Source organism: Pseudomonas psychrophila HA-4, from assembly GCF_000282975.1.
GTDB classification, from domain to species: domain Bacteria; phylum Pseudomonadota; class Gammaproteobacteria; order Pseudomonadales; family Pseudomonadaceae; genus Aquipseudomonas; species Aquipseudomonas psychrophila_A.
Map to the genome: position 1 here is coordinate 1 of NZ_ALJC01000027.1, position 53,743 is coordinate 53,743.

General features: G+C 56.6%; 42 protein-coding genes. 25 read left to right on the plus strand and 17 right to left on the minus strand.

What is annotated here, in order from left to right:
• Positions 1-267: 267 nt before the first annotated feature.
• The 8 genes from rnr (at position 268) to B347_RS0103480 (ending at position 10,090) form a co-directional block, all read left to right on the plus strand.
• Positions 268-2,943 (plus strand): ribonuclease R, encoded by a 2,676-nt coding sequence (rnr, locus tag B347_RS0103445; RefSeq protein ID WP_019408313.1) that lies wholly within the window; start codon positions 268-270, stop codon positions 2,941-2,943.
• On the plus strand, positions 2,940-3,704 hold the full coding sequence (gene rlmB, locus B347_RS0103450; protein WP_019408314.1) for a 23S rRNA (guanosine(2251)-2'-O)-methyltransferase RlmB: 765 nt from the start codon (positions 2,940-2,942) through the stop codon (positions 3,702-3,704). Before rnr ends, rlmB begins: the two co-directional genes overlap by 4 nt.
• A 237-nt stretch (positions 3,705-3,941) precedes the next feature.
• Complete coding sequence (gene rpsF, locus B347_RS0103455) at positions 3,942-4,367, plus strand: 30S ribosomal protein S6 (RefSeq protein WP_003439045.1); 426 nt, start codon at positions 3,942-3,944, stop codon at positions 4,365-4,367.
• A gap of 28 nt (positions 4,368-4,395) precedes the next feature.
• The gene (rpsR, locus tag B347_RS0103460) at positions 4,396-4,626 is read left to right on the plus strand and encodes a 30S ribosomal protein S18 (protein ID WP_003171373.1); all 231 of its coding nucleotides are present in this window, start codon (positions 4,396-4,398) and stop codon (positions 4,624-4,626) included.
• Positions 4,627-4,662: 36 nt separating this feature from the next.
• Complete coding sequence (locus B347_RS0103465) at positions 4,663-5,559, plus strand: hypothetical protein (RefSeq protein WP_019408315.1); 897 nt, start codon at positions 4,663-4,665, stop codon at positions 5,557-5,559.
• Between the two features lie 19 nt (positions 5,560-5,578).
• Positions 5,579-6,025, plus strand: a complete 447-nt coding sequence (gene rplI / locus B347_RS0103470; protein ID WP_003439047.1) for a 50S ribosomal protein L9 — start codon at positions 5,579-5,581, stop codon at positions 6,023-6,025.
• 134 nt (positions 6,026-6,159) lie between these two features.
• Positions 6,160-7,554 carry a replicative DNA helicase gene (dnaB, locus tag B347_RS0103475; RefSeq protein ID WP_016783319.1) on the plus strand — a complete coding sequence of 465 codons (1,395 nt, stop codon included), beginning with the start codon at positions 6,160-6,162 and terminating at the stop codon, positions 7,552-7,554.
• Positions 7,555-7,783: 229 nt separating this feature from the next.
• Positions 7,784-10,090, plus strand: coding sequence for a YgiQ family radical SAM protein (locus tag B347_RS0103480; RefSeq protein ID WP_026013969.1), 2,307 nt, complete (start codon positions 7,784-7,786; stop codon positions 10,088-10,090).
• A gap of 269 nt (positions 10,091-10,359) precedes the next feature.
• Here B347_RS0103480 and B347_RS0103485 read toward each other — a convergent pair whose 3' ends face one another.
• Entirely contained in the window at positions 10,360-10,554 is a 195-nt protein-coding gene (locus B347_RS0103485; RefSeq protein ID WP_019408318.1) for a hypothetical protein, read from the minus strand.
• A gap of 319 nt (positions 10,555-10,873) precedes the next feature.
• Between B347_RS0103485 and azu the strand changes: the two genes are divergently transcribed.
• Positions 10,874-11,320, plus strand: coding sequence for an azurin (gene azu, locus B347_RS0103490; protein ID WP_019408319.1), 447 nt, complete (start codon positions 10,874-10,876; stop codon positions 11,318-11,320).
• Positions 11,321-11,385: 65 nt separating this feature from the next.
• Here the strand turns inward: azu and B347_RS0103495 are convergent, their stop codons facing one another.
• The 4 genes from B347_RS0103495 to B347_RS0103510 all read right to left on the minus strand — a co-directional run bounded on the left by B347_RS0103495 (position 11,386) and on the right by B347_RS0103510 (position 15,727).
• A complete protein-coding gene (locus B347_RS0103495; RefSeq protein ID WP_019408320.1) occupies positions 11,386-12,408 on the minus strand; it encodes a DUF1338 domain-containing protein in 1,023 nt (340 codons plus the stop codon).
• Between the two features lie 248 nt (positions 12,409-12,656).
• The gene (gene nadE / locus B347_RS0103500; protein ID WP_019408321.1) at positions 12,657-13,484 is read right to left on the minus strand and encodes an ammonia-dependent NAD(+) synthetase; all 828 of its coding nucleotides are present in this window, start codon (positions 13,482-13,484) and stop codon (positions 12,657-12,659) included.
• 3 nt (positions 13,485-13,487) lie between these two features.
• Entirely contained in the window at positions 13,488-14,702 is a 1,215-nt protein-coding gene (gene pncB / locus B347_RS0103505) for a nicotinate phosphoribosyltransferase (RefSeq protein WP_019408322.1), read from the minus strand.
• A gap of 128 nt (positions 14,703-14,830) precedes the next feature.
• Complete coding sequence (locus B347_RS0103510; protein ID WP_019408323.1) at positions 14,831-15,727, minus strand: LysR family transcriptional regulator; 897 nt, start codon at positions 15,725-15,727, stop codon at positions 14,831-14,833.
• Between the two features lie 150 nt (positions 15,728-15,877).
• On the opposite strand from B347_RS0103510, the gene B347_RS0103515 reads away from it, so the two are divergent.
• The 8 genes from B347_RS0103515 to B347_RS0103550 all read left to right on the plus strand — a co-directional run bounded on the left by B347_RS0103515 (position 15,878) and on the right by B347_RS0103550 (position 25,914).
• Positions 15,878-17,368 (plus strand): aldehyde dehydrogenase family protein, encoded by a 1,491-nt coding sequence (locus B347_RS0103515; RefSeq protein WP_019408324.1) that lies wholly within the window; start codon positions 15,878-15,880, stop codon positions 17,366-17,368.
• 150 nt (positions 17,369-17,518) lie between these two features.
• Positions 17,519-18,802, plus strand: a complete 1,284-nt coding sequence (locus tag B347_RS0103520; protein ID WP_019408325.1) for an NAD(P)/FAD-dependent oxidoreductase — start codon at positions 17,519-17,521, stop codon at positions 18,800-18,802.
• A gap of 359 nt (positions 18,803-19,161) precedes the next feature.
• Positions 19,162-20,298 carry a branched-chain amino acid ABC transporter substrate-binding protein gene (locus B347_RS0103525; RefSeq protein ID WP_019408326.1) on the plus strand — a complete coding sequence of 379 codons (1,137 nt, stop codon included), beginning with the start codon at positions 19,162-19,164 and terminating at the stop codon, positions 20,296-20,298.
• 305 nt (positions 20,299-20,603) lie between these two features.
• Positions 20,604-21,518 carry an ABC transporter permease subunit gene (locus B347_RS0103530; RefSeq protein WP_019408327.1) on the plus strand — a complete coding sequence of 305 codons (915 nt, stop codon included), beginning with the start codon at positions 20,604-20,606 and terminating at the stop codon, positions 21,516-21,518.
• Between the two features lie 2 nt (positions 21,519-21,520).
• Positions 21,521-22,804: a high-affinity branched-chain amino acid ABC transporter permease LivM gene (gene livM / locus B347_RS0103535; RefSeq protein ID WP_019408328.1), complete on the plus strand. Its 1,284-nt coding sequence runs from the start codon at positions 21,521-21,523 to the stop codon at positions 22,802-22,804.
• A gap of 11 nt (positions 22,805-22,815) precedes the next feature.
• Entirely contained in the window at positions 22,816-23,691 is an 876-nt protein-coding gene (locus B347_RS0103540; protein ID WP_026013970.1) for an ABC transporter ATP-binding protein, read from the plus strand.
• Entirely contained in the window at positions 23,688-24,404 is a 717-nt protein-coding gene (locus B347_RS0103545) for an ABC transporter ATP-binding protein (RefSeq protein ID WP_019408330.1), read from the plus strand. Before B347_RS0103540 ends, B347_RS0103545 begins: the two co-directional genes overlap by 4 nt.
• Positions 24,405-25,146: 742 nt before the next feature.
• On the plus strand, positions 25,147-25,914 hold the full coding sequence (locus tag B347_RS0103550) for an SDR family oxidoreductase (RefSeq protein WP_019408331.1): 768 nt from the start codon (positions 25,147-25,149) through the stop codon (positions 25,912-25,914).
• Between the two features lie 27 nt (positions 25,915-25,941).
• On the opposite strand, the gene B347_RS0103555 is transcribed toward B347_RS0103550, so the two are convergent.
• The 6 genes from B347_RS0103555 to B347_RS0103580 all read right to left on the minus strand — a co-directional run bounded on the left by B347_RS0103555 (position 25,942) and on the right by B347_RS0103580 (position 30,295).
• Positions 25,942-27,075, minus strand: a complete 1,134-nt coding sequence (locus B347_RS0103555) for an AGE family epimerase/isomerase (protein WP_019408332.1) — start codon at positions 27,073-27,075, stop codon at positions 25,942-25,944.
• Between the two features lie 128 nt (positions 27,076-27,203).
• On the minus strand, positions 27,204-27,812 hold the full coding sequence (gene ureG, locus B347_RS0103560) for an urease accessory protein UreG (RefSeq protein WP_019408333.1): 609 nt from the start codon (positions 27,810-27,812) through the stop codon (positions 27,204-27,206).
• 9 nt (positions 27,813-27,821) lie between these two features.
• The gene (locus B347_RS0103565; protein ID WP_019408334.1) at positions 27,822-28,496 is read right to left on the minus strand and encodes an urease accessory protein UreF; all 675 of its coding nucleotides are present in this window, start codon (positions 28,494-28,496) and stop codon (positions 27,822-27,824) included.
• Positions 28,493-28,993, minus strand: a complete 501-nt coding sequence (ureE, locus tag B347_RS0103570) for an urease accessory protein UreE (RefSeq protein WP_019408335.1) — start codon at positions 28,991-28,993, stop codon at positions 28,493-28,495. The genes B347_RS0103565 and ureE overlap by 4 nt, the downstream gene beginning before the upstream one ends.
• Before the next feature lie 161 nt (positions 28,994-29,154).
• Positions 29,155-29,787 carry a TetR family transcriptional regulator gene (locus B347_RS0103575; protein ID WP_019408336.1) on the minus strand — a complete coding sequence of 211 codons (633 nt, stop codon included), beginning with the start codon at positions 29,785-29,787 and terminating at the stop codon, positions 29,155-29,157.
• Positions 29,788-29,974: 187 nt separating this feature from the next.
• Positions 29,975-30,295 (minus strand): hypothetical protein, encoded by a 321-nt coding sequence (locus B347_RS0103580; RefSeq protein WP_019408337.1) that lies wholly within the window; start codon positions 30,293-30,295, stop codon positions 29,975-29,977.
• A gap of 330 nt (positions 30,296-30,625) precedes the next feature.
• Between B347_RS0103580 and B347_RS0103585 the strand changes: the two genes are divergently transcribed.
• Positions 30,626-32,692, plus strand: coding sequence for an AsmA family protein (locus tag B347_RS0103585; RefSeq protein WP_019408338.1), 2,067 nt, complete (start codon positions 30,626-30,628; stop codon positions 32,690-32,692).
• An 87-nt stretch (positions 32,693-32,779) separates the two neighbouring features.
• Here B347_RS0103585 and B347_RS0103590 read toward each other — a convergent pair whose 3' ends face one another.
• Positions 32,780-33,310 carry a ferritin-like domain-containing protein gene (locus tag B347_RS0103590; RefSeq protein WP_019408339.1) on the minus strand — a complete coding sequence of 177 codons (531 nt, stop codon included), beginning with the start codon at positions 33,308-33,310 and terminating at the stop codon, positions 32,780-32,782.
• A gap of 86 nt (positions 33,311-33,396) precedes the next feature.
• A complete protein-coding gene (locus B347_RS0103595) occupies positions 33,397-34,290 on the minus strand; it encodes a DMT family transporter (protein ID WP_019408340.1) in 894 nt (297 codons plus the stop codon).
• Positions 34,291-34,387: 97 nt separating this feature from the next.
• On the opposite strand from B347_RS0103595, the gene B347_RS0103600 reads away from it, so the two are divergent.
• The 3 genes from B347_RS0103600 (at position 34,388) to B347_RS0103610 (ending at position 36,760) form a co-directional block, all read left to right on the plus strand.
• Positions 34,388-35,173 carry an AraC family transcriptional regulator gene (locus B347_RS0103600; protein WP_019408341.1) on the plus strand — a complete coding sequence of 262 codons (786 nt, stop codon included), beginning with the start codon at positions 34,388-34,390 and terminating at the stop codon, positions 35,171-35,173.
• 84 nt (positions 35,174-35,257) lie between these two features.
• A complete protein-coding gene (locus B347_RS0103605; protein WP_019408342.1) occupies positions 35,258-35,548 on the plus strand; it encodes a PsiF family protein in 291 nt (96 codons plus the stop codon).
• A gap of 201 nt (positions 35,549-35,749) precedes the next feature.
• A complete protein-coding gene (locus B347_RS0103610) occupies positions 35,750-36,760 on the plus strand; it encodes an AI-2E family transporter (RefSeq protein ID WP_019408343.1) in 1,011 nt (336 codons plus the stop codon).
• A 115-nt stretch (positions 36,761-36,875) separates the two neighbouring features.
• On the opposite strand, the gene B347_RS0103615 is transcribed toward B347_RS0103610, so the two are convergent.
• Positions 36,876-38,141, minus strand: coding sequence for an Hsp70 family protein (locus B347_RS0103615; RefSeq protein ID WP_019408344.1), 1,266 nt, complete (start codon positions 38,139-38,141; stop codon positions 36,876-36,878).
• 301 nt (positions 38,142-38,442) lie between these two features.
• On the opposite strand from B347_RS0103615, the gene cbpA reads away from it, so the two are divergent.
• Together cbpA and B347_RS0103625 are read left to right on the plus strand one after the other, a co-directional pair.
• The gene (gene cbpA, locus B347_RS0103620) at positions 38,443-39,354 is read left to right on the plus strand and encodes a curved DNA-binding protein (protein WP_019408345.1); all 912 of its coding nucleotides are present in this window, start codon (positions 38,443-38,445) and stop codon (positions 39,352-39,354) included.
• Positions 39,355-39,356: 2 nt separating this feature from the next.
• Positions 39,357-39,662, plus strand: a complete 306-nt coding sequence (locus tag B347_RS0103625; RefSeq protein ID WP_019408346.1) for a chaperone modulator CbpM — start codon at positions 39,357-39,359, stop codon at positions 39,660-39,662.
• A 108-nt stretch (positions 39,663-39,770) separates the two neighbouring features.
• On the opposite strand, the gene B347_RS0103630 is transcribed toward B347_RS0103625, so the two are convergent.
• Positions 39,771-40,904 carry a sensor histidine kinase gene (locus B347_RS0103630; protein WP_019408347.1) on the minus strand — a complete coding sequence of 378 codons (1,134 nt, stop codon included), beginning with the start codon at positions 40,902-40,904 and terminating at the stop codon, positions 39,771-39,773.
• A 125-nt stretch (positions 40,905-41,029) separates the two neighbouring features.
• On the opposite strand from B347_RS0103630, the gene B347_RS0103635 reads away from it, so the two are divergent.
• A complete protein-coding gene (locus tag B347_RS0103635) occupies positions 41,030-46,261 on the plus strand; it encodes a dermonecrotic toxin domain-containing protein (protein ID WP_081498258.1) in 5,232 nt (1,743 codons plus the stop codon).
• A 175-nt stretch (positions 46,262-46,436) separates the two neighbouring features.
• Positions 46,437-51,662 carry an NEL-type E3 ubiquitin ligase domain-containing protein gene (locus B347_RS0103640; protein WP_019408349.1) on the plus strand — a complete coding sequence of 1,742 codons (5,226 nt, stop codon included), beginning with the start codon at positions 46,437-46,439 and terminating at the stop codon, positions 51,660-51,662.
• 24 nt (positions 51,663-51,686) lie between these two features.
• Here B347_RS0103640 and ureC read toward each other — a convergent pair whose 3' ends face one another.
• Positions 51,687-53,387: an urease subunit alpha gene (gene ureC, locus B347_RS0103645; RefSeq protein ID WP_019408350.1), complete on the minus strand. Its 1,701-nt coding sequence runs from the start codon at positions 53,385-53,387 to the stop codon at positions 51,687-51,689.
• A 154-nt stretch (positions 53,388-53,541) separates the two neighbouring features.
• Positions 53,542-53,743: urease subunit beta (ureB, locus tag B347_RS0103650; RefSeq protein WP_019408351.1), on the minus strand; the 202-nt coding region annotated here is incomplete at its 5' end.

The following is a 53,743-nucleotide window of genomic DNA, read 5'->3' on the forward strand; positions in this document are numbered from 1 at the left end:
CAGCACCTGAAGCTGGCGTGTCTACCAATTTCACCATCTGGGCAGCATCTTCAACGTTGCCGTTGTCGATGGCGCGCACTATACGGATGACCCTTTGACCTGTAAAGCGTTGTGATTAAAAATATTGCAAATATTTCGCGAACGGTTTGTCTACGGCATTAAAGCGCGTCAGAACGGGCTAATACGGCACTGTATGAACCCGAAATTTCCCGTTTCAATACGCGTATGCCAAACTAACCCGCATATAGACAAGGTGAAAACTATCTAATGGCCGATTGGCAGACCCTCGATCCCGAGGCCGCACGTGAAGCGGAAAAATACGAAAACCCTATCCCTAGCCGCGAGCTGATCCTTCAGCACCTGGCCGAACGTGGCTCGCCTGCTGCTCGCGAGCAGTTAGTCGAAGAGTTTGGTCTGACGACAGAAGATCAAATTGAGGCTCTGCGTCGTCGCTTGCGTGCGATGGAGCGCGATGCTCAATTAATTTATACCCGCCGTGGCACGTATGCGCCGGTGGACAAACTCGACCTGATTCTCGGCCGCATCAGTGGTCACCGCGATGGCTTCGGCTTCCTGATCCCGGATGACGGCAGTGACGACCTGTTCATGAGCCCGTCGCAAATGCGTCTGGTATTCGATGGCGACCGTGCGCTGGCCCGTGTGTCGGGTCTGGACCGTCGTGGTCGTCGTGAAGGTGTGATTGTTGAAGTGGTCTCACGTGCTCACGAAACCATCGTGGGTCGCTACTTCGAAGAAGGCGGCATTGGCTTTGTAGTGGCCGATAACCCGAAAATCCAGCAGGAAGTGCTGGTAACGCCGGGCCGCAATGCGGGCGCGAAGGTTGGGCAGTTCGTCGAAGTGAAGATCACTCACTGGCCGACGCCGCGCTTCCAGCCGCAGGGTGATGTGCTTGAAGTGGTGGGCAACTATATGGCGCCCGGCATGGAAATCGACATCGCGCTGCGCACCTATGACATTCCTCACGTCTGGCCTGAGGCTGTGCTTAAAGAAGCAAGCCGTCTGAAACCGGAAGTTGAAGAGAAAGACAAAGAGAAACGCATCGACCTGCGTCATCTGCCGTTTGTGACCATCGACGGCGAAGATGCGCGCGACTTCGATGACGCGGTGTTCTGCGAAGCCAAGGCTGGCAAGTTGCGTCTGTTCTCGGGCGGCTGGAAGTTGTACGTGGCGATTGCCGACGTTTCCAGCTATGTGAAAATTGGTTCGGCGCTGGACGCAGAAGCTCAGGTGCGCGGTAACTCGGTGTACTTCCCTGAGCGCGTGATCCCGATGCTGCCAGAGCAGTTGTCCAACGGCTTGTGCTCCCTGAACCCGAAAGTCGACCGTTTGGCCATGGTGTGTGAGATGACTATCTCCAAAACCGGCGAAATGACCGACTACAAGTTCTATGAGGCGGTGATTCACTCTCAGGCGCGTCTGACCTACAACAAGGTCAGCACCATCCTTGAGCAGCCGAAAACCAGCGAAGCCAAGCAGCTGCGTAGCGAATACGCTGATGTGGTCCCGCACCTCAAACAGCTGTACTCGCTGTACAAAGTGTTGCTGGCTGCTCGTCATACCCGTGGCGCGATTGATTTTGAAACCCAGGAAACCCGAATCATCTTCGGTTCCGAGCGAAAAATCGCTGAAATTCGCCCAACCACTCGTAATGACGCACACAAGCTGATCGAAGAATGCATGCTGGCAGCCAACGTGGCCACCGCGGAATTCCTCAAGAAGCACGAAATTCCTGCGTTGTACCGTGTGCACGATGGTCCGCCACCTGAGCGTCTGGAAAAACTCCGCGCGTTCCTCGGTGAGTTGGGTCTGACCCTGCATAAAGGCAAGGATGGTCCGTCGCCGAAGGACTATCAGGCGTTGCTTGAAACCATCAAGGACCGCCCGGATTTCCACCTGATTCAGACCGTGATGCTGCGCTCGTTGAGCCAGGCGGTGTATAGCGCTGATAACCAAGGCCACTTTGGCCTGAACTACGAAGCCTATACCCACTTCACGTCGCCGATTCGTCGCTACCCAGACTTGCTCACTCATCGGGCGATTCGCAGTGTCATCCATTCCAAGCAGGATACCCCGCACGTTCTGCGTGCTGGTGCGATGACCATTCCCAAAGCGCGTATTTACCCGTACGACGAAGCGATCTTGGAGCAACTCGGCGAGCAGTGTTCGATGAGCGAGCGCCGTGCCGATGAAGCCACGCGAGACGTGACTAACTGGCTTAAATGCGAGTTCATGAAGGACCGCGTTGGCGAGACCTTCCCGGGTGTCGTTACAGCCGTGACCGGCTTTGGCCTGTTTGTTGAGCTGACAGACATCTATGTCGAAGGTCTGGTCCACGTGACCGCCTTGCCGGGCGATTACTACCACTTCGATCCTGTGCATCACCGCTTGGCGGGCGAGCGCACCGGTCGTAGCTTCCGCTTGGGCGATACCGTCGAAGTGCGTGTTATGCGTGTCGATCTCGACGAACGTAAAATCGACTTCGAAATGGCTGAGAAAACACTCAGTGCGCCGATTGGTCGCAAGAATCGTACGGGTGACGCACCTGCCGGTAAAAGCGCGGGCAAAAATGTCGGCAAGTCCGGTACTAAAGCTACCGAGCCGCCAGTCGAGACGGCTAAACCAGCACGTCGCAGTGCGCCGGCCAAGACGGCAAAAAAAACTACTGACGATGCTTACCGTTCAAGCGATGCCGCGGCTAAAAATGCCGAGTTGCGCAAAAGTCGTGAATTGAAAAAGGCGCTTCTGGCCGATGCGAAAAGCGGCGGTCGGACATCGGAGCCGGGAAAGTCGGGGAGGGCAGCACCCGCTAAAGACGCGGGCAAGCCTTCCAAACCAAGTAAACACCGTAAAGGCCCGCCAAAATCGGGCACCGCTCCAGCCGCCAAAAGCGGCGGGGCGCGCAAACCTAAGGCCAAACCATGAGTCAGTTGGAAAAAATCTACGGCATTCACGCTGTAGAAGCGTTGCTTCGTCATCACCCGAAACGCGTCAAGCAAGTGTGGTTGGCTGAAAGCCGCAACGACCCTCGGGTTCAGACCTTGGTCGCGCTGGCAGCTGAAAATCGGGTCGATGTCGGCCAAGCTGAGCGTCGCGAAATGGACGTTTGGGTAGAAGGCGTGCATCAGGGTGTCGTGGCTGAAGTCAGTCCGAGCCAGGTGTGGGGCGAGGCCATGCTTAACGAATTACTGGATCGCACTGAAGGCGCTCCGCTGATTCTGGTGTTGGACGGCGTGACCGATCCACACAACTTGGGTGCTTGCCTGCGCACTGCCGATGCGGCCGGTGCCCTGGCTGTTATCGTGCCTAAAGATAAGTCTGCAACGCTGACGCCGACTGTACGAAAAGTAGCCTGCGGCGCAGCGGAAGTGATTCCGTTGGTGGCAGTGACTAACCTTGCCGCCACCCTGAAAAAGCTTCAGCAGCGCGGCCTGTGGATCGTTGGCACCGCAGGTGAAGCCGAGCAGGAGCTGTACGAGCAAGACCTGACGGGCCCGACCATTCTGATCATGGGTGCCGAAGGCAAAGGCATGCGTCGCCTGACGCGTGAGCATTGCGACTATTTGGTGCGTCTGCCAATGGCAGGCAGCGTCAGCAGCCTGAACGTCTCGGTAGCGACTGGCGTATGCCTGTTCGAAGCCCTGCGTCAGAGGGGCTTGAAAGCAGCCGCTACGCGCAAGCGATAAGCCTCAAGCGGCAAGCCTAAGGCGGCTTTGCATTGGGTTTGCCGCTTGCAGCTCGTCACTTGCCGCTACGACTTGCAGCTTACAGCTTGCAGCTTGACCTCTGCTTCTCTACTATTGCGCCCCTTGCCGTCATGGCGGGCGCATATGTGCCTCTCTAGGCAAGACACACAAGTGTCATTCACTCCTTGTCTGACCGCTTTTTAGTTAGCGGCAGGCTACAACCCGTAAGGAGCATTCATGCGTCATTACGAAATCATCTTTTTGGTCCACCCGGATCAAAGCGAACAAGTCGGCGGCATGGTAGAGCGTTACACCAAGCTGATCGAAGAAGACGGCGGCAAAATCCACCGTCTGGAAGATTGGGGCCGTCGTCAACTGGCCTACGCAATCAACAATGTTCACAAGGCTCACTACGTGATGCTGAACGTTGAATGCACTGGCAAAGCCCTGGCTGAGCTGGAAGACAACTTCCGTTACAACGATGCTGTGATCCGTAACCTGGTCATCCGTCGCGACGAAGCCGTAACTGGCCAGTCCGAGATGCTCAAGGCTGAAGAGAACCGCAGTGAGCGCCGTGAGCGTCGTGACCGTCCTGAGCATTCTGACAGCGCCGATGGCGATGACAGCGATAACAGCGACGCCAGCGATAACGCTGACGAGTAATCCACGGACCTTTTGAGGAGCCAATTACATGGCACGTTTCTTCCGTCGTCGTAAATTCTGCCGCTTCACTGCAGAAGAAGTGAAAGAGATCGATTACAAAGATCTCAACACTCTGAAAGCTTACGTATCCGAGACCGGCAAAATTGTTCCAAGCCGTATCACCGGTACTAAAGCTCGTTATCAGCGTCAGCTGGCCACCGCTATCAAGCGCGCCCGCTTCCTGGCCCTGCTGGCCTACACCGACAGCCACGGCCGCTGAGACCGGGCAGTCGACAAGTAGTAAAGGATTGAATGCATGCGCGCCCTAGCTGAGTTCATCATGCGAGGCCGTGTGCAGGCCGCGTTAATCGTGGCCGGATGTGCGGCATTGCCGTTTTTGTTCTGGTTGAGTGCTGCTGCGGGGTGCCTTGTGCTCCTGCGGCGCGGTCCGAGAGATGCCTTAAGCATCCTCTCATGGGCTTTACTGCCGGCCTTGGCCTGGTGGTATATGGGCGAACCACGCACCTTGATGGTGCTGCTGGGAACCCTGGGATTGGCGATGCTGTTACGCGCCGGTCGGCCTTGGAATCGCGTGCTGCTGGTCAGCGTAGCGTTGGGTGTGGTGTATGGCGTGATCCTGGGTACGGTTTTCCGCGAACCCATTGATGCGATGGCGCTGGGGTTGGAAAAACTCCTGCCGCAGATCCTCAATGGTCTCTACGACAAGTTATCTGACGTAGAGCGAGCGCGCCTTGGAGCACTGATTGCACCCGTCCTCACCGGTTTGATTGCAGCTTTGATGCAGGTCGTCAGCGTGCTTAGCCTGATACTTGGGCGTTATTGGCAAGCGCTGTTGTACAACTCGGGCGGTTTTGCCAGCGAATTTCGCAGCATCCGCCTACCGCTAGGTCCAGCGTTACTGTTGCTGGCGTGCATGCTTGTAGGGCCGAACTTCGGTCCACAAATGGCCATGCTCACGCCGTTGTGCAGCGTAGCGTTGTTCTTCGCCGGGCTGGCCCTGATACACGGGCTGGTGGCGCAAAAGCGACTGGGCAAGTTTTGGCTGGTGGGGTTGTACGTCACGCTGTTGCTGTTTATGCAGCTGATCTATCCGTTGCTCGTGGTCTTGGCCATTGTCGACAGCCTGATTGATTTTCGCGGACGTCTGGCGCCGAAAGACGCTGATAAAGGCTCTGCGGACGGTGAAGGTTAAAAGTTAAGAGGATTTTCACATGCAACTGATCCTTCTGGAAAAAGTCGCGAACCTGGGCAACCTGGGCGACAAAGTAAATGTTAAGGCCGGTTACGGTCGTAACTACCTGCTGCCGTACGGCAAAGCTACCGCTGCAACCGCTGCCAACCTGGCTGCGTTTGAAGAGCGTCGTGCTGAGCTGGAACAAGCAGCAGCTGACAAGAAAGCTTCGGCTGAAACACGCGCTGCCCAACTGGCTGAGCTGGAAGTGACTATCACTGCCACCGCTGGTGACGAAGGCAAGCTGTTCGGTTCGATCGGCACCCACGACATCGCTGATGCACTGACCGCCTCTGGCGTTGAAGTTGCAAAAAGCGAAGTTCGTCTGCCGAACGGCACTATCCGCAACGTTGGCGAATTCGACGTGGCTGTGCACCTGCACGCCGAAGTTGAAGCAACCGTACGCGTTGTTGTGGTAGCTGCTTAAGCAGTCTTAACTGACTGGCACCTTGTGTGCTGGACGGTTAACATCGGGCACGATCCTGTTTACAGGTCGTGCCCTTTGTTTTTCTGCAGTACCCGATTTTCAAATTCCTGCTTTTCCAGAACAACCAAGTGGCCATGAACGATATCTCCGCTCCTGAGCAATACGACCTGCAAACCGCTGCCCTGAAGGTGCCGCCGCATTCCATCGAGGCCGAACAGGCCGTGCTCGGTGGCTTGATGCTGGACAACAACGCCTGGGAACGCGTGTTGGATCAGGTATCGGACGGCGATTTCTATCGACATGACCACCGCCTGATTTTCCGCGCCATCGCCAAACTGGCAGACCAGAACTCCCCAATCGACGTCGTGACCCTTGCCGAGCAATTGGACAAGGAAGGTCAGACCTCACAAGTCGGTGGTCTGGGCTACCTCGGCGAACTGGCCAAAAACACCCCGTCGGTCGCCAACATCAAAGCGTATGCGCAGATCGTGCGCCAACGGGCGACCTTGCGACAGCTTATCGGCATCAGCACCGAGATCGCCGACAGCGCGTTCAACCCTGAAGGGCGCAGCGCTGAAGAGATTCTCGACGAAGCTGAGCGGCAGATCTTTGCGATTGCCGAGGCCCGGCCAAAAACCGGCGGCCCGGTTAGTGTCAACGACCTGTTGACCAAAGCCATCGACCGCATCGACACCTTGTTCAACACCGACAACGCCATCACTGGCCTGTCCACCGGCTACACCGACCTCGATGGCATGACCAGCGGCTTGCAGCCTGCGGACTTGATCATCGTTGCCGGTCGTCCATCGATGGGTAAAACCACCTTTGCGATGAACCTGGTTGAAAACGCCGTGTTGCGCAGTGAAAAAGCGGTACTGGTTTACTCGCTCGAGATGCCAGGTGAATCGCTGATCATGCGTATGTTGTCCTCGCTTGGTCGCATCGACCAGACCAAGGTCCGTGCCGGTCGCCTCGAAGATGACGATTGGCCACGCCTGACCTCGGCGGTCAACCTGCTCAACGACCGCAAGCTGTTCATTGATGACACCGCGGGCATCAGCCCTTCGGAAATGCGCGCGCGTACCCGCCGTCTGGTGCGTGAACACGGCGACATTGGTCTGATCATGATCGACTACCTGCAACTTATGCAGATCCCGGGCTCGGGCGGTGATAACCGTACCAACGAGATTTCCGAGATCTCACGTTCCTTGAAAGCCCTGGCCAAGGAATTCAATTGCCCGGTGGTGGCGCTCTCGCAGCTCAACCGCTCCCTTGAACAACGCCCCAACAAGCGCCCGATCAACTCCGACTTGCGTGAATCCGGAGCCATCGAGCAGGACGCCGACGTCATCATGTTCGTGTACCGGGACGAGGTGTACCACCCCGAGACCGAACACAAAGGCATTGCCGAAATCATCATCGGCAAGCAGCGTAACGGTCCTATCGGTACAACACGCCTAGCGTTTATTGGCAAATACACGCGCTTCGAAAACCTGGCGCCGGGCAGTTACAACTTCGACGACGATTAATCGCCCGGTCTCCTTGCCTTTGTGGAGCGGGCTTGCTCGCGATTCAGGCGCCGCGGTACATCTGCCGAATCGCAGCGATAGCATCGCGAGCAAGCCCGTTCCCACAGGTGAGCCCCCAAATCCGACCATCGCCGTCGGAATTGGTTATTTTTTGTGCTATATTCCGCGGCCGCGAATTTCTTGCGAAATGACGCACCCCTCTTTTCTGCACTCAACACCGGTCACCGACATGCAAGCAGCCAAGCCTCTATTTGACTATCCGAAGTACTGGGCCGAGTGTTTCGGCCCTGCACCGTTCCTGCCGATGAGCAGGGAGGAGATGGATCAGCTTGGCTGGGATTCATGCGACATCATCATCGTGACCGGTGATGCATACGTCGATCATCCTTCGTTCGGCATGGCCATTATTGGTCGTTTGCTGGAGTCCCAGGGCTTTCGCGTGGGCATCATCGCCCAGCCTGACTGGCAGTCCAAAGACGACTTCATGAAGCTGGGCGAACCGAACCTGTTCTTCGGCGTTGCTGCCGGCAACATGGATTCGATGATCAACCGCTACACCGCCGACAAGAAAATCCGTTCAGATGACGCCTACACCCCCGGTGGCATGGCTGGCAAACGTCCGGACCGCGCAAGCCTGGTCTACAGCCAACGCTGTAAAGAAGCTTACAAACATGTGCCGATCGTACTCGGCGGCATTGAAGCCTCCTTGCGCCGCATCGCGCATTACGATTACTGGCAAGATCGCGTCCGCAACTCGATCCTGATCGACGCCTGCGCCGACATTTTGTTGTACGGCAACGCCGAGCGCGCGATTGTTGAAGTCGCTCAGCGTCTGTCTTACGGTCACAAGATCGAAGATATTACCGATGTTCGCGGCACCGCGTTCATCCGTCGCGATACACCCAAAGACTGGTACGAAGTCGACTCCACGCGCATCGACCGTCCGGGCAAGATCGATAAGATCATCAACCCGTACGTGAACACCCAAGACACTCAGGCGTGTGCCATCGAGCAAGAAAAAGGCCCGGTTGAAGACCCGAACGAAGCCAAAGTTGTGCAAATTTTGGCCAGTCCGCGCATGACCCGTGACAAGACGGTTATTCGTCTGCCATCGGTTGAAAAAGTGCGTAACGACTCGGTTCTGTATGCCCACGCCAACCGCGTGCTTCACCTTGAAACCAACCCAGGTAACGCCCGTGCGTTGGTGCAGAAGCATGGCGAAGTGGACGTGTGGTTTAACCCTCCTCCGATTCCAATGACCACCGAAGAGATGGACTACGTGTTTGGCATGCCTTACGCACGTATTCCACATCCTGCGTACGGCAAGGAAAAAATTCCGGCCTACGACATGATCCGTTTCTCGGTGAATATCATGCGTGGCTGCTTTGGTGGCTGCACCTTCTGCTCGATCACTGAGCACGAAGGCCGGATCATTCAGAACCGTTCTGAAGAGTCGATCATTCGCGAAATCGAAGAGATCCGCGACAAAGTGCCAGGTTTTACCGGCGTCATTTCCGACCTCGGCGGCCCGACCGCGAACATGTACCGCATCGCCTGCAAAACCCCGGAAATCGAATCCGCATGCCGCAAGCCATCGTGCGTGTTCCCTGGTATTTGCCCGAACCTGAACACTGACCACTCGTCGCTGATTCAGCTGTACCGCAGCGCCCGTGCCTTGCCGGGTGTGAAAAAAATCCTGATCGCCTCCGGCCTGCGTTATGACCTCGCGGTCGAGTCGCCGGAATACGTAAAAGAGTTGGTGACCCACCACGTGGGTGGTTACTTGAAGATCGCCCCGGAACACACCGAGGAAGGTCCGCTCAACCAGATGATGAAGCCGGGCATTGGCAGCTATGACAAGTTCAAGCGCATGTTCGAGAAGTACACCAAGGAAGCAGGCAAAGAGCAGTACCTGATCCCGTACTTCATTGCCGCGCACCCAGGCACCAAAGACGAAGACATGATGAACCTTGCGCTGTGGCTCAAGGGCAATGGCTTCCGTGCGGACCAGGTACAGGCGTTCTACCCGTCGCCGATGGCCACTGCCACCGCGATGTACCATTCTGGCAAAAACCCGCTGCGCAAGGTCTCGTACAAGAGCGACTCGGTGGTGATCGTTAAGAGCGAAGAGCAGCGCCGCCTGCACAAAGCGTTCTTGCGCTACCACGACCCCAAAGGTTGGCCGATGCTGCGTGAAGCACTGACCCGTATGGGCCGCACAGACTTGATCGGTTCGGGCAAAGACCAACTGATTCCGCTGCATCAACCTGCGACCGACAGCTACCAGAGTGCGCGTCGTAAAAACTCGACACCAGCTGGCAGCCATAAGGTTGCGGGTGAGAAAACCACCAAAATCCTGACCCAGCACACCGGCCTGCCGCCGCGTGCCAGCGATGGCGGCAACCCGTGGGACAAGCGCGAGCAGGCCAAGGCCGCTGCGTTTGCCCGTAATAAACAGGCTGCCAAAGAGCGTCAAGAAGCCGCCAAAGGCGGTAAAGGCAAAAAGCCAACCCGCAAACCGGTAGTACCGCGCTAAGTCCACTTTGTAGCCGCAGCCTTCGTCAGCGGCTACAAAGCGATTTGCTCAACCAACGCCAGCCTTCGGGCTGGCGTTGTGCATTCTGGCCCACTGAGAAGCCGCCCACGCGCACGCAGGTTATTTCGTGTCTGCTTGTAGGGGATGGTTATTTAAAGCGTCTGAGGGCGTTACAAGGGGGTTAGGACTGCTGCGAGGATCAACAGCGTGGCTGCTGATCCTGATCACAGATCCTGTGGGCCGGGTTGTGGATAACCGGGCCGAGGGCGTTACGCTTTTGGTGCTGGTTCTTCTGTGGCGCCGGTGTCGTCTTCGGCGACTTCATGTTCTTCGTCGACTTCCAGATCCTGTTCTACGGTGCCGCCTTCAGCTGCTGCTTTCTTGCGCGCGAGCTTTTCCTCTTTCTTCTGCTCTTTAGCCAAGTCTCTTTGACGCTTAGCGAAGTTATAGTTTGGTTTGGCCATGGGCGATCCTCTGGGGGGTCGAAGGTGAGGTTAAGCGGCGCGTATTCTGCCCTGTATTAGTGCTTAGCCGTTAGCTGGGTTTTTGCAAGGTGGCTGTTTGTGTTGAGAAGTCGACTCTACACCGGTCAAAAAGAGCCATGTGGATTAAATCTCCGAAAGCAAAAGAATGGCCTAAGGTTATTGGCCCTGTGCTCGTTTGCCTGATAGAAGGTCATAACAAAAGCGTCATAACGTGACGTGGATCATTGGCGCTGCGACTGTTTTCATGCATCCTGTATACAAATAATGGATTTTTTGTACCCTACCTTGGAGAAAACCCATGTTTGCCAAAGTTGTTGCGGTATCCCTTTTGACTCTGGCCAGTGGCCAACTGCTTGCTGCTGAGTGCAAGGTCACTGTCGATTCGACTGACCAAATGTCGTTCGACACCAAAGCTATCGAAATCGACAAGTCCTGCAAAACATTCACCGTAGAACTGAAGCACTCTGGCAGCCTGCCCAAAAACGTGATGGGCCATAACTGGGTACTGAGCAAAGAAGCTGACATGCAGCCGATTGCCACTGATGGCCTTAGCGCTGGCATCGACAAAAGCTACCTCAAAGATGGCGACACGCGCATCATTGCGCACACCAAGGTCATTGGCGCTGGTGAGACTGACTCTGTGACCTTTGATGTCTCCAAGCTTAAAGCGGATGAGAAATATGGCTTCTTCTGCTCGTTCCCGGGCCATATCTCGATGATGAAAGGCACTGTCACCCTTAAATAAAAACCTGACGTGCTGACTGAGCAGCCCTGACGAGCTTACGCCGTCAGGGCTGTTTACGTTCAGGGTCAGGCTTTTGAGTCGGTCATCTTGAAAATCCCCTGGGCGTTGCTGCTGTCGAAATTCAGATCAATTCGCCCGCTGTCCGGGTCGACCTTGCGCTGAATAAACTCCACGAAAGAACCCGGCACCTGATGTGCGTGGCTTTGGCCCTGGGCATCCACCATCTCGCGGGTGACCGTGCAGGCGCGATAAGCGGTTTGCATGACCCGCTCCGAGGCTGAAACCTCAATGCTGTCTTTCATCGGCCGTTGCAGATCGCGCTGTTGGGCGACGCACGCTTCCAGATCCTGCACGCGGTCTGTCAGGTGATTGAAGCTGTTGCCTTCGGTGGCAATCCACGCCATTTCAGCGCTTTCATGGAGTAGGCACTGATAGTCCGCCTCGTGCACCACGCCATGCTGGCGGCCAAACGCACGATGCAACACCGGCAACAGGCGGCGGGCTTCGTCCAGGCTGCAATGGCGGGTGCGGCTCAGGCGATTGAGCAGACTCAGGTGTTCGGCTTGTAGCGGGTCGAGGCTGGAGTTGACCACGCGACTGACGGCGTGCTGAAACACCTCGCTAAAACGCCCCGGATGCAATTCCGAGACAAAGAACTGCGCGATGTCTTCTGGCAGATCCATCTGGCGATAGCCCCAACCCGTCATATTCAGCTTGGTCAGCGGATAGGTTCGTACATCGGTAAAGCCCAGCGGCTCCAGCAAACGTGAAAATGCCAGACGTCCACGCGGTAGTTCGCCGTTGTCAGGCCAATCCACAGTGCGAATCGCGCCGTGGTCAAACACCACCTTGCGCCCTTGCCGGGCTTGTTCTTCGACATAGCGTCGGCCGTCAGGTACGGCATTCACGAGCGTATGAAATAGACAGAGGTTCAGCGCTTGCGCGAGCCACACTCGGTGCAGCGCCTGTTCGCTCCAGTTAAAACGCTGTAACGATTGTGGCACCTCGACATGCTCGCGCAACCAATGAGCCGTTGGCTGATCGAGTGCAGACTCGACCAGAGAGAACAAACCATCAAAAGAAGACATGGGGGCAGGGCTCTGACGATGAAATAGACCTCTATCAAAGCCTTTGAAGGGAGGGGCGACAAGCGAAAAAAAATGCGGGGTTCATTCCGTTTTTTCTGGCTGCAGACTTGTTTGAATCAAAAGCCCCTCACCCTAGCCCTCTCCCGGAGGGAGAGGGGACTGACCGCCGCGTATTCAAAAGCGCCGCCAAACAAGCTCCTTCTCCCTCCGGGAGAGGGTTGGGGTGAGGGCAAGGGGCGTTCGCGGTTTCAAGGTGCGAACGGCATCTCACGCTTGTGGTGGGTCTTTTCATACGTGCTGCGAATGATGTTGAACGCCTCTTCACTCACCGGCTCGCCATGCAAGAACGCATCAATCTCGGCATAGGTCACGCCGTGCGACGCTTCATCAGGTTTGCCCGGCGCCAAGTCTTCCAAGTCCGCAGTCGGGACTTTCTCGACCAGCGATTCCGGTGCACCCAAATGCCGCGCAATGGCTCGAACCTGATTCTTCACCAGTCCGCTGAGCGGTGCCAGATCGCAAGAGCCATCGCCGAATTTGGTGAAAAAGCCCATCACCGCTTCTGCCGCGTGGTCGGTACCGATCACCAGCCCGCCTGTTGCGCCCGCGATGGTGTACTGCGCCACCATGCGCATGCGTGCCTTGGTGTTGCCCAATACGAAATCTACCGTTGCAGGTGGCTTGCCTTCAAACGCCGTGACCTCGCCAGCCAGTGCTTTGACTGCCGGGCCGATGTTTACGGTTTGGCGCTCATCTGGCTTGATGAAGTCGACCGCCGCCGTGGCATCGACTTCGTCGTGCTGCACACCGTATGGCAGGCGCACAGCGATAAAGCGGTACGCCTGATCGCCGGTTTGCTCGCGCAACTGCTCAACGGCACGCTGAGCCATCAGCCCTGCGGTCAACGAGTCGACGCCGCCGCTGATACCCAGTACCAGAGTCTTGAGCCTGGCGTTGTGCAGGCAGCACTGAATAAAGGTAATGCGCCGTGCAACCTCGGCTTCAAGGGCGTCGGTGTCTTTGAACGGCGGTTGGACCTTGAGCTCTTCAGCAATCTGACGCTGTACGGCCTGCATGATTCACTCCTTGGAGGATTGTTCAGGAATATGGAAAACGTGGCGCAAGTAGGCGGCGAAATTCGGGTCGGAGCAATGGGTCTTGCCCGGTTCATCCGAAATCTTGGCCACTGGCGAGCCATTACAGGCGGTCATTTTAAGCACGATGCTCATCGGCTCGACACCCGGAATGTCACAGGTCAGGTTAGTCCCGATGCCAAAGCTGACATTGATCCTGCCGCGCAACGCCCGGAAAATCTCCAGTGCACGGGGCAAGGTCAGGCTGTCGGAAAACACCAAGGTCTTGCTCATTGGATCAATGCCCAGGCGGTGGTAATGCGCGATGCATTTTTCGGCCCACACCACCGGGTCGCCCGAATCGTGGCGCAAGCCGTCAAACAGCTTGGCAAAGTACAGATCAAAATCAGCCAGAAAGGCATCTGTGGTGATGCAATCGGTCAGGGCAATACCCAGCAGGCCACGGTACTCACGCACCCAGCAATCGAGTGCAGCGCTTTGGCTGTCGATCAGCCGCGGGCCCAATTGCTGATGCGCCATGATCCATTCGTGGGCCATGGTCCCCAGCGGCTTCATGTCCAACTCGCGGGACAGGTTGACGTTGCTGGTACCGACAAAGCGGCCAGGAAAGTCATGTTTGAGCACCGTGACCACTTCTTCCTGCACGCGGTACGAGAACCGGCGACGCGTGCCGAAATCAGCCACTTGCAACTCGGACAGTTCGTCATCGTTGGCGTTGGCCTGTAGCCAGTCGAACTTGCGATACAACTGCTCGCGGGCCTGGGACAGCACGGTGCCCGCATAGCGCGAGCGATTGCGCACTTCACTGACGATCGACAGCATCGGCACTTCAAACAGAATCACATGCAGCCACGGCCCACGCAGACGGATAAACAACTCGCCGTTTTCGATCCCCGTGTGCACGTAGCGCATGTTGAAGCGAAACAGCCCCAGAAAGCGGATGAAGTCGGGCTTCATAAAGGTGATCCGCTCCAGAAACCCGAGCTGATCCGGCGTCATGCTCAATTCGGCCAGTCGTTCGATTTGGTGACGAATCTCGCTCAGGTACGGGCGTAAGTCCTCGCTGTTACGGCAGCGGAACTCCCATTCGACTTCAACGTTGGGGTAGTTGTGCAGCACCGCCTGCATCATGGTCAATTTGTAGAAGTCGGTGTCGAGCAGGTTCTGCACGATGCGATCGGCAAACACACTCTCGCTCATAACGGCAATCTCCATGCTGCGCGTGCCTTGATTGCCACGGCGTTCAGCTTTTTCAATGAATGACGCTAGTGGCTCATATCCGCAGGCTCTTTTGCCAGCGGTTTTTTCTCTAATCGGTAGTAGCGAGTTTATGCGTCTTCCATGTGTTCCATCATCCACGTCACAAACGCTTTTACCTTGGGCACACCGGCCGAATGCTCAGGGTAGGCCAGGTAATACGCGTCGCGACTTGGCAGCCTATGCTGCCAGGCAATGACCAACTTGCCGTCAGTCAATTCTTCTTCGACTAGAAACCGTGGGAGCAGCGCAACGCCGCAGCCGACCTGGGCTGCGCGAATACACATATAAAAGGTGTCAAAGCGCGGCCCGTGATAGCTGTGGTCGGTGTGATAGCCCTGACTCTCAAACCATTCATGCCACGCCTGCGGGCGCGAGGCGTTTTGCAGCAAGACCAGATCGGTCAGTTGCGTCGGGTCGGTGAATGGGTGGCTTGGCAAGCTTGAGGGCGCGCACACGGCCACCAACTCTTCGCCAAACAGCTTCACGCATTCGGTACCGGGTCGTGAGCCCTGGCCAAAATAAAACGCCAGATCGCTTCGCCCTTGCAGCAATTCGTCGGCTGGCTGCTCGTTGCACACATCCAGATGAATATGCGGATGGCGTAGTCGCCACCCCTTGAGGCGTGGCATCAGCCAGCGTGCGCCGAAGGTTGAAGGCGTTGACACGCGCAGCACCTCGGTTTCGCCGCCGTAAGAGCGCAGGGTGTGAGTCGACATTTCGACTTGGGTCAGGATTTTTCGGACTTCTACCAGGTACAAATCCCCGGCAGGCGTGAGCTGCAGGCGGCGACGTACGCGGCGAAACAGCAAATGCTGGAGCAGCTCTTCCAGCTGGGCGACTTGCTTGCTGACAGCGCTCTGGGTCAGGTTCAGTTCTTCGGCCGCGCGGGTGAAGCTCAGGTGCCGGGTCACAGCCTCAAAACACTGCAAGGCGGTGATCGATGGCAGATAGCGCTTGTTGAGCATACAGACCCCCAGGTTTTTGTTATTTGCCGACTTTACGCGCGCAGCATGAATTTTCGGAATGATATCTCGCTTAAAGGTCGTTTGTTACCACCGGGTGAGCCAGCTACAACTAAAGGCCTGAAAACCATTTTTAAGTTGAAGGAGTGCCCCATGGTTGCTGCATTACTGGATCGTCTTGGTGTGAACCCCGCGCTGTACCAACAGGGTAAACAGCCGGTACACACACCGATTGATGGCAGCCAGATAGGTGCCGTGCAGTGGGAAGGGGCCGCCGAGGCCGAGCAGCACGTGACCCGTGCCGAACATGCGTTCGAAGCCTGGCGCAAGGTGCCAGCACCGCGCCGTGGCGAACTGGTGCGTCAATTCGGTGACTTGCTGCGTGAGTACAAAGCCGATTTGGGCGAACTGGTGTCGTGGGAAGCGGGCAAGATCACTCAGGAAGGCCTGGGCGAAGTGCAGGAAATGATCGACATCTGCGATTTCGCCGTGGGTCTTTCGCGTCAACTTTATGGTTTGACCATTGCCTCGGAGCGTCCTGGGCACCACATGCGCGAAACCTGGCACCCGCTGGGCGTGGTCGGCGTGATCAGTGCGTTCAACTTCCCGGTTGCCGTGTGGGCGTGGAACACTACGCTGGCGCTGGTCTGCGGCAACGCAGTGATCTGGAAACCCTCCGAAAAGACCCCGCTCACCGCGCTGGCCTGTCAGGCGTTGTTTGAACGGGTGCTGCACACATTTACCGATGCGCCCAAGTACTTGGCTCAAGTGATTATTGGCGGCCGCGAGGCGGGCGAAGCCTTGGTGGATGACCCGCGTGTGGCGCTGATCAGTGCCACTGGCAGCACCCGTATGGGCCGCGAAGTGGCGCCAAAAATTGCCGCACGCTTTGCCCGCAGCATTCTTGAACTGGGCGGCAACAACGCGATGATCCTCGGCCCAAGCGCCGACTTGGACATGGCCGTGCGCGCCATCCTGTTCAGCGCTGTGGGTACGGCCGGCCAGCGTTGCACCAGCCTGCGTCGCTTGATCGCGCATGAGTCGGTCAAAGAAGAAATCGTCACCCGGCTCAAGGCCGCGTACTCCAAGGTACGCATTGGCCACCCGCTGGAAGGCAATCTGGTGGGTCCACTGATCGACAAACATAGCTTTGAAAACATGCAAGACGCTCTGGAACAAGCCTTGAGCGAAGGCGGGCGGGTGTTTGGTGGCGAGCGTCAATTGGCCAGCCAATACCCGAATGCGTACTACGTGGCCCCGGCGATTGTCGAAATGCCGGAACAGAGCGACGTGGTGTGCCACGAAACCTTTGCCCCGATCCTGTATGTGGTTGGCTACACCGACTTTGCCGAAGCGCTGCGCCTCAACAACGCCGTGCCGCAAGGGTTGTCGTCGTGCATCTTCACCACCGACGTGCGCGAGGCCGAACAATTCATGTCGGCGGTCGGCAGTGACTGCGGCATCGCCAACGTCAACATCGGGCCGAGCGGGGCTGAAATTGGCGGGGCGTTTGGCGGCGAAAAAGAGACCGGCGGTGGACGCGAGTCGGGTTCCGATGCGTGGCGCGGCTACATGCGGCGCCAGACCAACACCGTGAACTACTCGCTGGAACTGCCGCTGGCGCAGGGTATTAGTTTTGAGTAGCAGCGATAAGTTTCAAGCTGCAAGCCGCAAGTAAAGACAGAAAAGCAGCGGCAAGTTTCAAGCTACAAGCTGCAAGTAAGGTGAGCCGCAGGCCGCTTCTAACTTGTCGCTTGCAGCTTGGCGCCTGAAGCTGCTCCAAAGGAGCCCCCCATGCCTCTACAAGAACAGTGTTTATGGGAAACCCTGACCCCTCAACGCCCTCAAGCGCCTGCCTTCAAGGGCGAATTGAACGTTGATGTGTGCGTCATCGGCGCTGGCATCACGGGCCTCTCAGCGGCTATTCATCTGCTCGAACAGGGTAAAAGCGTCTGCGTGCTGGAGGCACATCGCACCGGACACGGCGGTTCGGGACGTAATGTGGGGCTGGTCAACGCCGGGATGTGGATCCCGCCGGATGACATCGAAGCCGGTTTTGGTGAGGCCATCGGCAGTCAGCTCAATCGCATGCTCGGCGCCGCGCCGTCGCTGGTGTTCAGCCTTGTCGACAAGTACCGCATCGACTGTCAGCTGCGCCGTGAAGGCACGCTGCACATGGCCCATAACGCCCGTGGCGAAGCCGATTTACGCAGCCGTGAGCAACAATGGAAACGTCGCGGCGCGCCTATCGAACTGCTGACCGGCGCGGCGTGCGAAGCCGCTACCGGCACCTCAAAAATTGCTGCCGCCTTGCTCGATCGGCGCGCCGGAACGCTTAATCCAATGGCGTATACATCGGGTTTGGCCAAAGCGGCCAGCGACCTAGGTGGGCAGTTGTTTGACCATTCCCCGGTCACCGGGCTTGAGCGCCAAGGCCAGCGTTGGTCGGTGCAAACTGCACGCGGCGCGGTCAGTGCCGAGCAAGTGGTGCTGGCGTCCAATGCGTACACCGAAGGGGAGTGGACCGAGTTGAGGCGTAACTTTTTCCCCGGTTATTACTACCAGGTCGCCTCCAAACCCCTGACCGATGACAGCGCCAAGCGCATCTTGCCCGGCGGCCAAGGGTCGTGGGACACGCGCCAAGTGCTCAGCAGTATTCGCCGCGATGCCGAAGGCCGTTTGCTGCTCGGGAGTCTGGGCAACGGCAATCAAAAGCCGATCTGGTTTCTCAAAACCTGGGCTGATCGCGTGCAGCAACACTACTTTCCCTACTTGAAAGGTGTGGAGTGGGAATGCACCTGGACTGGCTGCATCGCGTTTACCCCCGACCATCTCATGCGTTTATTCCAGCCTGCGCCCGGTTTAGTGGCAGTCACGGGCTATAACGGCCGGGGCGTGACCACCGGCACAGTTGTCGGGAAAGCGTTCGCCGATTACCTGTGCAATGGCGACGTCAACGCCTTACCCATCCCCTTTGCGCCCATGCAGCCAGTGTCTGGCGCGGGGCTGCGCAGCTGTTTATATGAAGCCGGTTTCTCGCTTTATCACGCGGGTCAATGCCTGAGAATTGTTATCTAGGCGTGATATCCGATCGCCAGCCCTACGTTTTTGCGTACAGCGACTAGCCTCTTGTGGTGCGGCTTGTAGCAGTTACGCACCGAGAGTGTGCAGTTCGGTGACGCGTGTGGTTACAAGGCGGTTGCACAACGCAGGGCAACCCGGTTGCAACATTTGTCACGCCGGGTGGCACCTGTGTGAAACAAGTGGTTTCACCTTCCTCGGTTTAGACGGTGCATGCCCAATAAAAATGGGCTCAAAACAGTCGACAAAACAATAAAACAACGGCTTTTCCAAGAATAAAAAACCAATGGCACGCGCCTTGCTCAGCACTTTATGTGAAGTCGCAGTGCCAACTAAAAACTCAGGAGCACCACCTCATGTCGCAGACGTTCTACAAGAAAGGCTTTCTGGCCCTCGCAGTGGCTACTGCGTTGGGCGTTTCTTCGTTTGTTCAAGCGGATGTGAAAATCGGTGTGGCGGGCCCGATGACCGGCGCCAATGCGGCATTTGGTGAGCAGTACATGACAGGGGCCAAGGCAGCGGCAGATGTTATTAACAAAGCGGGCGGCATTAACGGCGAGAAAATTGTACTGGTCGCAGGTGACGATGCCTGTGAGCCTAAGCAAGCCGTCGCCGTGGCCAACCGACTGGTCGATCAGGACAAAGTCATCGGCGTGATAGGGCATTTCTGTTCCTCGAACACCATTCCCGCGTCTGAGGTGTACGCCGATGCGGGTGTGATCATGATTACGCCGGGCTCGACCAACCCGCAGGTGACTGAACGCGGAATGGATGCCGTCTTCCGCATGTGTGGGCGCGATGACCAGCAAGGCATCGTGGCAGGCGACTACATCGTCGACGTGCTCAAAGGCAAGAAAGTCGCCGTTATTAACGACAAGGACACCTACGGCAAGGGGCTGGCTGACGCCACCGCTGCGCAACTGACCAAGCGGGGCGTAAAACCGGTCCTCGAAGAAGGCCTGACGCGGGGTGAGAAAGACTTCAGCGCGTTGGTCACCAAAATCCGCGCCACGGGTGCTGATGTCGTGTATTTCGGCGGTCTGCACCCAGAAGCCGGTCCGCTGGTGCGTCAACTGCGTGAGGCGGGCCTTAAAGACGTCAAGTTCATGTCCGATGACGGTGTTGTCACCGACGAGTTGGTGTCCACTGCGGGCGGTAAGCAATACGTTGATGGCGTGTACATGACCTTCGGTGCAGACCCACGTTTACTGCCAGACAGTAAAGTGGTGGTTGAAGAGTTCCGTAAAGCCGGCAAAGAACCCGAAGGCTACACCCTGTACGCCTACGCTTCGCTTCAAGCCCTGGCCGATGCGTTCAATGGCGCCAAGTCTAATAAAGGCGAAGACGCTGCCAAGTGGTTGAAGGCCAACCCGATTGAAACCGTGATGGGCAAGAAAGAGTGGGACGCCAAAGGCGACCTCAAAGTCTCTGACTACGTGGTGTATCAGTGGGACAAAGACGGCAAATATCACCAGCTGGAAAAACAGAAGTGAGATGAACTGCTCGCCTGAACGGCGCATTGCGTCCGTTTAGGCGGGAATGAATCTGCACAACCTGCCTTCTTTTCCAGGAGCTGCGTAAACCGCACCACCCAGGCGAATGCCAGTCAGTTAATAGATGCAACGAGAAACCTGTGGGAGCCTGGCTTGCCAGCGATGCAGGCGATGCGGTTTATCTGTTGAACCGCGTCGATACCTTCGCGGGCAAGCCCGCTCCCACAGGGGATACGCGTTAACTGGCGGGCATTAGTGTGGCGGGCGCGTGTTTGCGCAAGGGCTCAAATGCGTGAGATTGCGTTATGGACGGTATTTTCCTGCAGCAACTGCTGAACGGTCTGACCCTTGGGTCTGTTTACGGCCTGATTGCCATCGGCTACACAATGGTCTACGGCATCATCGGCATGATCAACTTCGCACACGGCGAGGTGTACATGATTTCCGCTTACCTCGCGGCAATCAGTCTGGCTCTGCTGGCGTACTTCGGTATCGAATCCTTCCCGTTGCTGATGTTGGGCACTTTAATCTTCACCGTGGTGGTCACTGGCGTGTATGGCTGGGTGATCGAGCGTGTGGCCTACAAACCTCTGCGTAACTCCACACGGCTGGCGCCGCTGATCAGCGCCATCGGTATTTCACTGATTCTGCAAAACTACGTACAAATCGCCCAAGGCTCGCGCCAGCAAGGCGTTCCGACCCTACTGAGCGGTTCCTGGCGTGTCGATATCGGCACCGGCTTTGTGCAACTCACCTACACCAAAGTCTTCATTCTGATCGCCGCCTTTGTGGGCATGGGCCTGCTGACCTACATCATCAAGTACACCAAGCTGGGCCGCATGTGCCGGGCCACCCAACAAGACCGCAAGATGGCCTCGATTCTGGGGATCAACACCGACCGGGTCATTTCCTACGTGTTTGTGATCGGTGCCGCCATGGCCGCGCTGGCTGGTGTGCTGATAACCATGAACTACGGCACCTTCGACTTCTACGCCGGTTTTATCATCGGCATCAAAGCGTTCACCGCTGCGGTACTCGGCGGAATTGGATCACTGCCCGGCGCCATGCTCGGCGGGCTCATCTTGGGCATATCCGAGTCGCTTTTTGCAGGCTTGGTTAACTCTGACTACAAGGACGTGTTCAGCTTCTCACTGCTGGTGGTGATTCTGATTTTCCGTCCCCAAGGCCTGCTGGGTCGTCCTCTCGTGGCGAAGGTGTAAGTATGTCTGCAGCCATTAATAAACCGATTGATATTAAAAAGAGCCTGGTCGATTCGATTCTGGCCGGGTTGATTTCACTGATTGTGTTCGGGCCTATCGTGGGGGTCGTGCTCGACGGCTACAGCTTTAACCTGCAACCGGCCCGTGTTGGCTGGCTGGTCGGGATTGTGATGGTGGGGCGTTTTGCCCTGAGCCTGTTTTTGCAAACGTCCAAGGGCCTGAGAATCCTTCAGGGCTTTGAGTCCAGCGGCTCCGGCGTACACGTGTTGCCCCCGGACTACAAATCGCGACTGCGCTGGATCATTCCGGCACTCATTGTGATTGCCATCGTGTTCCCGTTCTTCGCTAACAAATACATCCTGACGGTGGTCATTCTCGGCCTGATTTACGTGTTGCTCGGCCTTGGGCTAAACATCGTGGTCGGCCTGGCTGGGCTGCTTGACCTGGGTTACGTCGCGTTCTACGCCATCGGTGCTTACGGGCTGGCGTTGGGCTACCAGTATTTGGGGCTTGGGTTCTGGTCGGTGCTGCCGCTGGCGGCCATTGCCGCGGCATTGGCGGGGTGCATTCTGGGGTTCCCGGTATTACGAATGCATGGTGATTATCTGGCCATCGTGACCTTGGGCTTTGGTGAAATTATTCGTCTGGTGCTCAACAACTGGCTGTCGTTCACGGGTGGGCCAAACGGCATGCCGGTGCCGTCACCGACCTTCTTCGGGATAGAGTTTGGTCGCGTCGCCAAAGAAGGCGGGGTGCCGTTCCATCAGTTTTTCGGTCTGGACTACAACCCCAATATCAAATTCCTGTTCATCTACATCGTGCTGTTTTTGGTGGTGTTGTTGGTGCTCTACATCAAGCACCGCCTGACCCGCATGCCGATTGGTCGCGCCTGGGAAGCCCTGCGCGAAGACGAAATCGCCTGCCGTGCCATGGGCCTTAACCACGTACTGGTCAAGCTCTCGGCGTTTACCCTAGGTGCTTCGACCGCGGGCTTGGCCGGTGTGTTTTTCGCCAGCTACCAAGGCTTCGTCAACCCGTCCTCGTTCACCTTTTTCGAGTCAGCGCTGATCCTCGCGATTGTGGTGCTCGGCGGTATGGGGTCGACAGTGGGCGTGGTGATTGCCGCGTTCGTGCTGACCGTGGCCCCGGAACTGCTGCGCAGCTTTGCCGAATACCGGGTGTTGCTGTTCGGCGTTTTGATGGTGCTGATGATGATCTGGCGACCGCGAGGTCTTATCCGTATTAGCCGTGTCGGGGTGACACCACGCAAGGGAGTCGCGCCATGAACAATCCCTCCATGGACAAAGACGTGGTGCTCTCGGTCGATAAACTGATGATGCACTTCGGTGGCATCAAAGCCCTGAGTGATGTCAGCCTCAAGGTCAAACGTAACTCCATCTTTGCCCTCATCGGCCCTAACGGCGCGGGCAAAACCACGGTGTTCAACTGCCTGACCGGTTTTTACAAAGCCACCGGCGGCAAGATTGAAATCACCGCCCGTGGCGCTCATACCAATGTGATCAAACTGCTGGGCGAACCATTCAAGCTCACTGACTTCGTGTCGCCCACAGCCTTCGTCAGCCGCCTGTACTACAAAATGTTCGGTGGTACCCACTTGGTCAACCGCGCAGGTCTGGCCCGCACCTTCCAGAACATTCGCCTGTTCAAGGAAATGTCGGTACTGGAAAACCTGCTCGTGGCGCAACACATGTGGGTCAACCGCAACATGGTCGCGGGCATCCTTAATACCAAGGGTTATCGCAAGGCCGAAAGCGATGCGCTGGACCACGCCTTTTACTGGCTGGAGGTTGTTGATCTGGTGGACTGTGCCAACCGTTTGGCCGGTGAGTTGTCATACGGCCAGCAACGGCGCTTGGAGATCGCCCGGGCCATGTGCACGCGCCCGCAGATCATTTGCCTGGATGAGCCCGCAGCCGGCCTTAACCCTCAGGAAACCGAAGCCCTGAGCGCGATGATTCGCTTGCTGCGGGACGAGCACGACCTGACCGTGGTGCTGATTGAGCACGATATGGGCATGGTCATGAGTATTTCCGATCACATCGTGGTGCTCGACCACGGCAACGTGATCGCCGAGGGCGGGCCAGAAGCGATTCGTAACGACCCGAAAGTGATCGCCGCCTACCTTGGCGCAGACGAAGAGGAGCTGATATGACGAGCACGATCCTCGAACTCAAGGAGCTGGATGTGCACTACGGGCCGATTCAGGCCCTGAAAAAAGTCTCGATGCACATTGAGGAAGGCGAAACCGTGAGCCTCATTGGCTCTAACGGTGCGGGCAAGTCGACGTTGCTGATGTCGATTTTCGGCCAACCTCGGGCCAGTGGTGGGCAAATCATTTATCAGGGCGTGGACATCACCCAGAAGTCCTCGCACTACATCGCCTCCAACGGCATCGCCCAATCGCCAGAAGGGCGGCGTGTGTTCCCCGACATGACCGTCGAAGAAAATCTGCTGATGGGCACCATTCCCATTGGTGACAAGCACGCCAGCGAAGACATGCAGCGCATGTTCGAGCTGTTCCCTAGGCTCAAGGAACGCCGTACCCAGCGCGCCATGACCATGTCGGGTGGTGAGCAGCAAATGCTCGCCATTGCCCGTGCACTTATGAGTCGCCCTAAATTGCTGCTGTTGGACGAACCCAGCTTGGGGCTGGCGCCGATTGTGGTGAAACAGATCTTTGCCACCCTGCGCGAGTTGGCGAAGACCGGCATGACCATCTTCCTGGTCGAGCAAAACGCTAACCACGCGCTGCGTCTATCGGACCGAGCCTACGTGATGGTCAACGGCGAAATCCGCCTGACCGGCACCGGCAAGGAACTGTTGAGCAATGAAGAGGTGCGCAACGCCTACTTGGGCGGGCATTAAGCAACCCCGCTTCCCAGTAGGAGCGAGCGTGTCTCGCGATCTTTTGATGTTTTAAAAGATCGCGAGGCAAGCTCGCTCCTACAGCGCTGCCGCAAATTGTGGAAAACAATATTGCAACCCTACGAAAGCGCGACATAAAGACGCTGCAAATCACTGTTTTGTCATCGTTTTGACTTGTCCCCGTTTGCTGTGGAGGTGGCTGTGGGTAACGTGGGAGTAGTTGGCTGTAGCCCTTTGTTTACAAGCCTTTCAGGCGAGTGGTTGATTTTTGATCAGCTGTTTTTGCTTGGCTTGTCGTGTAACTTGTCAACAGATTTATTGGTTTTTTAACAACGATAAATGGGCATGACTAACCTGTGGATAAGTCTGTGATTAAACTCTGGAAAGAACGCGCAAGGCGGCGTAGTGGCTGGCTTCTGGCTATCTGTCGGATTTAGCCATCCGCACCCTTTTGGGGCGCCTGCATGCCCGGGGCGTCCCGGTCAAGTAAAAAAACCCTTCAAGTTGCGCTGTAAGCCTTGTGCATAAAGGCTTTTGGCATTCTCGAGTTGCCCCCAAAGACTGTGGGCGGGCCTGTGGATAAGGTGAGTGTAAACAGCGCCAGCCCATACAGAGCAAGGCTTAGATGGGTTTGGTTGTTTTTTGTACAGTTTGCTGGTCTTGATGCTGGCGCGAAGGCCGGGCATTCTGCTGAGGGTCTTATTTTAACGGCGGTCAAAGCCCGCCAGCCAAGGAGAATACGATGACTTCCACGCTGTTTATTACCGGCGCGACATCCGGATTTGGTGAGGCGTGTGCGCGCAAGTTCGCGCAAGCAGGTTGGAAACTGGTTCTCACCGGCCGTCGTGAGGATCGTTTAAACGCACTGTGCGAAGAGTTATCCCAGCACACCGAAGTGCATGGCCTGGTTGTAGACGTGCGTGATCGCGCAGCGATGGAGCAAGCGATTGCCAACTTGCCGCCTTCGTTCAGCACGTTGCGTGGACTTATCAACAACGCAGGGCTTGCGTTGGGCACAGACCCGGCGCCCAAGTGTGACCTCGACGATTGGGAAACCATGGTCGACACCAACATCAAAGGCCTGCTGTTCACCACCCGCCTGCTGTTGCCACGACTGATTGCCTACGGGCGCGGTGCCGGGATCGTTAACTTGGGTTCCATCGCGGGTAGCTATCCCTACCCTGGCAGCCACGTGTATGGCGGCACCAAGGCGTTCGTGAAGCAGTTCTCGCTCAACCTGCGCTGTGATTTGCAGGGCACTGGCGTGCGGGTCAGCAACATTGAACCGGGCTTGTGTGAAAGCGAGTTCTCCATGGTGCGCTTCGGCGGCGACAAAGCCCGCTACGACGCGACCTATCAGGGCGCAGAGCCGATCCAGCCGCAAGACATTGCCGAGACGATTTTCTGGGTGCTCAACACCCCGGCGCACATCAACATCAACCGCCTTGAGCTGATGCCTGTCAGCCAGTCGTGGAGCGGCTTCGCCATCGAACGCAACGCCAAAGAATAACGTAGCGTCTTTCTACAAGGGTTAGCGTCAGCTTAGGTAGTGCGCCAAGCCGCTGTAGCAGGTGGCCAGGTGATAGGGCGTGGTTGAGGGCATGTCTTCGCGGCTGACGTTACCCGCCGCATCCCGGCATTCGTACCAACCGCCGGCGTGCAAAAAGCGCTGTTGCAACGCCAGCAATTGGCGTTGTACGCGCTCAAGGCAGTCGGGGCGCAAGGTCAGGGCGCGCAGGTACTCGGCCTGAGCCCAGATGCGCTGGGTGCCGTCACGCAAGGTGCCATCCGGGGCGAGCATGCCGCATACCGCGCCAGTCTGCGGGTCAACCCCGACCTGCTCGGCAAAGCCGAACGCGCGGTCCAACGAGCCATACAAGGCGGTCTTGCGCAGCAGGGGTGAGGATTCCAGCAAGAACAACCACTCAAACTGATGGCCCGGCTCAAACCAGTTATCCACAGCCTCGCGTGGTTTCTCGAGCATTACGTTATGCACAGGCTCAACGAAGCGCTGCTGCATGCCTTCGGCCAGCGCCAGCAAGGCAGCTTGCGTCGGGGCATCGTCGCGCACCGACAACGTGGCCAAAAAGGCTTCAGCCAAGTGCATCAGTGGGTTTTGCAGCGGGCCGCTGCCCAGTGACGACCAGTCTTGGTCGAGGCTGGCTTCATACAGGCCGTTGCCATCACTGAACTGCTCGGCCACCACTTTGAGGGCGGCATTGAGCACCGAGGCCACCAACGGCTCGCGCACTTTGGCCCAGTAATGGGCGCAGGCGAAGATGATGAAAGCGTGGGTATAGAGGTCTTTGCGTTGATCCAGCGGCGCGCCGTGCGGGTCGATGCTGTAGAACCAGCCGCCATGTTCGGCGTCGTGGAAACGGCTCTGCAACGAGCGGAATAGCGCCGCAGCGCGCTCGGCGGCATCAGGGAAAGCAGGGTCGTCGATCAGGCTGGCAAACACATACAACTGACGGGCGCAGGCCATGGCGCGATAGCGCTGGGGCGGCAACGGTTGATGCGTCGGGCTGAGTGCCTCGTAAGGCAGCGCCAGTTCGGCATTCCAGCCGGGGCCTTGCCAGAGCGGCACGATGACCTGACGGAAATGCTGCTGCACGGCCGCAAAGGTTGCGGTCAGTTCAGGCGAAAAGGTGGAGGTGGCTGCATCAGGCATCGGTGGGCGTCGTCACGGCTGGGCGTTTGCGCGACATGATACACGCAAAACTTGTAGCCGCTGCCGCAGGCTGCGATGGGTTGCGCAGCGACCCTGCTTCGCCTGCGGCAGCGGCTACAGGTTCGGTTTTAAACCAACAGCCCCTGTTTCTCGATAAACGCCACGATGGTGTCCAGGCCGTGCCCGGTCTTCTGGTTGCTGAACACAAACGGTTTGCCACCGCGCATGCGTTGGGTATCGCTGTCCATGAGCTCCAGCGAGGCACCGACCAGCGGCGCAAGGTCGATTTTGTTGATCACCAGCAAGTCGGATTTGCAGATCCCAGGCCCGCCCTTGCGCGGTAATTTATCGCCCGCCGACACGTCGATCACGTAGATCGTTAGGTCAGACAGTTCCGGGCTGAAGGTGGCCGACAAGTTATCCCCACCCGATTCGACCAGAATCAGGTCCAGCCCTGGAAAGCGTCGGTTCAATTGGTCGACGGCCTCAAGGTTGATCGACGCGTCTTCGCGGATTGCCGTGTGCGGGCAGCCGCCGGTTTCAACGCCGATGATGCGCTCCGGCGCCAGCGCTTCGTTGCGCACCAGAAAGTCGGCGTCTTCGCGGGTGTAAATGTCGTTGGTCACCACGGCCAGGTTGTATTTGTCGCGCAGCGCTAGGCACAGGGCCAACGTCAGTGCGGTTTTGCCGGAGCCCACCGGGCCACCGATGCCGACACGCAAAGGGTGTGTGTTCATTACATTCTCCTAGGAACGAAACAGGCGGCTGTACTGGCGCTCGTGGGCCATGCTTGCCAAAGACAGTCCGAAAGCGGCGCTGCCCATGTGGGATATGTCGAGAGTGCTGGCGTGTTGTTGTGCCTGCTGCAAGGCGGGCGACAGTTCGCTGGTCATGCGTTGCGCGGCTTGCTGGCCCAGCGGCAAGGTTTTCATCAACACCGCCAATTGGTTTTCCAGCCAGCTCCACAGCCAAGCGGCGAGCGCATCCTGTGGGCTGATCCCCCAAGCGCGGGCAGCCAATGCCCAACCGAGCGCCAGATGCGCCTCGTTTTGTTGGCTGAGAAACAGGCGGGCAGGGGCATCCAGTTCGGGTAAGCCGGTGAGCAACTGCTGCAAGGAGTAGCCCATTTGTCGGCTTTCCTGATGCAGTTCGCGGGTTTCGCGGCTGGCGCGGTGTTCGTCACAGAGGCGCTGCAAGGCGCTCCAATCCTGGTCGGCGGCGGCTTGGCAATGGGCGAGCAACAACGGCGCTTCAAAACGCGCCAGATTGAGCAGCAACTGATCGCGGATCCAGCGCGCAGCCGTCGCCGGGTCAGTCACGCGGCCATTGTCGACGGCCATTTCCAGCCCTTGGGAATAGCTGTAGCCGCCAATCGGCAACTGCGGGCTGGCTAGGCGCAGCAGCGCCCATGCCGGATTCACAAACGCACACCAAACTGATGCAGGCGCGGTGCGTAGTTGAAGTCTTCTTCACCTGCGCGTGAGTGATGATGCCCGCCGCCATAGGCGCCGTGTTCAGGTTGGAACGGCGCTTCAATGGCTTCGGCGCTCGCGCCCAACTGCTCCAGCATGGCCTTGAGCACGTAATCGTCGAGCAAACGCAGCCAGCCATCACCGACCTGCAGGGCTACGTGGCGGTTGCCCAAGTGATAGGCGGCGCGGGTTAGTTCAAAGGCATTGAGGCAGGTTACGTGCAGCAACTGTTCGGGGCTGGCACACACACGCACGATGCGTCCGTCCTGGGCTTGAAGAAACTCGCCATCGTGCAGGGGCGGCTGACCGCGCTCAAGGAACAGGCCCACGTCCTCACCGTCACTGCTGAAGCAACGCAGGCGACTTTTGCTGCGGGCTTCATAGTTGAGGTGTAGCTCGGCGCTCCACACGGGGTGGGTTTCGACTCTGCGATGAATCACCAACATTAGAAGGCTTCCTGCAATGAACAATACGTGAGGCACAGCAAGGGGCTTGCCAACCTTGGGCAAGCCGCAAATGCTAGGCCCAAACACGGTGCACAAAGATGAAGATGTTCTAAATAAGGGCGGGGTAACGACCGCTGCGCACCAAACAAGTGCGCGCGCAGTTATTCAGTGCTGCCTAAGCCTTGCCAGTGCTTGAGCCCAATAAAGATAAAGCGCAGTTGCTGGCTGATTTTGGCTTGCGGCTGTAGGTACTCGGGCAGCGCCTCGGCAGGCGGATCGATGACGTCTGGCAAGGCGGCGAACACGCTTTTAACCACCAGATCAGCGATTACGGTGAGGCCAGCGTGGTTCAAGTGTTGCAATTTGGGTTTGGAGCCAAGGTCGGTCGCCAAGTCTGAGGTGATGTCTTCACGCAGTGCGCCAATGGCTTGGCGAACCAGCTGTGAGCCGCCGTACTGCTCGCGGGCCAGAAATAAAAACTGTGAGCGGTTGGCTTCGACCACATCGAGAAAGATACGCACCGAGGCGTTGATCACACCGCCCATAAACAGCTCGTTGTGACGCACCAGACGAATGGTTTCGCGAAAGGTCTGGCCGACTTCACTGACCAGCGCCAGGCCCAATTGGTCCATGTCGCTGAAGTGGCGATAAAACCCGGTGGGCACGATGCCAGCAGTTTTAGCCACTTCACGCAGGCTCAGGCTGCCGAAGCCGCGACCCGATTCCATCAAGTGGCGGGCAGCATCCATCAGCGCAAGGCGGGTTTGTTGCTTCTGTTCGGCGCGAGGCAGCATTGGGGCTGGTGTTCCAGACAAGTACAGCCGGGCACTCTAGCAAATCGGCTTTGATAACGTCGAACGGTGTGTTGCTCACAAACACAAACCCCGTGGGAGCGGGCTTGCCCGCGATACAGGCGCCGCGGTCTATCCGGGCATCTGGGGTGATGCTATCGCGGGCAAGCCCGCTCCCACACAAGCGCGCTTAGCTTGCACGTTGATTGCGCTCGGCCAGACGATCCGCGCCACCTTCAGCGACCATGTTGGGATTGCGCTGGGTGCGATCGTAGCCATCTTCCGCGACACGGCTTTGCTGATCGAGGGTGCGCTGTGCGCCATCTTCCGCTACGCGGTTTTGCTGATTTAGCGTACGTTGCGCGCCATCTTCGGCGACCGAGTCAAGCGGCTGGCTCAAGGTACTTGTAGCCGGTTGTGCCATCGGGGTTGGCTCATCGTCAGCAGGCATGGCGAAGGCGTTAAACGCGATCAGGGAAAGGGAAAGACCAAACAGGACAGGGCGTTTCATGGTGTTGTGCTCCGTAGCAGTGCAACTAAGTAGGAATGTTGGTAATGCTACGCTTGGAAAATCGATATCAAAGTTCATACGGCCAATGGTGATAATCGACAAAATTGATTATCCCTCGTCAAAGGCTCTAGCCTAGGGGTCTGCAAGGGGTTGGAGTGCACGCGCTTGGCGCGTTTGCAGCCTGGCGTGGCCTATAAAAGAGCAGGGGATGTGTTGGCAATCGTGACTTTTTTCTACGAAAACAGCCTTCGAGTTAAACCTTGAGCCGTCTTAGCCAGTCGTACCCACATAGCCATCAGGACGTTTAGTCGTTATTTAAGGAGCCGCAGCATGACGCGCACCCGTAAAACCCTTGCCTGGATTGGCGGCATTTTTGTTCTGCTGGTGGTCGTGCTGGTGGTGATCCTGTCTACCTTCGACTGGAACCGCCTCAAGCCCACCATCAACACCAAAGTGTCGGAGCTTCTCCATCGCCCGTTTGCCATCAACGGTGATTTGGCCGTGCGCTGGCAGCGTGAAGAGGATCAAGGCGGCTGGCGTGCCTGGGTGCCGTGGCCACACGTCGTTGCGCAAGACCTGACCCTGGGCAACCCCGAGTGGTTGAAAACGCCGCAAATGGCCAGCCTAAAACAAGTTGAATTGCGCCTGTCGCCGCTGGCGTTACTGAGCCAGACCGTGGCCATCCCGAGGATTAATCTCACCGAGCCCAGCGCCAAACTTGAGCGTTTGGCCGATGGTCGGGCGAACTGGACCTTTACCTTCGACGCCAAAGACCCGAACGCCGAGCCGTCTAACTGGACGGTCGATATTGGCGCGATTGGGTTCGACAAGGGCCACGTGACGCTGAATGACCAAATCCTTAAAACCCGGCTTGATGTGCTGATTGACTCGCTGGGCAAGCCCATCCCGTTTAGCGAAATCGTCGGCGAAAGCGAGGCGAAAAAGGCTCAAGAGAAAGGTTCTGTCCCTCAAGACTATGCATTTGCTTTGAAGGTCAAAGGTGAGTACCACGGCCAGAAACTCAATGGTTCCGGAAAAATCGGTGGCTTGCTGGCGTTGCAGGACGCGACCCAGCCGTTCCCGTTGCAAGCTCAGGTGGACATTGCCGACACCAAAGTGGCGCTGGCCGGGACCTTAACCGACCCGTTGAACCTTGGCGCGTTGGATCTGCGACTGAAATTGGCCGGCAGCAGCCTGGGTAACCTGTACCCGCTGACCGGCGTGACCCTGCCTGATTCGCCGCCTTACTCCACCGATGGCCACCTAACCGCCAAACTGCGGGATGCCAGTGGCGCAACCTTCACCTACGACAACTTCAACGGCAAAATCGGCAGCAGTGATATTCACGGCAGCTTGGGGTATGTGGCGAGCAAACCACGGCCAAAATTGACCGTCACGCTGGTGTCCAACCAATTGCTGATGGTCGACTTGGCGCCGCTGATTGGCGCTGACTCCAACGCCAAGCAAAAGGCTCGGGGTGGCGAGAGCAAACAACCTGCAAATAAAGTATTGCCCGTAGAAGAGTTTCGCACCGAACGCTGGCGCGACATGGACGCCGATGTCGAATTCACCGGCAAGCGCATTGTGCAGAGCGCGGAATTGCCATTCACCGACCTTTACACCCACGTGGTGCTCAAGGACGGCGAATTGAACCTTGAACCGCTGCGCTTTGGCGTGGCAGGCGGCAAGCTGGATGCGCAAATCAACCTCAATGGCCGCGACACGCCGCTGAAGGGCCGGGCCAAGCTGACGGCGCGCAACTTCAAACTCAAACAGCTGTTTCCCACTTTTGAACCGATGAAAACCAGCTTCGGTGAACTCAATGGCGATGCCACGATTGCCGGTACCGGCAACTCGGTGGCCAAGCTGCTGGGCACGGCCAATGGCGATTTGAAGATGATCATCAATGACGGCGCAATCAGTCGCAGCCTGATGGAAATTGCCGGATTGAACGTGGGCAATTACGTGGTGGGCAAAATCTTTGGCGACGAAGACGTGAAGATCAACTGCGCGGCGGCAGATTTCGGGATTAAAGACGGCTTGGCCAGCACCCGGTTGTTTGTGTTCGACACCGAGAACGCCATCATCTACATCGACGGCACGGCTAACTTCGCCACAGAGAAGCTGGACCTCAAGGTCACTCCCGAGTCCAAAGGCCTGCGTTTATTCTCGCTGCGTTCGCCGCTGTACGTGCGTGGCTCGTTTGCGCACCCCGATGCGGGCGTCCAGGCGGTGCCGTTGTTGTTGCGCGGCGCGGGGATGGTTGCGCTGGGTGTGATTGCTGGCCCGGCGGCAGGTCTACTGGCATTGATTGCTCCGAGCGGAGGTGAGCCCAACCAATGCGCGCCGCTGCTGCAACAAATGCAGCAAGGCAAAGTGCCTAAAACCGTGAAATAAAACCAACCGTTACAACCCGAAGGAGCGAGCTTGCTCGCGATCTTTTAACCCTCAAAAGATCGCGAGACAAGCTCGCTCCTACAGGGGTTAGAGGTCTTGCAGAATATCCGCCATGTCGTCGGCGTGTTCTTCCTCTTGAGCCAAGATCTCTTCGAAGATGCGACGTGTGGTCGGGTCTTTGTCACCGATGTACTGGATGATTTCGCGGTAGCTGTCGACAGCAATACGCTCTGCAACCAAGTCTTCGTAGACCATTTCTTTCAGGTTTTTGCCCGCCACGTACTGCGCATGAGCATTTTTGGACAGCAGGTCGGGGTTGAACTCCGGCTCGCCCCCCAGTTGCACAATGCGTTCTGCCAGTTTGTCGGCGTGTTCCATTTCTTGGTTGGCGTGCTCCAGAAACTCGTCGGCGGCGACGCTGGCCTTGAGCCCATTGGCCATGAAGTAGTGACGCTTGTAGCGCAGCACGCACACCAGTTCAGTGGCTAATGATTCGTTGAGCAGACGCAAAATTTCTTCGCGGTCAGCGCTGTAGCCTTGGGTCACGGCACCGTCTTCGACGTTCTTGCGAGCGCGATCACGCAGGGTGTTTTTATCGGTCAGCTGTATCTGGGTCATTTCATTCTCCTCACTCATCAGGTGGCTGCCACGCTCTGTTGGCGAAGTCAGTTCGTTAGTTGTGAGTTCTGCACGCCGAGAAAGTTTTATCTAATTTCAACCGGCCTGGATTTACCCAGCGGTGTCGTCCAGCGCTCAGACAAGATCACCCCACCCAACGTCAGCGCGCCGCCAATCACGTGGTAGGCGTGCAGTTGTTCGTTGAGCACCACTGCCGCAATGAGCGCAGTCATCAATGGCAGCAGGTTGAAAAACAGCGACGTGCGGCTAGGGCCAAGCACGGCGACGGCCTTCATCCAAGCCAGCGGTGCGAGCATGGACGCCAGCACGCACGCGTACAGCACCAAGCCAATGTTGTGCAGGTTGGGGCCGACTTTGGGCGACACCACGTACAGCGGAAACAGCAGCACAATCGCCACCAGCACTTGCAGGTACAGCATCTGCAACGGCGGTAGGCGCAACTGCCACTTCTTCAACAGCGTGCTGTAAATCGCATAGGCCAGGGTGGCGATCAGCATCATTGCGTCACCCAGGTTTAAACCGTGGGCGAGCAGTGCCTCCAAACTGCCGTTCGATACCACCACCAGCACCCCGGCAAACGACAGCACGGCCCCGACCAGCGCCCCGACGGTCAGGCGTTGCCCCAGGCTGATGATTGACAGGGTCAGCACCATCAGGGGCATCAATGACAGGATGATGCCCATGTTAGTGGCCGACGTGAGGGCGGCGGCGAAGTACGCCAAGCTCTGGTAAATCACCATGCCGAGCAGGCCGAGGATGAAAATCTTGCCCACGTTAGGGCGGATCACCGACCAGTTGGCGATCACCGGTTTAAGCACAAACGGGGTAAACAAAAGGCCCGCCAGCAGCCAGCGGTAAAAACTGATCTCGGTCGGGTAGATGACGCCGACCGCCAGTTTGTTGATGACGGTGTTGCCGGCCCAGATAAAAATGGCCAGCAGAGGGAAAGCGTATTGCATCAGAAACGACCACACGGTGAATGAGCGGTGATTATCCGTCTGTCTGTTTGCAGGCCTATACTTCGATCCAGCCAACCTCGTCGTGAATCCAGACAGCATGCGCAAAAATCTAATCAGTGTTCCCGAATTTGACGGTTTGCCCGCGCCGGTTTACTTCCGTTATGCCGAATTTGATGCCGACAGCCACGCCGTGTCGCACCGGCATGCCTGGGGGGCGCTGGACTACGTGGCCAGCGGGGTCATGCGTTTTGAGGTTGCCGGGCGTCGCTTTATGTCGCCACCTCAGTACGCGGTCTGGGTTCCACCTAATACCGAGCACAGCTCCTACAACTCCAAAGCGATTGTTTACCGCTCGGTTTACCTGGATGCCGTGCATTGCCAGCATTTGCCGCGTGAGCCCGTCACGTTGGCCATCAGCGACATTCTCAAGAGCATCCTCAGCGACTTTGCTCGCCGCGACATTCACATCCCGCAGAGTGAGGCCGACATTCGCTTGGCGCAGGTGTTGGTCGATCAACTGCGTCTGGCACCGGTGCATCAATGCTATTTGCCCTATGCCAGCCATCCAGGGCTACAGCTGGTGCTGGAAGCCCTGCAAGGCCAGCCCGGTGACAACCGGCCGTTGGGGCAATGGGCCGAGCAGGTGCATGTGAGTGAGCGAACCTTGGCGCGCCTGTTTGTGCGTGAGTTGGGTATGAGCTTTGGTGAGTGGCGCCAGCGCCTGCGGTTTCTGGCCGCAATTGAAGCGCTGGAGTCCACCCGCAGCGTGCAAGATGTGGGTTTTGACCTGGGCTACAGCACGTCATCGGCGTTTATTGCGATGTTTCAGCGCCAGGCTGGATGCACCCCAGAGCAGTATCGTCGGCAAACGCGGCACCCTTGAACACCACGGCGCTTGATGTAACGGAGTTTGTCTACACTGAAGAGCGACCGCCACCAATCGGTGCGGCAATAAGGAGAAAACTCCATGAAAATGCTGCGCGTTCCTCTGCTGATGGTGGGTTTGCTGCTGTGCTCTCACGCGTTTGCCGACACCGCCCAACAAAACAAAATGACCAGTTGTAATGCGGATGCCAGCGCCAAGACCCTCAAGGGTGATGAGCGCAAAGCGTTTATGAGCAACTGCCTCAAAGCGACCCCTGCTGCGGCCATGACTCCACAAGAGCGGATGAAAAGCTGCAACGCCACGGCTACCACTCAAGCCCTCAAAGGCGACGCGCGCAAAGCCTTCATGAGTGATTGCCTGAAGAAGAAATAACTCAAAAACCCGAACGGGACCTTGTGGGAGCGAGCTTGCTCGCGATTGAATCGCCACGGTTTTACTGAGACATCGCGTTGTCTGAATCGCGAGCAAGCTCGCTTCCACGGGGTCAGGGTTTCCATCAGTCACAATTTGTAGTGAACTGCGTCGAAGGCTGGCAGACTGCCCATCCCTTTGCGCTGCTTGTTTTGAGGCTGTATGCCATCGTTTTCTCAGCGTCACATTCTGTTTGCCAGCTACACCATCATGGTGGTTGGGCTGTTACTGGTTTTTCCGTTGCGCCTGTTACCCAGCCTGTTGGCGGGTTTGTTGGTTTACGAGCTGGTCAATATGCTCACGCCACAACTTCAGCGCTTAATCGCCGGCCGGCGGGCGCGCTGGCTCGCCGTGGCGTTGTTGGGCACTTTAGTGGTCAGCATTCTGTCGTTGATCTTTGCCGGTGCTATTAGCTTTTTGTTGCATGAAGCCGAAAATCCGGGCGCCTCGCTCAATAAATTCATGGAAGTGGTCGACCGCGCACGTGGTCAGTTGCCGCCATTTTTGGACGGCTACTTGCCTGCCAGCGCTGCTGAATTCCGCATCGCTATCAGTGAGTGGATGAGCAAGCACCTGAGCGACCTGCAACTGGTGGGCAAAGACGCGGCGCACATGTTCGTGACCTTGCTGATTGGCATGGTGTTGGGGGCAATTATTGCCTTGCAGCGCATCCCGGACATCAGTCGGCGCAAGCCGCTGTCGGCCGCCCTGTTCGACCGTTTGCACCTGCTGGTACAGGCGTTTCGCAACATTGTGTTTGCACAGATCAAAATCGCGTTGCTCAACACTGCGTTCACCGGGGTGTTTCTGGCGCTGATTCTGCCACTGTTTGGCGTACACCTGCCGCTGACTAAAACCCTGATCGTGCTGACCTTCCTGCTGGGCTTGTTGCCAGTGATTGGCAACTTGATCTCCAACACACTGATCACCATCGTCGCGTTATCGCTGTCGATCTGGGTGGCGGTGGCTGCGTTGGGCTACCTGATTGTTATCCACAAGCTGGAATACTTTCTCAACGCCAAGATTGTGGGCGGGCAAATCAGTGCTAAGTCTTGGGAGTTGCTGTTGGCGATGCTGGTGTTCGAAGCAGCCTTCGGCCTGCCGGGCGTGGTGGCTGGGCCGATCTACTACGCGTATTTGAAAAGCGAGCTCAAGCAGGTGGAGCTTGTCTGACGACAAGCAGCGGTAAGCGGCAGGCTACAAGCGGCAAGTTAGAGCACAAGCAGAAGCAGCACCGCGCACTGCTCTTAACTTGTAGCTTGCCGCTAAAAGCTTGCCGCTGCTTTTATCAGCCGTAACGCTTTTTAGCTTCAATCGCCAAGCCGCTGCCGATGCTGCCGAAGATGTTGCCTTCTACATGGCGTGCATTGGGCAGCATGGCCGAGACGCTCTGGCGCAACGCCGGAATGCCGCTCGAACCGCCGGTGAAGAACACCGTATCAACCTGCTCAACACCCACACCGGCGCTGGTCAGCAGTTGGGTCACGCTGTTGCGGATGCGTTCGAGTTGGTTGTCGATAGACGCTTCAAACAACGCCCGGCTCAGCTCAACGCTCAGTCCTGCCTCAACCCGGTCCAGCGGCACATGGCGGCTTTCGCTGTGGGTCAGTTCGATTTTGGTTTCTTCGATTTCCATGGCCAACCAGTGACCGGCACGCTGTTCGATCAACTTGAACAGACGGTCGATGCCGCCCGTGTCGACGATGTCGTAACGCATGCTGTTCAGCGCGATCTGGGTTTTTTGCGCGTACACCGAGTTAATGGTGTGCCAGGTCGCCAGGTTCATGTGGTGGCTGGTTGGCATGTAGGCACCGCTTTTCATGCGGCTGCCGTAACCGAACAAAGGCATCACACCTTGCAGGCTCAGTTGTTTGTCGAAGTCGGTTCCGCCGACGTGTACGCCGCCAGTGGCCAGAATGTCGTCCTGGCGGTTGTCTTGGCCGCGACGCTCGGGTGACAGGCGCACCAGCGAGAAGTCGGACGTACCCCCGCCGATGTCGACAATCAGTACCAGTTCTTCGCGCTCAATGGTCGACTCATAGTCAAAGGCGGCCGCAATCGGCTCGTATTGGAATGTCACTTCCTTGAAACCGATGGCCCGGGCCACGTCGATCAGGGTGTTTTCGGCTTCTTGGTCGGCCAGCGGATCGTCATCAACGAAGAACACCGGTCGGCCCAACACCACTTCTTCAAACTCGCGACCGGCGGTGGTCTCAGCGCGTTTTTTAAGTTGGCCGATAAACAGCCCCAGCAAGTCCTTGAACGGCATCGCTGTGCCCAGAACACTGGTGTCGTGCTTGATCAGTTTGGAACCCAGCAGGCTCTTGAGCGAGCGCATCAGGCGGCCTTCGTAGCCTTCCAGGTACTCATGCAGCGCCAGACGACCGTATACCGGGCGGCGTTCTTCAATGTTGAAGAACACCACCGAGGGCAGGGTGATCTTGTCGTCCTCTAGCGCAATGAGCGTTTCCACGCCCGGACGGAGCCAGCCGACGGTGGAGTTGGACGTGCCAAAGTCGATGCCGCAGGCACGGGCTGGAGAGGCGCTTTTCATGTCTTTCGAGTTCCGGTTAAAAAACGGCCGCGCAGTGTATGTCAGACGCTCAAAGAATCGAAGCGCAACGAATCTTTAATTCGCAGGTTTTAATCCTCTTGAAAGACTATCCTTCATCCCCAAACTTCCAGACATGGCTTGGTAGTTGAGAGGCGATTCAGTGAGGCCCGTAGGCTGCCGATAAACTTTTGTAGCGCTGTTCAGTCACACGATTGAGATCGGTCAATCTTCAGGCTGAGTTTCCAGAGCATTCTGGGATGCCCAAAGCTGCGCGATATTGATAACGGATGGTGATCCTTACATGGACTTCAAAGACTATTACAAGATTCTGGGTGTTGAGCCCACGGCTGACGATAAGGCAATCAAGACCGCTTATCGCAAGCTCGCGCGCAAATACCACCCGGATGTGAGCAAAGAAAAAGACGCCGAAGAGAAGTTCAAGGACGTCAACGAAGCGTATGAAGCGCTTAAAAGCGCCGATAAACGCGCTGAATACGATGAAATGCGCAAATACGGTCAGCATGGCCAACCGTTCCAAGGACCGCCGGGCTGGCAGGGTCACTCGAGCGGTGGTTTCGAGGATCAGGGCGATTTTTCAGACTTCTTCAGCTCGATTTTCGGATCGCGTGGCGGCGGCTTTGGTGGGCAATCTGGCCGCAGTGCGGGCCGTCGTGGGCAGGATGTAGAAATGGAATTGCCGATTTTTCTTGAAGAAACCCTGTCTGGCGAATCGAAGCCAATCAGCTTCCAGATTGGCGGTGTCAGCAAGACATTGAATGTAAAAATCCCGGCGGGTGTGACAGACGGTGAACGTATTCGCCTAAAAGGTCAGGGCGGTCCGGGCGTGGGTGGCGGCGCGAACGGCGATTTGTTCCTGATCATTCGTTTTGCGCCGCATCCTAACTTTGATGTTGAAGGCCACGACTTGGTCATCACCGTACCGCTGGCGCCCTGGGAAGCGGCGCTGGGAACCAAGGTGGCAGTGCCAACCCTGACCAGCAAACTCAACCTGACTATTCGTCCCGACAGTCAGAGTGGCCAGCGTTTGCGCATCAAAGGCCATGGCTTGGCGGACAAGCAAGGTCAGCGTGGTGATTTGTATGCCCAATTGAAAGTGGTCATGCCCAAACAGTCCGACGAGGCCACCAAAGCCCTGTGGCAAGAACTCGCCGAAAAAGCGGCATTTGATCCGAGAGCCCAATGGAGTAATTGATCATGAGTAGCACCCTGATCGTTCAGCTGGACATGGAAAGGTTCTGCGAAGAGGCCAATATCCCGGCCACTTACGTGATAGAGATTGTCGAACACGGAATTATCGAGCCTCAGGGCCACGCCCCAAGCGTGTGGCGGTTTGCCGACTATGAGCTGACCATTGCAAGGCGTGCAGCCAAGCTGCATCGAGACCTTGAGATGGAATGGGCAGGCGTCGCATTGGCGCTCGACCTGATCGAGGAAGTGCAGCAGTTGCGCTCTGAGAACAGTCGGCTCAAGCAGCAATTAGGGCGGTTTTTGACCGACTAAATGCCCAAGCCATGCGGCAAGTGCTGCCCATGACTCAACGGTAGGAGCGAGCCTTTTAAAGATCAAAAGATCGCGAGGCAAGCTCGCTCCTACAGGGCCGCAGGTGCGCTACGCGTTTTTTGGCAGCACTACGGTAAACGTCGTGCCTTCGGCTTGCGTTGAGGTCACGTCAATCTGGCCGTGGTGCGCGTCGACTACTTCCTTGACGATAAACAAGCCCAACCCCAGGCTGGTCGACGTGCCGGGCAGTGTGGGGTCTTCGCTCGGGCTGCGCACCAGTGGATCAAACAGGGTGCTAATCGCCTCCTCAGCAATCGGAATGCCTCGGTTGTGTACGCGCAACGTCACTTCGTCGGCGCTGCCCGTCACACTTAACGTGATGTCGCCTTTGCGGGCGCCATGTTGCAGAGCATTACCAATCAGGTTTTGCAGTAACTGGCCGATACGGCTCGGGTCCCATAAACCTTCAACCTCACCCTCGACCCGCAAGGTCGGTGTGCAGTCGGGTTGTCCGGCGCCCGCTTCCTCAAGTGCGCTCTGGCAGGCGTTGCCTAGATTCATCAAGCGCCGTTCAATGGGCAAGCCGGTCCCTAAGCGGCTGCGTACAAACTCCAGCAAATCACTGACCATCGCCCCCATGTGGCGCGCGCCATTTTTAATCGCGGCCACATAGCTCAGCGCATTGGCATCCAGCTTGGCTTTGCGTTCGAGCATTTCGGTGGACATGCTCACCGCTTGCAGCGGAGCACGCAGGTCGTGGCCCAGAATAGCCAGGAAGATATCCCGCGAACGGTTGACCTGTTCGGCATAGGCTGCCGTGGACTCGGCCAGCGCTTCATCAATCGCTTCGTTAAAGCGAATCATGTCTTGCAGATGAGTATGCGCGGGGCTGTCGACGCTTTTTACCCACAGGCGAATCACGCACGCACGCAAATGGCGGAACTCTGAAGTCATCTGCACCAGATCAAAGCCGACGGCATGGCGCAACTCACCATGGCTGGCAGAGGCGCGGTCCAGGCTTGGGGTTTTGTCCAGGATTTCGCCCTCGGCTTTGGCCTGTTGTTCGCTGGCGGTTTGCGCGGTGTTCATGTCGCGCGAGGCCGCCAGCAGCATGGCCTTTGCATGATCACGCAACTCGACGCTGTCCATGTTTTCGGCAGCGGGCGTGATGGTTGTGGCGAATTGCTCCCACTCATCGACGATGCGGTCAACGTTTTGCACGATGAATTCTGACAGGCGCATGGCCAACTTCCTGGTTTAAAGAGCTGTGATAAAGCGGGTGTTGCATCTTAGCCGTTAAAGTAACTTTGCAATACAACCACGGATCTACCTGTGGTGCGTGCACGGAATATATAGATACCTCTTGAGTGATTCACCTCCTCGATAAGCTGATGGCCTCACCATTTATCAAGGAATTTTCTATGTCTGAGACGACAGTCCGTGTGTTGCCTCCCGGCGCAACGCCGATCACCAAGGCGCGCCATTATGAGCTTATAAAGGCCTCTATCCCCCAGTACCTAGTAGAGGCTAAGCCAGAGCATCGCGCTTTACTTAAAAGCACCAAGCCACGTATTCCGGACTGGTATAACGCTTTGACACCCGTTCGTAAAAAAGACCTCAAGCCTCTGCTGGCGGCGCGGTTTACCTCGCAGAATCGTCTGGATAAGCTCTTGAGCAAAGTGCTGACGCTTGAGGCGTTTGCACAGCCATTATTGGACGCCGCCCTTAAGAAAGCAGGGTTTCCCTTAGCCGTGAATGACGTGTATCTGCGGCTCTACACGCCCACGGAAGATGCTTTTGGCATCGTCACTGGGGGCTACAGCGTGCGCACGTTGTCATTGCTACAAGCGGCATTGCACAACTTCGAACAGTCCGAAACGCAAGCCAATTATTTTGCTGGAGAATCTGGCTTTACAACGCCGCCCGATAAATTAGGCCGATTCAAACCTTATGTCACCGCACTAAAAATTGAGTCATTTACGCAACTGTGCCGTGTCCTCGATATTGGCGCTAAATACCAGGAGTACCTCAAACCTCATTTAGATCCGGAAGAGCCCGTGCCCCGAGCCGAATTGGAACGGTGTTACGTCACTCAGCAAAAAGACATGCTCAGGTTGGATGCGCAAATCGCGTTAGACAAAGGGGATATTGCCCTCGACAAGTTTGACCTGATACTGCGAGTGATTAGCGGTGAGCGCAACATCAAGGTAGGCGATCAGCAACTGTGGTATTGGACCCCCTATATCATGAAAATCGTGTTGCACGGCTGCGTGGTCTTTGCACCAAGCGTGAAATACAAGTATGCCAAAGACTTCATTGTCTGGATTCCAGGCGACCCCGAACATCCTTTGAAGTGGTATGCCACGTTTGATGATTTTCGCGACGAATTGGTGCGCAAACTTACGGCTCCCAGTAAGGCATTAACACAGACCGGTCTTACGCCTTATCAGGCGTTTCTGAGTCGGTTTGTCCAGCAAAGTGATCAGCCTCGGTACTACCAACATTTAACCGAACTGGTTAAGGATGCGCCTGCCCAGCCTTGGGGCATGGAATGGTTTCGCTCTGAAAACACCCAGTCCTGGATCCGCGTATTAGCGCCGATACCTTCGTTGCCGCTCATCGTACCGCCCAACCCCGACACCCATAGCTCGCGTGTTCAAATTGCACATCCCTCAATCCGTGTAAAGGCCACCACGCTGGACGGAGGCAGTGATTGGGCAGACCTAGATCTATGGAGCACCTTGCTCGGCAATATGCGTACGCAAACCTATGCCAATGCGCAATGCATGGCGCTACCCACTGCGATGGTCGATGCCAATAATCGCTCGTTGCGCTACTCGCACTACCTGAACCTCGGGCTGCTTGTAGCCAACGTGGTAGCGATGGTCGTACCGCCCTTGGGCCAGGTCATCATGGTGGTGATGGCGGGGCAATTGCTTCACGAAACCTTCGAAGGTCTTATCGAATGGGGCGAGGGTGACAAGGATGCAGCGTGGGCTCACATCAGCGACGTGCTGGAGAATTTGGCAACACTGGTGGTAGGCGCTGCGGTATTCCACGTTGCAGCGCCGGCTGTCGAAAAACTCAAAGTGGTGTTCTTGCCCAATGGTTCAAAACGGCTGTGGAATGAGGATCTGAGGCCCTATGAAAGCTCAATTGAAATTCCTCTTAATTCCCGGCCGGATGAGACGGGGCTCCACACAATAAATGGAAAGAGCGTGCTGTTGCACGAAGGCAAACGCTATGAGCTGCAATTCGATCCCATTTCCGGGGATCACGGTGCCGTTCATCCTTCTAAGCCACATGCTTATAAGCCCGTGTTCAAACACAAAGGGCAGGGTGTTTGGGTGCATGAGGGCGAGAAGCCGCTGACTTGGGATCTACCGATGCTTAAGCGCCGCCTGGGGGCCTTGAGTACAGATTTCAGCGATACCGAATTCGACAACATCCTTAAGATCAGTGATGTGCAGGAAGATGACCTGCGCCGTATATATGCCGAGGACCAGCCATTACCCGGCTTGCTGGTAGACAGTCTGCGTCAGTATGGGGCCTATACCAAAGCCATGAAGGCTGTCGAAGAAGTACGGGCCGGGCCTCTTTCTAGGGATCTGAGTACGTACAGTGTGGTCTTTACCACCGAGCTTGAGAGGTGGCCGCAGACCATCGCCTTTGATGTCTACGATGAGGCTATGCCGCAGGTAAAAGCCAAGCGTTACGGCAGCGAGCTGGCAACGGGCCGCAACGTCATCAGAATCAGCCAACAAGAGCTGATGAAGGGGGAGTTGCCGGGGCGAGTGCTCCATGTGCTGAGCCCGTCGCAAATAGAAGGGTTACTGGGCCAGCGGATTACCATTGACACCGAAGATCGAGTGCGTGTGTTCAAAGAGCGACTGGCCATGCACATGGAGAACACTATTCATCGCCTTTATTCAAGTTTGTCTGGTGAGCCTGTGGCGAACACCGACCCCGCACACGCATCTATTCAACTCATCAAGCGTCTGTTCCCCAAACTGTCCCCTACCCTGGCTCGTGAGCTCGTGGTTGAGGCTAACCCCGCGGAAAGTCTTCAGCTCAAGGGCGGTAAATTACCGGTGCGCCTGCACAGGCTCGCCCGCCAATGGCAGCGTCAAACCCGCTTGTCTGCCGCTTATTTAGGTGGGTATTTGGACGGTTTGATTACGGCCGATACCGAAACCCTGGTATTGAACTCCCTTGGAAATCTGCCGGGCTGGGAAAGCAACCTGCGTATTGAAATACGCGATGGCGACTTCAGAGGGAAGTTGCGAACCAGTTTTGGCGAGTCTGACACGAGCGACTATAAGGTCTTAGCCCGAATATCGGACGGCCGTTATCAGGCGTTTGACCGCGAAGGCAATCATCTGCACGGTGTTGATGACCTTTACAGCAGCCTGCAGCATGCCTTGCCGGATGGGCATCGCAAGGCGATTGGCTTGCCCCATGTCGGCCAAGGGGGGCAGTTAAAGCTCAAGCTCCAGCAGCACGCATTACCGCGCCCCAATTTACGCGAACTATTAGGCATGCAAGCAGATAACCGCCCCCATTTTCTACCTCCCGAGCGTTTGTCTGACGGGCGACTGGGTTATCCGCTCAGTGGTCGAGGCGCTACAGGCGCTGCCCCCGGAATCAATGAGATTTTGAAGATACGGCTTAAAAACCTCTATCCCGAGTTAGGTGAGTCGGGGCTGTCGGGTTTTTTGGATGCCCATGGGGAAAATGCAGCGGCGCGTATAAGGGAGTTGGAGGATGAATTAGCCCAGTTGGACAGCGCGCTCAATCAATGGCTTATTTCGACTAGTGATGGGCACGAGCTGGACCCGAGTGGTGTTTCGTGGGATCGCCGACGGGTAGTGCTAAAAAACCGGCATTGGGTCCGTGACCGTCTGAAGAACGCCTGGCGTCGAGTGGGCGAAAGGCATGTGTACAAAGGCCGCACTATTGGTCAAGCCTTGGTATTCAATAAGCCGGGGTTAGGCCCCGTCTTGGAGTCCTTGCCGCAACTGTCGGCGGACTTTGGTCATGTCACCCGGCTAGTCATGGATGGAATAGGCGCAACTGATAGCATCGATGGCTTTATGTCTCACTTCAGCAAGCTGCGCTCGCTGGACATCACTGGTTGCGACCTCACGCAATTACCCGCGTCGATTGGACGTATGCCGCGTTTGGGCCAGTTGGACTTGTCGTTTAACCACATTGAGCTGACGCCTGAGTCTGTGATCCAACTGAGCCGTTTGCCTCGCATGCAACTGATGTCGCTGGAGCTCAACCCGATCAAGTTGCCCCCGAATATCAGTCACATGCCTCATCTGGACGGATTGAATCTAAGAGATTGTGGGGTTACGCAATGGCCAACAGGTTATTTGGCTGTCCCACGGCCTCGAGGATTTCAGATGTTCCTTGATCGCAATCCTTTATCAAGCATTCCTGAGGTAGCGCCAGGTTCTGATAGGGCTAATACCTTGGCCCGAGCATTGGTGACTTACGATGACTTGCCATTTGAAGTGCGCGATAAGTTGAAAACTTACAGGGAGGCAGCAGGACTTGATCCTGAACGGCAAATGCCCGCTGGACTCGAAGGGGACAGCGGCAATTGGTTGCTCGGTTTAAGCGCTGAAGAGGTCGCGAGTAACCAAGCCTTATGGAATCGCATAGAACTGGAGCATGGTTCAGAACCCCTGTTTAATCTTTTGAAACAGCAAGTTTGGTCGTTCAAGGATCGCCCACTCGAGGTGCACAAGGACATGCAAAGCAAGGTCTGGCGGATGTTGGGGGCGATGGACGAAAGCCCTCAGCTTCTCGACAAGATTTTTCTAATGGCCTCTGCGCCTGCGACCTGTGTGGATGCCGGGGCACAGATTTTCAATTCATTGGGCATTGAGGTGATGTTGTATGAAATCTACCAATTGCCACAGGAGTGGCTGGTTAAGTTGGAGATCTTAGACCTCTCCAGAGGTAAGGCGCGTCTCAATCAATTAGGCAAAATTGCGCGCGCGCGGGTGGATGAACTGATCGCCGAAGGGCGTCGTGTTCCGGAGTACGACGAGGCGGGTAATTTTGTGCCTAATATCCGTAACGGCATTGCGCTGAAGTCCATCGATGAAGTCGAAATCTACCTCAAATACACGGTCGAGCTTAAAGACCAGCTCGACTTGCCTTGGCAAATAGACCATATGGTCTTCCCCGAGGAAGATGTCACTGAAGAGATGGTAGACAGAGCAGCCGTCCACGTGAGGGCTCTGGAAGCGGGCACAGGGTTGCGTGATCAATTACTTGAACTGCCGATGTGGACTGAGTTCCTTGAGCGCTCTAACCCTGAGGCATTTGAAGCGATAAAAAATAAAATAAATGCCACGATCGACTTGCAGGAAGCGCAAGAAAAATTAGCAGATCCGGGTGCTAAGTTCTCCGAAGGACAAAAGGAGGCATTGCGCAAGGACGTCCAGACGGCAGCCTACACCCTCGGCATCACGGTAGTACCAGGGCAGGTACTTACTGATGAGGCGTATTACACGCAATTGAACGCTATTAACCTAGAGAAGACGGAGATGATGCAATCGCTGACGGGTAAAGTGTTGAATTAAGCCCGACACTGACGAGACGAAACAGGTAAAGCTGACACCTGATTCGCCAGTTAACTGATGCGACGCCGCGTGTTAAAAGCCGCGTCTATTCACGTGAGCGGCACTACATAGATAGCCCTTGCTGCCGGTTGACCCTCGATAAGCTGATGACTCAGACATTTATCGAGGGTCAACCATGTTTGATTCCAGCACTCAAGCCTCATCCCTGATGATTCAACCTGCACGGCGAGGGCGTCATGATGCCTTTCTTAAGCGGTCATTTCCTCAATGGCTGCTCGACAGCAGCGTTGAACGCAAGACCGAACTCAAGAACACCCAACCCCATATTCCGAACTGGTATGCCACTGCGCCCGACAGGCAAAAAGCACAGCTAAAATCGTTACTGAAGGATCGATTCACTTCGCAAAATCGCTTGGATAAGCACCTGCAAGCCTTGCAGACGGCGCAGGCTTTCGCGCAACCGCTGTTAGAGGCCGCCCTCAACGCAGTGGGCTTCTCACTGCCCGTGAATGACGTGTATCTGCGTCTATACACGCCGACGACGGATGCCTTCGGTGTCGGGTCTGGGGCACACAGTGTGAGTACGTTGTCATTGCTGCAAGCGGCGCTGCACAACTTTGAACAGCCTGAAACGCAAGCCAATTACTTTGCTGAAGAGTCCGGCTTTATTACACAGCCCGATGAACTGGGGCGTTATCAACCCTATAGCACTTCACTGAAAATCGAGACATTCACCCAGCTGTGCCGCGACCTTGATATTGGCGCTCAATACCAGGAACACCTACAGACGTACTTCAATCCCCAGGGCTTGGTGTCCCAAGGCATATTGGAACACCGCCATGCCACGCAGCAAAAAGCCATGCTCAAGCTGGATGCGGAAATTGCCTTGCTCAAAGGCGATATTGATTCCATCAGCCATGCTCTGGTGCTGCGCGTGATCAACGGTGAACACAACATCAGAGTGGGCGAGCAGCAACTGTGGTACTGGACCCCATGTGTGATGGGGCTTGTGCTGCATGGCTGTGTGGTCTTAGCCCTTGGCAGGAAATACCGCTATGCCGACGAGTTCATCGTCTGGATTCCGGGCGATCCTGAGCACCCCCTTAAGCGGTATGCCACGTTTACAGATTTTCGTGACGAACTGGTGCGCAAGCTAACGGCACGTAGTACGACATTGAGGCAGAACGGCCTGACGCCCTATCAGGAGTTTCTAACCCGGTTTATTAAACAAACGGATCTTGCTTATTACTACAAGCGCTTAACCGAGCAAGTTGATGATGCGCCTGATCAGCCTTGGGGTATGAGATGGTTTCGCTCCGAAACCACCCAGTTCTGGTTTCGCGCATTGGCGCCGCTAGCTTCGTTGGCGCTAGCCGTACCGCCCAACCCTGAACTCCACAAACGCCGTGTACAGGCTGACCACCCATCGATCCACGTCAATGCCATTACTTTGGGTGACGAAGCCTATTGGGCAGAGCTGGATCCCTGGAGCACATTGCTCAAAGAAATGTGTGCCCAAGCCTTTGCCAATGCGCAAGCCATGGCGATACCCACCGCGATGGCCGATGCCAATAATCGCTCATTGCGAACTTCGCACTACCTGAACATCGGGCTGTTTGCAGTCAACCTGGTTGCGATGGTCATACCGCCCTTGGGCGAAGTCATGCTGGTGGTGATGGCGGGGCAACTGCTTTACGAAACCATTGAAGGGATTCATGAATGGTCCGACGGCGACAAGGAAGCTGCTTGGATCCACCTCAGTGATGTACTGGACAATGTGGCGATATTGGCAGTAGGTGCGGGGGTCTTCTATATGGCGTCACCGATTATCGATGGACTCAAAAGAATCACCCTGCGCAATGGGGCTCAACGGTTGTGGAACGTTGACCTGCGTCCCTATGAGCGTCTGATTGAAATTTCTCCAAGCACCAAGGTGAATGAGCTGGGGCTTCACTTGATCGAGGGAGAGGAAGTGTTGTCGCACAAAGATAAAACCTATGTGCTGGAGAACGACCCCATTTACGAGCAATACCGTGCCATTCACCCCTCTAACCCAGAGGCTTATAGGCCCAAATTTAAGAACAGTGGCTTCGGGGTATGGGTCGATGAAGAAGATCAGCCTCTGACATGGCGTCGCCCAACGCTGAAGCGTCGCTTGGGGCCGTTGGTGAAGGGGCTACGCGACATAGACATCGAACTCATGCTCAAGGTGTGTGACGTGCAAGAGGGTGACCTGCGGCGGATGTATGCCGAAGGCGAGCCGATGCCGGTATTACTGCTGGAAAACTTGCACCAATTTGAGGCGTACACCAAGGCCGAGCGTGCAGTCACTGAAGTGCGGTCCGGTCGTATTTCCGAAGAGTTGTGCGGCTATGCGGCCGCGTTCACGGTTGACATGCCCGGCTGGCCAGCAGCCAAAGCAGTTGCGGTGGCAGATTCATCAGCGCTCAATGCAAACAGCATTCAATATGGCAATGCTCGTGCAGCGCAGGCTGATGTGATCAAAATAAGCCGTGCTGAGGTGATGGCAGGTGGGCTGCCGGGCCGCGTGGTGGACGCCTTGAGCATGCCGCAACTTGAAGCGCTGATGGGCAATCGTCTGCCCTTTGATCGGGCAAATCGCCTGGATATGCTCAAAGAACAGTTAAGCGGGCATATGGAGAAAAATATTAAGCGACTGTTCAACAGCTTGCGTGAGGAACCTGTCGCCATGGCAGACCCTGCGCGTCCATCCATTGAGCTGATTCAACAGATGTTTCCCACATTACCCAACGTAATGGCTCGGCGATTGATCGCCCAGGCGGGGCCTGACGAAATCAAACTGCTCGCCACGGGCAAAGTACCGTTACGTTTGATGACATCGGCCCGTACGTTGCAGCGCGACACGCGGCTTTCCTCTGCGTACTTAGGGTTTTACCTGGACGGATTGGTCACGGCAGATACCGAAGTCTTGGTCTTGAATACGCTCCAAATACTGCCGGGTTGGAAAAAAAATCTGCGTCTTGAAGTGCGTGAGGAGTCTTTCACCGGCCGACTGAGGGTCAGTGTTGGCAAAAAAGATGATCGCTATCGAAAAGTGCTGGTGAGAACCTCCGATGGCAAATACCAAGCTTTTGATGCCGAGGGCAATCAACTGCACGGCATTGATGACCTTTACAGCAGCATGCAACACGCCCTGCCGGATGATTATCGAAAAGCGCTTGGGGTGCCTCATGTCGGGCAAGGGTTGCAGTTAAGGCGAGGCTTGCAGCGTCGTGCGTTATCGCGCGGCCGACTGCAAGAGCTGTTGAAATTGAAAACCGATAGCCGCCCCTTTTTCTTGCCACCCCAGCGTTTGATTGATGGCCGGTTGGGGTATGTGCTCAGCGGTAGTGGTGTGATTGTTGAGGATGATGCCGAGTGGGTGGCGATAAAAGTTCGGCTGGGACGGCTTTATCCAACGTACACGTCAAACGAGATAAATGAATTTTTCAAATATAAAGATGTGCGCTCCAAACTCCGCCTCCAAACGTTGGAGGATGAATTTGATGCGTTTACCACCGCACTGGGGAACTGGAATTACCAGCCCATCGAAGGCAGACCTTTGAGTGCCACAACAACACCGCAAGAGCAACACATTCTAGGGCTCAGGCGCCAGGTGCGTGAGCGCCTGGAAAATGCATGGCGTCGATCTGGCCAGCCTTACTTTGAGCGTACGGGGCAATCACCGGGCCAACAGCTGAGTTTTCCAATGGCGGGCGTGGGGCCGGTTTTACAGAGTTTGCCGGCGCTGGGTGCTGATCTGAGTCACGTCAGCAAACTCAATTTGTCAGGGCTTGGGATCACCGACGGGATTGACACATTTCTTTCCAGTTTCAAGCACCTGCGGGAACTGCACATGACGGGCGAGTCGTTGACTCATCTGCTCCCAGCCATCACGGACATGCCATTTTTAGAGGTGCTCAATCTCGAAGGCAACCCTATTGTGCTGACCCAGGAAGCGGTCGCTCAGTTACGAACCTTGACCCTTATGCGGACGTTGAACCTTGAGGGCTGCCCGCTGGGTTTGGCCCCGGATGTCAGCCGTATGCCGTACCTGTCGAGTTTGACGCTGACTCAATGCAACCTTGATCGTTGGCCGACGGGGCTCTTCGCGCACCCGCGTGCGCGTGAATTCAAGCTGCTTCTGGATAAGAACCCGCTTCGTCACATTCCCGATGTAGCGCCAGGTTCGGATAAGGCGGCCATCGTTGCTCGCACCTTTTTGACCCTGAGCGAGGTCTCCGAGCAGGTGGCTGAGCGCTACAACCTGTATGTCGAGTCGGTGGGACTAGAACCGCTGCGACATATTCCGTCGAAGTTTGGGCTTGATAGCAACTACTGGCTCAATGGTTTATCGCCCGAGCAAGTGATTCATAACCTAACGCTGTGGAATACGGTTGAGGCACATACGGGTTCTGAACCTTTTTTCAATGTCATCCGCGATCAGGCTCGCCACTTGGACCTTCGTAGTCAGGCGTTCAAGCAGGACATGAGTGCCAAGGTCTGGCGCATGCTGCAAGCGATCTCCGATAGCACCGTACTTCGCGACACGTTGTTCGAGATGGCCGCAGCTCCTTTTCTTTGCGTGGATGCGGGTGTGCAGTTGTTTAATGCGATGGGGGTTGAAGTCAGGGTGCACGAGATTTATCGCGGTCCGAGGTTATTAGCAGGCGTCAAACTTTTTGAACTGGCTAGAGGCAAGGTGCGGCTGGATGAGTTGGGTGCCATTGCCCGTTCACGGGTTCGTGTGCTTGAAGCCGAAGGGCGTCTGCACCCTGAGTACGATGCGAGCGGTAAACGAGTGCTGCACGTTGACAGCAATGGCAGGCCAGTCCGCGACATTGATGAGGTTGAAATCTACCTGGCCTACACCACTGAACTGGCGCAAAGGCTGGATTTACCATGGCAGTCATCCGAAATGATGTTCCCCGAGGCTGATGTGCCCCCGGCAATGATTGAGCGTGCCTTTAAACGCGTTAACGAGCGGGAGCAAGGAGGCGGCCTGATTGATCATCTTTTGGATCAGCCCATCTGGACTGAATATTTGAAAGGTGCTTATGCGGAACAGTTCAAGCCGATAAGGAAAAAAATGATCGCCTTGACCGATTTGCAGGTAGCGCTGCGCGACTGGGTCGAAGCGCCGGGCTTAACGGAGCAACAGCGGGCGAAGTTACGCATAACCATCGAAACATCCGCCCGGTTGCTGGGTAAATCTGCTGACGAGGTGGCCCTCGGCAGATTGATGTCCAATACGGTCTATGACGAGTACATGCGTGAACTTGATGGCGAGGAGCGTGAACTCATGCATAGCTTGACAGCAACCATTTCCAGGCCACCGCTGGATTCCCTGATGAGCGATTCAGACTCTGACTTTGAGTAAGAGCCTGAGTGCTAAAGGCGCGTTTTAAAATAAAAAATAACGCTGTGCCATGGGCAGTACGTCGGCCGGCTCACACCACAGCAACACGCCATCGGCCTTGACCTGGTAGGTCTGTGGGTCGACTTCAATGTGGGGCAAATAGCCGTTGTGAATCAGATCGGTTTTTTGCACATCGCGACAGCCTTTGACCACAGCGATTTGCTTTTTAAGGCCGAGGGCTTCGGGCACCCCCGCATCAAAGGCCGCCTGGCTAATAAACGTCAGGCTGGTGGCATGTCGCGAGCCGCCATAGCTGGCAAACATCGGTCGGTAGTGAACCGGCTGCGGGGTCGGGATAGAAGCATTGGCATCGCCCATCAAGCTCGACGCAATCGCTCCACCCTTAAGAATTAACGTTGGCTTGACCCCGAAAAACGCTGGGCGCCACAGCACCAGATCGGCCCATTTACCGACTTCAATCGAGCCCACTATATGGCTCACGCCGTGGGTAATCGCCGGGTTGATGGTGTACTTGGCGATGTAACGCTTGGCGCGGAAGTTGTCGTTGCCAGGCGCGTCTTCGGGCAGGGGGCCACGTTGTTTTTTCATCTTGTCGGCGGTTTGCCAGGTGCGCGTAATCACCTCGCCCACACGCCCCATCGCTTGGCTGTCGGAGCTGATCATCGAGAACGCGCCCAAGTCGTGCAGGATGTCTTCGGCGGCAATCGTTTCGCGACGAATGCGGCTTTCGGCGAAGGCCACGTCTTCGGCAATGCTAGGGTCTAAGTGATGGCAAACCATCAGCATGTCGAGGTGTTCGTCGATGGTGTTGCGGGTGAACGGCCGGGTCGGGTTGGTGGAGCTGGGCAGCACGTTGGTTAGGCCGCATGCCTTGATGATGTCTGGCGCGTGCCCGCCGCCTGCGCCTTCGGTGTGGTAGGTGTGGATAGTGCGACCCTTGAACGCCGCCAGAGTAGATTCGACAAAGCCCGACTCATTGAGCGTGTCGCTGTGAATCGCCACCTGCACGTCATACAGGTCGGCCACGTTCAGGCAGTTGTCGATAGAGGCGGGCGTGGTGCCCCAGTCCTCGTGCAACTTAAGGCCGATGGCACCCGCTTCGACTTGCTCGATCAGCGGCTGCGGTAGGCTGGCGTTGCCCTTGCCGGTGAAGCCCATGTTCATCGGGAACGAATCGGCGGCTTGCAGCATGCGCGCCATGTGCCATGGGCCGGAGGTGCACGTGGTGGCGTTAGTGCCCGTGGCTGGGCCGGTGCCGCCGCCGATCATGGTGGTCACGCCGCTGTTGAGCGCTTCTTCGATCTGCTGCGGGCAGATGAAGTGAATATGGGTGTCGATGCCGCCTGCGGTGAGGATCATCCCTTCACCGGCGATGACCTCGGTGCTGGCGCCAATGGCGATGGTCACGTTGGGCTGAATGTCCGGGTTGCCGGCTTTACCAATAGCGTGGATGCGGCCATTTTTGAGGCCCACATCGGCTTTGACGATGCCCCAGTGATCGATGATCAGTGCATTGGTAATCAGCGTGTCCACGACCTCGGCGGCGAGCAACTGGCTTTGGCCCATGCCGTCACGAATGACCTTGCCACCGCCAAACTTCACTTCTTCACCGTAGGTGGTGAAGTCCTGCTCAACCTCGATCCACAGGTCGGTATCGGCTAAACGAACCTTGTCGCCCACGGTAGGGCCGAACATATCGGCGTAAGCCTGGCGGGAAATTTTCATGGAAATATCCTGTGTAGCAGTTGCCGAAGGCGACGTCCGGTTGCGAAGCGACCGTCAATGCGGCAAGTGCGTTGTGTCAGAAATGCAGCGTTGGTTGGTTTGACGGCCTTCGGCCGGACGCAGCCTTCGGCAGCTGCTACGGGTCAGGTTTGGGTTAATCCAGATTGCCCATGACGCGCCCGGCAAAGCCGAACACGCGACGCAGCCCGGCAAGCTCTACCAGTTCCACTTCGCGGGTCTGACCCGGCTCGAAGCGCACTGCCGTGCCTGCCGGAATATTCAGGCGCATGCCACGGCTGTCGCCGCGATCAAACATCAGCGCGTCGTTAGTCTCAAAGAAGTGGTAATGCGAGCCC

Bases quoted from the DNA above. Each gene is read 5' to 3' on its own strand.
- rnr (WP_019408313.1), top strand. From the start codon at position 268: ATGGCCGATTGGCAGACCCTCGATCCCGAGGCCGCACGTGAAGCGGAA.
- rlmB (WP_019408314.1), top strand. From the start codon at position 2,940: ATGAGTCAGTTGGAAAAAATCTACGGCATTCACGCTGTAGAAGCGTTG.
- rpsF (WP_003439045.1), top strand. From the start codon at position 3,942: ATGCGTCATTACGAAATCATCTTTTTGGTCCACCCGGATCAAAGCGAA.
- rpsR (WP_003171373.1), top strand. From the start codon at position 4,396: ATGGCACGTTTCTTCCGTCGTCGTAAATTCTGCCGCTTCACTGCAGAA.
- B347_RS0103465 (WP_019408315.1), top strand. From the start codon at position 4,663: ATGCGCGCCCTAGCTGAGTTCATCATGCGAGGCCGTGTGCAGGCCGCG.
- rplI (WP_003439047.1), top strand. From the start codon at position 5,579: ATGCAACTGATCCTTCTGGAAAAAGTCGCGAACCTGGGCAACCTGGGC.
- dnaB (WP_016783319.1), top strand. From the start codon at position 6,160: ATGAACGATATCTCCGCTCCTGAGCAATACGACCTGCAAACCGCTGCC.
- B347_RS0103480 (WP_026013969.1), top strand. From the start codon at position 7,784: ATGCAAGCAGCCAAGCCTCTATTTGACTATCCGAAGTACTGGGCCGAG.
- B347_RS0103485 (WP_019408318.1), bottom strand. From the start codon at position 10,554: ATGGCCAAACCAAACTATAACTTCGCTAAGCGTCAAAGAGACTTGGCT.
- azu (WP_019408319.1), top strand. From the start codon at position 10,874: ATGTTTGCCAAAGTTGTTGCGGTATCCCTTTTGACTCTGGCCAGTGGC.
- B347_RS0103495 (WP_019408320.1), bottom strand. From the start codon at position 12,408: ATGTCTTCTTTTGATGGTTTGTTCTCTCTGGTCGAGTCTGCACTCGAT.
- nadE (WP_019408321.1), bottom strand. From the start codon at position 13,484: ATGCAGGCCGTACAGCGTCAGATTGCTGAAGAGCTCAAGGTCCAACCG.
- pncB (WP_019408322.1), bottom strand. From the start codon at position 14,702: ATGAGCGAGAGTGTGTTTGCCGATCGCATCGTGCAGAACCTGCTCGAC.
- B347_RS0103510 (WP_019408323.1), bottom strand. From the start codon at position 15,727: ATGCTCAACAAGCGCTATCTGCCATCGATCACCGCCTTGCAGTGTTTT.
- B347_RS0103515 (WP_019408324.1), top strand. From the start codon at position 15,878: ATGGTTGCTGCATTACTGGATCGTCTTGGTGTGAACCCCGCGCTGTAC.
- B347_RS0103520 (WP_019408325.1), top strand. From the start codon at position 17,519: ATGCCTCTACAAGAACAGTGTTTATGGGAAACCCTGACCCCTCAACGC.
- B347_RS0103525 (WP_019408326.1), top strand. From the start codon at position 19,162: ATGTCGCAGACGTTCTACAAGAAAGGCTTTCTGGCCCTCGCAGTGGCT.
- B347_RS0103530 (WP_019408327.1), top strand. From the start codon at position 20,604: ATGGACGGTATTTTCCTGCAGCAACTGCTGAACGGTCTGACCCTTGGG.
- livM (WP_019408328.1), top strand. From the start codon at position 21,521: ATGTCTGCAGCCATTAATAAACCGATTGATATTAAAAAGAGCCTGGTC.
- B347_RS0103540 (WP_026013970.1), top strand. From the start codon at position 22,816: ATGGACAAAGACGTGGTGCTCTCGGTCGATAAACTGATGATGCACTTC.
- B347_RS0103545 (WP_019408330.1), top strand. From the start codon at position 23,688: ATGACGAGCACGATCCTCGAACTCAAGGAGCTGGATGTGCACTACGGG.
- B347_RS0103550 (WP_019408331.1), top strand. From the start codon at position 25,147: ATGACTTCCACGCTGTTTATTACCGGCGCGACATCCGGATTTGGTGAG.
- B347_RS0103555 (WP_019408332.1), bottom strand. From the start codon at position 27,075: ATGCCTGATGCAGCCACCTCCACCTTTTCGCCTGAACTGACCGCAACC.
- ureG (WP_019408333.1), bottom strand. From the start codon at position 27,812: ATGAACACACACCCTTTGCGTGTCGGCATCGGTGGCCCGGTGGGCTCC.
- ureE (WP_019408335.1), bottom strand. From the start codon at position 28,993: ATGTTGGTGATTCATCGCAGAGTCGAAACCCACCCCGTGTGGAGCGCC.
- B347_RS0103575 (WP_019408336.1), bottom strand. From the start codon at position 29,787: ATGCTGCCTCGCGCCGAACAGAAGCAACAAACCCGCCTTGCGCTGATG.
- B347_RS0103580 (WP_019408337.1), bottom strand. From the start codon at position 30,295: ATGAAACGCCCTGTCCTGTTTGGTCTTTCCCTTTCCCTGATCGCGTTT.
- B347_RS0103585 (WP_019408338.1), top strand. From the start codon at position 30,626: ATGACGCGCACCCGTAAAACCCTTGCCTGGATTGGCGGCATTTTTGTT.
- B347_RS0103590 (WP_019408339.1), bottom strand. From the start codon at position 33,310: ATGACCCAGATACAGCTGACCGATAAAAACACCCTGCGTGATCGCGCT.
- B347_RS0103595 (WP_019408340.1), bottom strand. From the start codon at position 34,290: ATGCAATACGCTTTCCCTCTGCTGGCCATTTTTATCTGGGCCGGCAAC.
- B347_RS0103600 (WP_019408341.1), top strand. From the start codon at position 34,388: ATGCGCAAAAATCTAATCAGTGTTCCCGAATTTGACGGTTTGCCCGCG.
- B347_RS0103605 (WP_019408342.1), top strand. From the start codon at position 35,258: ATGAAAATGCTGCGCGTTCCTCTGCTGATGGTGGGTTTGCTGCTGTGC.
- B347_RS0103610 (WP_019408343.1), top strand. From the start codon at position 35,750: ATGCCATCGTTTTCTCAGCGTCACATTCTGTTTGCCAGCTACACCATC.
- B347_RS0103615 (WP_019408344.1), bottom strand. From the start codon at position 38,141: ATGAAAAGCGCCTCTCCAGCCCGTGCCTGCGGCATCGACTTTGGCACG.
- cbpA (WP_019408345.1), top strand. From the start codon at position 38,443: ATGGACTTCAAAGACTATTACAAGATTCTGGGTGTTGAGCCCACGGCT.
- B347_RS0103625 (WP_019408346.1), top strand. From the start codon at position 39,357: ATGAGTAGCACCCTGATCGTTCAGCTGGACATGGAAAGGTTCTGCGAA.
- B347_RS0103630 (WP_019408347.1), bottom strand. From the start codon at position 40,904: ATGCGCCTGTCAGAATTCATCGTGCAAAACGTTGACCGCATCGTCGAT.
- B347_RS0103640 (WP_019408349.1), top strand. From the start codon at position 46,437: ATGTTTGATTCCAGCACTCAAGCCTCATCCCTGATGATTCAACCTGCA.
- ureC (WP_019408350.1), bottom strand. From the start codon at position 53,387: ATGAAAATTTCCCGCCAGGCTTACGCCGATATGTTCGGCCCTACCGTG.